The organism is Luteibacter sp. W1I16 (assembly GCF_050434905.1).
GTDB lineage: Bacteria > Pseudomonadota > Gammaproteobacteria > Xanthomonadales > Rhodanobacteraceae > Luteibacter.
In genome coordinates this window covers 1-57671 of sequence record NZ_JBNDJJ010000001.1, presented here as the reverse complement: position 1 = coordinate 57671, position 57671 = coordinate 1, and the positions used below count along the sequence as shown (strand labels likewise).

Genomic DNA, 57671 nt, shown 5'->3' with positions numbered 1-57671 from the left:
AGCGGGCGGGTACTCGCGCGTGGTCAGCATGGTCCAGAGCACCGCACCCAGCAGTACCGCGCCACCCACATAGAACGCGTACTTCACCGTATCGGGAATGCCACCATCGGGAGCCACGTTGGCGACGCCGGACCGCGCCAGCACCCAGGGCAGGATGGACGCGATCACCGCGCCCGCCCCGATGAAGAAACTCTGCATCGCAAACCCGGCGGGGCCTTGCTGCGTGGGCAGCTGGTCGCCGACCAGGGCGCGGAAGGGCTCCATCGATACGTTGATCGACGCGTCCAGGATCCACAGCAAGCCGGCGGCGACCCACAGCGCCGGCGCGTTCGGCATCCACAGGAGCGCCAGTGAGGCGAACACCGCTCCGGCCAGGAAATACGGCCGACGGCGTCCGAGGCGGTTCCAGGTGCGGTCGGAGTAGTGACCGATGATCGGCTGCACGATCAGCCCGGTCAGCGGCGCGGCGATCCACAGCGCGGGGATGTCGTTCACGTCCGCACCCAGGGTCTGGAATATCCGGCTGACATTCGCGTTCTGTAGTGCAAGACCGAACTGTAGGCCGAGAAAGCCGAAACACATGTTCCATATCTGCCAAAACGACAGTGCGGATCGCTCCGTCATCGGCGGTCTGCGCTGTGGTTGATCCGGGTCATGGGTGCCTCCTCCAGCGATAGTTATGTCATGGGCTGGCCGATCCCGCATGCTGCGGGCGCAGCATGCGGGCCCGTGGCCGCCCTTGTAAGGAGAGGGCTCTGGCGGCATAGTCGATCGACAGTGTGATGACAGCGGAGAATCCATGCGGGTACGCCTCGAAGATGTGGCGCGCGCGGCGAACGTGTCGCCCAAGACCGTCTCGCGCGTGCTGAACGACGAGGCCAACGTCACCGACGCCACCCGTCAGCGCGTGCGCGCCGCCATGGAGGCGATGGACTATCGTCCGCATCCCTCGGCGCGCAGCCTGGCCGGCAGCCGGTCGTTCCTGGTAGCCATGCTGTACGACAACAACGACAACCCGTCGTCGACCTACCTGGCGGAAATCCAGGACGGGGTGCTCGAAGCCTGCGATGCGCATCGCTACAGCATGATGGTGCGACCGCTGCGCATGCGCGACGGCGACTTCATCCGCCGTCTCGATGCGCTGATTTCCGACCACCACCCGGATGGTGTCGTGCTGACGCCACCAATCACCGACTATGCGCCGCTGCTGAAACGCCTTCGCGAGCGCAACGTTCCGTACGCCAGCGTCTCCCCACTGCGGCGCGGCAAGACCCTGGGGGTGACGATGGACGAGCAGCGTGCCGCCCGCGCGATCGTGGAGCATCTGCTCGGGCTGGGTCATCGGCGGATCGCCCACGTGGTCGGCATCGCCGATCATGGCGCCAGCCGCTGGCGACTGGCCGGGTATCGCGAAGCGATGGCCGCCGCGGGGTTGCCCGAGGATCCGGCGCTGGTGGTGCAGGGCGCATTTACGTTCGGCTCCGGCGTGGACGCAGCGCGGCAGCTGTTTTCCCTGGCCAGGCCGCCCACGGCGGTGTTCGCCGCAAATGACGACATGGCCACGGGCGTGATGTGGGCGGCGGGCGAGTATGGCTTGAAGGTGCCGCACGACCTCTCGGTCTGCGGCTTCGACGACACACCGCTGTCGCGCCAGCTCTGGCCGGCGCTCACCACCGTTCAACAACCCAGCCGCGAGATGGGGAAGATCGCCGCCGAGCAGTTGCTGGGCGCGTTACGTGGTCATGCCACCGGGCGGCTCGTGCAGCTGCCTTTCTCCCTGCAGATCCGCGGTTCCACCGCCATCGCTCCCTGAGACCGCACCCGCTCCGCCGCGCGAGTCATGCTGCAACGCAAATTGACAGCGCTGTCATTCCTGCCAGGATGCGGTTCGGAAGCGTACCGCCGGTGCGCCAGCAGGGAGCTTTGCCGTGCCATTGCTGCAGCGATCGAGCCTGTTCTTACGAAGCATTCCCGTGGCGCTGTCCCTTTCCGGAGCGTTGCTCATGACCGTTCCCGCCATGGCTGGCGATGGCACCGCCGTTCACCCGGAGCAGTGGCCAAAAGGCGAATCGCCGCTTCCGCCCGACCCGGCGATCGAGTCCCGCATCCGCGCTCTCCTGGCGAAGATGTCGGTGGAGGACAAGGTCGGCCAGATGATCCAGGCCGACATCAAGTACGTGACGCCGGACGACGTGCGCGAGTACCGCCTGGGCTCGGTGCTGGCCGGTGGCAACTCAAAGCCGCCTGGCCAACCGTACCCGGTCGCCTCGCAGTGGCAGGCGCTGTCCGATGCGTTTTACCGCGCGTCCATGGATACATCGGGTGGACGGCTGGCGATCCCGGTGCTGTTCGGTATCGACGCCGTCCATGGCCACAACAACCTCGTCGGCAGCACGCTCTTCCCGCAGAACTCTGCGCTGGGCGCGACGCGCGATCCCCAACTGATCCACGACATCGGCGAGGTCACCGCGCGTGAATTGCGGGCCAGTGGCATCAGCTGGACGTTCGCACCCACGCTGACCGTGCCGCAGGATGTGCGCTGGGGTCGATCCTACGAAGGGTATTCGCAGAACCCCGCGCTGGTGGCGGAATACGCCGCCGCCGTGGTCGGCGGGCTGGAAGGCAAGCCGGGGACATCCTCGTTCCTCGATGCCGGGCATGTGATCGCCACCGCCAAGCATTTCGTGGGCGACGGCGGCACGCACGATGGCAAGGACCAGGGCGACGCCCGGATCAGCGAGGAGACCCTGCGCGACGTGCACGCCGCCGGGTATCCGCCGGCGATCAAGGCCGGCGTGCAGGTGGTAATGGTCTCGTTCTCCAGCTGGAACGGCGTGAAGATGGCCGGCAACAAGGCCCTGATCACCGGTGTGTTGAAGGAGCGCATGGGCTTCGATGGGATCGTGCTGGGCGACTGGAACGCGCACGGGCAAGTGCCCGGCTGCACCAACGAAGATTGCGCTCCGGCGTACAACGCCGGACTGGATATGCTCGAGGCCCCCGACTCGTGGAAGGGGCTGTACAAGAACACGCTGGCCGAAGTGAAGGCCGGGGTAATTCCGATGAGCCGTGTCGACGACGCGGTGACCCGCATCCTGCGGGTGAAGATGCGCCTCGGCATGTTCGAGGCTGGATTGCCGTCCGCCAATGCGCTCGCGGTCAAATCGGCGGAGGTGGTAGGAAATCCTTCGCACCGCGCGTTGGCGCGCCGGGCCGTGCGCGAGTCGCTGGTGTTGCTGAAGAACAGCCGGGGAGTGCTGCCGATCGACCCGCGCAGGCACATCCTCGTGGCCGGCGACGGCGCCGACAACATCTCCAAGCAAAACGGTGGTTGGACGTTGACCTGGCAGGGCACGGGCCTCACCAATGCGAACTTCCCGGGAGCCACCTCCATCTGGGCGGGCCTGCAGGCACAGGTGAAAGCGGCGGGCGGCAGCGCCGAGTTGGAGGTCGAGGGCGACTACAAGCAGAAGCCCGACGTCGCCATCGTCGTGTTCGGCGAGGATCCTTACGCCGAGTTCCAGGGCGACCTGCCGAACCTCGCGTACCGTCCGGGCAACGATCGCGATCTCGATCTGCTTCGCAAGCTGCGCGGGCAGGGCATTCCCGTGGTGGCGGTGTTCCTGAGCGGACGGCCGCTGTGGATGAATCGCGAGATCAACGCCGCGGATGCTTTCGTGGTGGCCTGGCTGCCGGGCAGCGAAGGGCAGGGCGTCGCCGATGTGCTGTTGCGTACGCCGGACGGGCGTATCGCTCACGATTTCCGCGGGAAGCTGGCCTATGCGTGGCCGCGTAACGCGATACAGGTGCCGGGCGCGGCCGCCGCACGAGGCGAGCAACCGCAGTTCCCTTACGGTTTCGGCCTGACCTACGCGGACCGTGGCGATACCGGCGCGTTGTCCGAAGATCCGGGGATCGTGCTCAGTTCCGGGCAGGCCGGCGTCTACTTCACCCGTGGCAAGCCGGCACAGGACTTCGTGGTGCGACTGACCGGTGCGAACGGCAAGGGCATGAACGTCGCCGCCTTGCCGGCCGCCACGCCGGACGGCAGCCTGCGCATCAGCGCGCTCGATTACAAGGCGCAGGAAGACGCGCGCAGCCTGACCTGGTCGGGTGCCGACGCCGGTGCCGCACGGGTCGAACTGGTAGCACCCGCGCCGCTCGATGTGGATCGCGAAACCAATGGCGACGTCTTGCTGGTGATCACCTTGAAGGTCGATGCCGTGTCATCAGGCGACACCTCGACCATCGGGGTCAGCTGCGGAGCGGACTGCGCCGGGCAGGTGCCTGTCGGGCAGCAGCTTGCCTCCTTGCCTAAGGGCCAGTGGCTGCGCGTGGGCATTCCCTTGAAATGTTTCCGCGATGCGGGAGCGAACATGAGCAGGATCGACCGGCCCTTCGAATGGTCCAGTCGTCCGGGTGCCCGGATCGCTATCACCGACGTGTCGCTCGGCACGGTCGCGGACCGAACGCTCGTATGCCCAGGTTTGCAAAAGCCGTGATGGCGTGCTGCCCTGCGGCAAGCATTCATCGCGGCGGCGCTCTATTATCCAGTGATGACAGCGCTGTCATTCGGGGTTAACAGCGTGCCGGTGGGGGGAGTAGGGGAAATCTTTGTCATGGCCGACGCGTGCGGCGGACGCCACTTATCCGAACGATAGTTGGGGAGAGCCAGATGAATCTGCATCGCAAGTTGCTATACGTCGCGATATCGCTCGTAATCGCTCCCGGCACGCTGTACGCGGCGGACCAGGACACCACGGCGCAAAACCCGCCGTCCGGGAATCCGGCATCCACCGGAAAGAAAGTACAGAACCTGGATGCCGTCTCGGTCACCGCGACCAAGCGCGAGACGCCGCTTCAGAAAACGCCGGTGGCGGTCACGGCGATCACCGTCGACACGCTGGACAGAGAGCGCGTCATGACGGTGCAGGACCTGACCAAACTGGTGCCCGGCCTTCAAGGTACGTCGCAGGGCGATCATGGCGTCGTGACACTCACGCTGCGCGGCATCGGCAACGACAGCGCCAAGACGGAATACGCCGATCCCGAGGTCGCCACCTTCGTCGACGGCGTGTATGCGCCACGCGCCGAGGCAGCGTCGGGCCTGTTGCTGGACATGGAAGGCGTCGAAACGCTCCGCGGCCCACAGGGCACGTTGTGGGGACGCAACTCCACCGCCGGTGCCATCAGCTTCCAGACGGCCAAACCGGATATCGGCGCAGGGTTCTACGGTAATGCGCAGGTCGAAGCCGGTAACTTCAACCAGACCGGCGCCCGCGCCGCGTTCAATGTGCCCATCAGCGACACCTTCGCCATGCGTGTCGCCGTGGTGAACCAGCAACGCGACGGTTATGTCGATTACCAGAAGCCGTCGGGCCAATTGCCCACGGTGGCGCAGCAGCAGCAGGCCTATCTCGCCTCTCCCATCTCCGGCGGAACGCTGGCGAACTTCAGGCCGATCGATCCCGGCCAGTACGTCCAGGGTGGCGACAAGTACAACTCGCAGGATCAATCCGCCGCGCGCGTCAGCGCGCTGTGGCAGCCCAGCGACGCGTTCAAGTGGAACCTGTCGTACGAGTACTTCCGCGATCGCGGCACGCCCAGCCTGAGCCTGATGCAGACGCCACGCCAGGGGCAGGACTTCTGGTCGGCGCTGATCGACACTGCGCCGTACCTGGACCGTACCTCCCATACGGTGCGCAGCCGCATGGACTGGAACATCAACGACGGCGTGCAGTTCAGCTACATCGCCGGCTACAACAAATACACCGGCGAGAGCGACTTCGACCAGGACGTCGGTGTCAGCGTGCCGACCAGTTTCACCACCAACGGCGTCTACCAGGACGATCGCACCAACGATTCCAAGTACAAGAGCTGGAGCCAGGAAATCAACCTGAAGTCCACCGGCCCACAGACGGTGGACTGGATCCTCGGTGCCTACTATGGCTACGAAGACAACTCCATCCGCTTCGACATCCCCATCATGAACGGTACGCGCTACGGCACCGTGAGCTGGCAGGGCTCCTTCATTCAGCCGAAGGAAACGGTGGAGTCGTACGCGCTGTTCGGCCAGGCTACCTGGCATCTGAGCGACCACTGGCGCCTCACCGGCGGCGTGCGTTGGTCGCACGACGAGAAGGAGAATAAGGGCGGCATCAACTGGGGTTGGAACTACGACCCGGCCGTGCCGCAGGTGCCGATTTCCCCGGACGTGTACCCGGACCCGTCGAATGGCTTCGCCATCTCGCAGCGGAACACCGCCAAGTACAGCAAGAGCAAGCCAACCTGGCTGGTTCGCCTGGACACCGACGTCAGCGAGAACGGCTTGCTCTACGTCAGCGTGTCCACCGGCTACAAATCGGGCGGAACGCAGGACGCGGGAACCCTGTACAAGCCCGAGACGCTCACCAACTACGAAGTCGGCAGCAAGTTCACCTTCCTCGATGGCCACATGACGTGGAATTCGGCCATCTATTACGAAGACTTCAAGAACTTCCAGCTCTCCGCGCCCATCGTCTACCCGGACGGCAACCACGGCCTGGGCTTCTCCAACGTCGGCGGCAGCACCAAGGTACTCGGCTTCGAGTCGGAGCTGGCGTATCAGCAGCAGGACGACCGCTTCAACCTGATCTTCTCGGCCATTCCGAAGAAAGAGCTCGGCAGGCTGGTGTACGCCGGCTCCAACGATTACCAGGGCCTGCCGGCATGCCCGCCCGAGTCCAACCTCGCCAACTGCATGAACGTCACCGGTAACGACCTGCCGCATGCCCCGAACGTGTCGCTCACCGGCATCTACGAGCATACGTTCCACCTCGGCAATGGCGGACGGCTCACGCCACGCATCAGCGCGCAGTATCAGAGTTCGCAGTGGCTGAGTTACTTCAACCTGGGCTCGGGTGACCGGCAGAAGGCGTACACGCGTGGCGACCTGTCGCTGCGCTACAGCGAGCCGGGCGACAAGTGGTGGGTCAACGCATACGTGCAGAACGTGTCCGATGAGAAGACCCGCACCAGCGCCGGCCGTTTCCAGATGTCCGACGGTTCGTTGCAGTACGTGTCGCAGTACCTCGCGCCGCGCACCTACGGTGTCCAGTTCGGCGTCTGGTTCTGACCTGATACCAGGCGGCACGTGTGACCCACGTGCCGCCTGACGATTGCCGTTCTGCTCATACTCCCCGTGAATGGCGTTTGCCGGGTCCGCGTGGGGCGGCCCGGCACTTCTTTTTTTATCGTGCAGCACCGGTGGGGATACACCATGGCGCGTCTGAAGAAGGTCTTGATCGTGGGCGGTGGGACCGCGGGCTGGCTGGCGGCGTGCTACCTGGCCAAGGCGGTCAACGCGGCCGACCCGCGCAGCGTGCAGGTGCATCTGGTGGAGTCGCCTGACATCGGCCTACTTGGCGTCGGTGAAGCGACGTTTCCGTCCATTCGCGGCACGCTGTCCGCCATCGGCCTCGATGAGCGCCGCTTCCTGGTCGGCGCCACCGCGACGTACAAGCAGGGCATCCACTATCGCCACTGGGTACGGCCACCGGGAACACCCGGAGCCGACCATTTCTTTCATCCCTTCAATGCACCCAGCCAGCGTCCGGGTGGTCCCGAGTTGTTGCCGTACTGGCTGCTCGGCGCCGCGCCGGAGGGCATGTCGTTCGCGGATGCCGTATCGATGCAGAGTACCCTGGTCGACCACTCCCGGGCGCCGAGGCGGGCAAGGGATGCCGACTACCAGGGGCCGATGAATCACGCCTTCCACTTCGATGCCGCCTGCTTCGCACGCGTACTGGCCGAGCATGGCCAGCAGGCGCTTGGCGTGGTTCGCCATGTGGCGACGGTGGAGCGCACGGAGCTGGACGAGCACGGCGCCATCGCCCGCGTGGTGACGAAGGAGGAGGGCGATCTCACCGCCGACCTCTATGTGGACTGCACCGGCCTTCGCGGGATGCTGATCGGCAACGTGATGCAGTCCCCGTTCCGCAGCCGCGCGGACGTGCTGTTCGCCGATCGCGCCGTGGCCATGCAGGTGCCGTATGACACGCCCGATGCACCGATACCTTCCTACACCATCTCCACCGCCCAGGAGGCGGGTTGGATCTGGGACATCGGTTTGCAGAAGCGGCGCGGTGTCGGCTACGTATACTCGTCGCGGCACACCACGGACGATCGTGCCGAAGAAGTCTTCCGGCGCTACGTCGGCCCCGCTGGCGAAGCCCTGAAGGCCATGCACATCAAGTTCGAGACGGGATACCGCCCCGAACACTGGCGCAAGAACTGCGTGGCGGTGGGCCTGGCCGGTGGCTTCGTGGAGCCGCTGGAATCCACCGGCATCGCGCTGATCGAGTTGGCGACCTACCTGCTCACGCACCTCTTGCCCAGCGACACGAACCACATGGAAAGCGCGGCGCGTCATTTCAACGAGATGATGGTGGCGCGTTACGACCGCATCATCGACTTCATCAAGATGCACTATTGCCTGAGCCAGCGACGTGACTCAGCGTTCTGGATCGACAACGCGGACGTCGCCAGCATCCCGCAAACCCTGCAGGAAAAGCTCGAGAAGTGGAAACAGCGTCCGCCGCATCGTCTGGACTTCATAAGCGACCTGGAAATGTTCATGACCTCCAGCTGGCAGTACGTGCTGTACGGGATGGAGTTCCAGACCGACCTCGAGCCGATGCGCAGCGCCTACCCGCACACGGAGGCGGCGCGCCAGGAATTCGCGATGATCCGGCAGGCGGCCGAGCGTGCGCTCGACGATCTTCCGGACCATCGCGCGCTGGTGGAGCAGTTGTGCCGTGAGCACTTGCAGAGCCGCGAGAGCGCGGGCGCGAACGTCGCGGCGTCGGCAAGAGGGTAATCTCGCCGGGTGTTCCATCAAGTGCTCGCTGGCCCAGCGTCATCGAAACGCACGACCCATGGCTATCCCATGTAGCAGAGCCTCACCGCGACATTTCCCTGAACATCCTGATCGCCTCGGCCACCGCCGCAGCGTGTGCTTCCTTCTGATGCGTCGCCTTGGCACATTGCGGTACCGCCTCTTGCGCCGCTGGCATGCACTCACCCAGGAAATCGTAGTGCGTAGCGCCGTCAAGACGTTGCTCTTTCGCACCCGGCACTAACCGGGCGATCACGTCTGCATTGGTGTCCGCGGGAGCGACGGTGTCCGCCGTACCGACGAGCACCGACACGGGGACATGCAGGCGACGGAGCGAATCCGGCGCTATCGCCTGGACCAGTGCGGGAGCCATGACGAGGACGGCGCGCACGCCCGGGATGGCGTGGTCACTCTCGGCATCCTTGAAGCGCGGTTGCATGGCGGGGTCTTTCAGCCATGCACCGATGTCGCGTGCGGTCAGGTCGGGCGCTTCGAGTTGCGGTGCGCAGACACCGTCCTTGGGATGCTGACGGCAGAACGCTCCGAAGTGCTGGACGTCCACGCGCGCGCCGCCCACCACGAGTGCGGCGAACCCGCCGGCCGAGAATCCTGCGACGCCGAGCTGGTTCACGCTCAGGTGAGGGGAGAGTTCGGGGTCGGCCCGTATGGTCTTCCATGCCGCTTTCAGATCCTCGGCGCGCTCCCACCACCAGGCGGCGCCGTTGGCGGTGATCGGCCCGCGGCCATTGCTGCCGGGGTGGTCCACGGCGATGACGACGAAGCCGGCGCGGGCGAGCGCCGTGCCGAACCACCCCATCATGCGGGCCGTGCCGCCGAACCCATGCGAGACCAGCACGACGGGGAAGCGTCCCGCGGCGGCCGGCGCGTCGGCGGCGGCGCTTCCGACGGCGAACAGGGGGGCGTTGTCCGGGCCGATCACCAGCGGCGTCTCCTTGCTACCGTCCTTGGCGGGGTACCACACGGTGATGGCTATCGACGACGATCCGTCGGCGTGGCGCAGCGCAGCGCTGGGCGTCGTCGTGGAGCGGTGGGTTTCACCGACGGCCGCCATGGCCTGGCCAGCAAGGGCGAACAGGCCCAAGGCGAGGACGCATCGGTTAAAGCGCGTTTTCAGCATGTTCCATTCCATTTATTCCACCGGGACGCAGATATCGACGCCGCCATTGCCCGTTCTGGCATCGAACGCGGCGTCGTAGCGTTCGAAGTCGGGAGCATCCACCGGCGTATACCCGGCAGCGGGAAGCCAGTCGCTGAGCAGGGCATGCCATGTCCGGGGGATCGAGCCGATGTGGCCTTCGTGCCGAGCCACCAGGTAGCGCTGGCGAGCCAGGCGCAGCCGCCGGTAGCCCGGGGGAGCCTGTCCAAAGTGCTCGACTTCGTAGCCAGCGAGGTAATCCATGCGCCCTTCGCCATCCGTCGCGCTGCACACGCCGTAGGTGTAGCGACACCGGTCGAGCGATTGTTCGGCGTTCAGACGCTGCCACTGCGATGGGATACCCGCCGTACCGCTGGCGACGTATGAGGCCTCGATGCCTGTCAGGAGCAGGGGGCCGATGACTTCGGTACGCAGCACAGGGGCCTGGGCGGCCGGCTCTTCCATGACCCGCATGGGAGCGAGGATCGCCAACCCATCGAGGCAGCCGCGCTTGCGCACATCCTCCGGCGGCAGGCCGAACGCATCACGGAAGGCGCGGGTGAACGCCTCGTGCGAGCCGTAGCCCGACGACAGCGCGACCGGGAGGATATCCGGGGCGCCGGCCGCGAGTTCGGCGGCGGCCTGGCTGAGCCTGCGGACGCGGATATAGCGCGCCACCGGCCAGCCGGTGGCGGCGCGGAACAGCCGCGCCAGGTGGAAGTCGGATATACCCGCGGCATTCGCAACGTCACTTAGCGAGAGTTCCTCGCTGGAATGGCTCTCGATGTACCAGATTGCGCGTTGGACTGCTGCCATGGGGGCCCCCGTGTCGATCTGTCGGGATCATAAGGGGAATGGGGCAGGGGTATTTGATGGTTCTTGCTGGTGGGGCTCGCAGCCGAGCGGCCTCCGTGTCCATCGTTCCCTTTGGGGAAAGATAATTGCTCGGTACGACCGGCATTTCACGTCTATCGCCAAGGCGAATCCATCATCGTTTCAGTACCGTCCCTGGCAGGTAATGCGCGAGAGCGGGCGGGAGGTCTTGACGGATGCTTCTTAACCAGAGCCGGTACACCTGCCGTCGGCACGGCCTGGCCAAACAAATAGCCTTGTCCTTGTGTGCATCCATTTCGCTTGAGACAACTCAGCTGCTCGGCATTCTCGATGCCCTCGGCGACGGACGCCAGCCCGAAGCCATTGGCCAAGCCAATGATCGATCGAACGACGACAAGGCTATCGTGATCGTGGACGACGTTCATGATGAAACGCCGATCGATCTTGATCTTGTCCAATGGAAACGACAGCAACTGCGCCAGCGTGGCATAGCCCGTTCCGAAATCGTCAAGAACAATATGCACGCCGTGGCCGCGCAACTGTTCCATGATGAATCGTGCCTCATCAACGTGATCCACCAAGGCGCTTTCCGTGATTTCGATTTCCAGTCGAGGAGGGCTGAGGCCATTCTCCTCCAGTACCGCTAAAATTCTTGAGGCGAGGTCTGTCTCGCGGAGCTGGATCGCGGAAACATTGAACGCCATGAACAGATATCCTGGCCATTGGCTCGCATCGGCGCAGGCACGACGAAACAACTGCTCCCCGAGTTTGCCGATCAACCCGATTTCTTCGGCAAGCGGAATGAATACCTCTGGCGGTACTTCGCCGAGTACGTCGTCGTTCCATCGCGCCAATGCTTCGAAACCCACGATCGCATCGTCGTCCAGCGAGACTATCGGCTGATAGTAGGTGGCGATATCGTCATTCGCCACCGCCTTGCGCAACCTTCCCTCGACCGCGATCCGTTGGTCGATATGTGCGTCCATATCCGATTCGAAGAAGCGGATGGACGACCGGTCGTCGCGCTTGGCACGATATAGGGCACGCTCGGCGTGTCGAGTCAAATCGGTGGACGTCATGCCATCGTTAGGCGCTATGGCGATGCCGATGCCTACACCGATATACGCTGCCGTGTCCGCAACAAAGAATGCCTGTGAAGTCGCGATGACAATACGGCGGGCAAGTGCAGCTGGTTCATCCAGTGCATCGATAGGTATGACGAGCGCGAAAGCATCTCCACCCGTCCTCGCGAGAATCGCGCCATCACGAAGCAGTGCCGCCACCCGCTCGGCGAAACCGATGAGTATCTTGTCTCCGGCGGCATGACCGTACAGATCGAGAACGCGTTTGAATCCATTGATATCGATCGCCAGGATTGCGAGCCGGTCTCCCTCGGTCATGGCCACGAGGCGCTCGTCCAGTCGTTGCGCATAGAACGACGCATTAGGAAGACCAGTCAGATGATCATGCCCGGAGAGCAGGCGGGCTTCGCGCTCGGCATCGAGCCGCGCGGCCATTTCCCGCGTGAAATCCCGGTAGCGACGGATGCCGTAAATGGGACCGGCGACGCTTAGCACTAATCCTACGAATAGCACGTCGTCGATCCCCCAATGCTGGTAGGTCAGGGCCAGCGTGGAGATTCGACGGGGAAGGGCGAAGACATGTGCGAAAAGATAGGCGATGCCAGCCAATGCCAGCAAGAAGAGCCCGTCCCTAACGTCACGTCGCTCCCATGAAGCGCGTACCAAGGTCCAGTGCAGGTCGCGCCATCGATCGATCCACTTCATCATGACTCGACTCCAGAGTAGAAGTGCGGTCTAGCTAATACGTATGCGCGACGGGTGAGTATGTGCGGTGCAGACCCCATTGACTGTGAACAGACGACCCATTGCCGGTACTTTTCACCTAAAGCGTCCCGGCCGGGGTCGACGTGGTGTCAGCCATCCTTGATTGAGGCGCCAACACGACCCGGTTGCGACCATTGGCCTTGGCTTGATAGAGCGCGTCGTCCGCCCGGGCGATGAATTCCGCGGCGCTTTCTCCGGGCTCCCATTGAGCCACGCCAAAGCTGCAGGTGACCGTGCCGACAGCTTCGAAGATCACATGACCCACGGCATCGCATAGTTTTTCGGCCGCCTGGAGGGCCATCAGGCCGTCGGCATCCGGGGTCAGAATCACGAATTCCTCGCCGCCCCATCTCGCGAGGAAATCGGTTTTTCGGATGAGGTTGGGAACAAAGCGGGCGAGCTGGACCAAGACCTTGTCCCCAGTCAGATGACCATAGGTATCATTGACCCGTTTGAACTGGTCGATGTCGTAAAGGATGAGGGAGAGCGGCGTCCCGTAGTGCCGCGAGCGTTCCATTTCCCGGAGCAGTACCTCATCGAGATTCAATCGATTGTGTAATCCGGTGAGGGGGTCCGTGGCCGCCTTCGTTCCGAGAACCCGCGTCAATTCCTGCATCCGCAAACGGTTATCTGCAAGAACGTCGTCGTGCACCCAACGGCCCTTACCGATTAGATAGATCAACGCCATGATCGTCACCAGCAGGGTGATGACGATGCCCAGGAAACGCGTAGCGAAGATTTCCCGCGTCGGCTTCAGAATGACCAGGGACCACTGGCTGTGTTCGGCGAAACGTCGGCGCACGTAGTTGCGTTCATCGTCGACCGTGGTCCAAGTTCCATCCAACACCTCGCGTTCCAGAATCGGCCGGTCGTCCAGCTTGCCGACTTCGCGGGACGCCGATGCCTTCGCCGCGGTCGGCAATGGCCAGAGGGTGTGGTGCAGCGCATCGGGGCGGTTCGTCATGACGACCACGCCTCGCGGATCGATGAAGAAATAGGGGCGGTTGTACTGGCGCAGATCCACCTCGAAGAGCTCAAGCGATTTGGTCAGCACCGCCACCCCGATGACCGTGCCGTCCATGGCGCGAATCGGATGACTCGCATAGTAATCGTGCAGATCGGCAGCGGCATCGAACACAAACTGATAGCCGCTTCCTCCGGCCATGGACTGCCGAAAATAGGGTGCGGATCGGAAGGTGCCCTCCCCGGGTCGGAGGTCATGTGGATTAGATGAGGCAATCACCGCACCCGTTCCATCCAGGATGTAGCCATGCCGGGCATCTGCCGCCTCGACGCTGAGATCGAGGAACGCTTGATCCACGCCATCGTCAGGTCGACCGGCACCGCTCAGCCAGGTCCGAGCCGCGGGCGACCCCGCCAGAATCTTCACCGCGGCATCGACCGCTGCCGTGTCGCCGGTAAGCCGGTTTGCAAGAAGATCGATGTCTCGACGCGACTCCTCCTGCACGTTTTGCCTGTAAATGCCGCCCAGGAATTCCGTGAGCGTCCAGCCGGACACGAGAATCGTTCCCATGGCGACCAGTGTCCAGATGAACTGCTGGCGCACGAAGGCGGTATATCTCGCTGACGCGAGCTGCCCCGCCAATTGCTGCACCCAGATCGCCCAGACGGAAAACGCTATCCAGCATGCCAGCAAGCCGCGGATGAGTTGGACGGGCGTCCCGGTCAGACCGACGAACCCGGTCTGGTTCACGACGTTCGCTGGCCCGAAGGCCGCAGCCGGAACGATCACGCCCGCCGCAACCGCATACAGCACAAACCCAAGTGACGCGGAGATGCTTGCATAGCGGATGCCGGCGGCAAGCCTCCTCGCATCCCGCGCCAACACAAGACCTGCCCCCAATGCGCCGGGCAACGCGATCGCATATCGGGCGGTGATGTTCGCGGCCGTGACACCCTCGGCGAGGCCGACCAGCGCCACCAGCATCATCAGCGGGACGTATATCCACCGCCCCGGTAGATCCAGGCCCTGACGGATCGCCTCCAGTCGCGCGAAGTCCATCAGAAGCACAAAGGAGACCGTCATGAGCATTGTGCGTGCAACGGCGAACGCCACCCCGTCGCCAACAATCAAGGCGGCCAGGTCTAGCCATTCACCGGCGCCGTGGATGAAGGCAAACCCGCCCAGCACGATCCAGGCCTCGCCATTGCCTTTGCTTCTCGCGATCGCGAGGCACGTGGTGCCGAGCAGGATGAAGGCCAGGCCGTAGAAGAAGAAAATGAAGTCGAGCTGATTGACAAAAAAGGTCGACATCATAGGCCCGGCATTGGCGAAGAACACACGGATGGGGTCACGACCGGGTTAGCGCTCCCGTTAGTTATGACGGTGCGTCACCATTGGCCACGGTCATGTATCGCCTGAGGGTTGATGCTTGCGGGTGCATACCGCGTCCCCACTAGAGGCTTAGGTCGTCGCCCGGCATGTGAAACCCGCGTGAGAGCTTGTTCACATGACTGCTTTCGATGGCGCGAGTTTTCCTATTGCCGAATTCGCGCATTAGCGGCCAGCGCCTCCGGTTTCACGCACCAGCGACATATCCGTCCTCCACAGGACTACAGTCGGTTGTCTGGCTCCTGGAAAGAACGCCTCACTATCGTAACGGACGACAGGAAAAATCATGCTCAGAACGATTGTGGCCGCTTTAATGATGAGCGTGGTTTTCCTGGTTCCCGCCAGGGCTTCCGAGCAGGGGCTGACCGCGTCCCGGATACGCCTAGGCATGGTCAATGCCCAGACGGGCGCAGCTGCTGGCCTCGGCCAGGGAATGCGTTCAGGTGCCATGGCGGTCTTCGACGATATCAATGCCAATGGCGGCATCCATGGGCGACAGATCGAACTGCTGGTCGATGACGATGCTTACGAACCCGACCAGGCTATCGACGCGACTCTGAAGATGATCGAAGACAAAAAGGTCTTCGCTCTGTTTGGTTTTGTTGGCACGCCGACGGCGAACGCGGTACTGCCGATCGTCAAGGAGACGAACACGCCACTTATCGGCGTGTTCTCCGGAGCGATGGTCCTCCGCCAGCCGGTCGTTCCGGAGGTCTTCAACATCCGCGCCAGTTACGACGATGAGTTGGACGTGCTGGTGACGCGCTTTATCGAAGATAGGGGTGCCAAGCGATTCGCTGTCTTTTACCAGGACGACAGCTTCGGCCTGGCGGGCCTGCATGGAACGGAACGGGCGTTGAAGCTGCATGGCTTGCAGGTTGTCGCAAAAGCCGCGTTCCAGCGTGGCACCAACGCGGTCAATGGCGGCCTGGCGACGCTGATCGACACCGATCCGGATGTCGTGATCATGGTCGGTCCCTATGCGCCTCTAGCCGCCTTCATTGCGAGCGCAAGGGAACAGAAGCTCAATGCGAGTCTTGCGACGGTGTCCTTCGTCGGCACCGATAATCTCGTGAAGTTGGTTGGCACTACAGGTAACGGCGTGGTCATATCCCAGGTCGTGCCTTTTCCCGGCGATCACAGCCTTCCGCTCGTCCAGCAATGCGAGACGTTGCTGGCAAAACAGCTACCGAGGATGAACCTTGGCTTCGTTAATTTCGAAGGCTGCATCACCGCAAAGGTGCTGGCGATGGCGCTGGAAAAAGCAGGCCCGGCGCTGACACGTACCGCCATGGTCGAAGCCCTCGAATCGATGCACGAGAAAGACCTTGGCGGCATCCGGGTGAGCTTCACGCCAAAAAACCATCAGGCATCGACGGCGGTGTTCCTGACCATGATAACCGACGGGAAAATTATCGCGATAAAGACGATACCCAAGTCGACGGATCTTACGGCGCGATAGCAATCGAGGTGTTGTGCGCATCAAGACAAAACTGATTGCCGGCACGGTTGTCCTGCTGGTCGGTATGACGGCTATCGCCGTGGCCGGCCTGATCGGGCTGAGAGATGTCGCCTCGAGCGTGGACAGACTCACCCGGGAATCGGTGCCGCTCCAGTTGGCGACCAGTGAACTGGTTCGTACGACGGAAAAGCTATCAAACGATTTTCTCAGGCTTGGAACATCGCGGGACACCAGCCAGAAGAACCGGTTTTCCGCCGTCATCGACGCGCACATCGCGACCATCGACACCATCACCACCGCCATCGTTCGCATGGGTCAGCGGGACGACGAATTCCAGCCGCGGAAATTCAAGGATATGCAGCACCTCATGGACAAGGCCGTCAGCGAACGACTGAGTGATACGGAAATCTTTCGGTCTGAATCGGTCAAGGTCAATGATTCTCTACACAAGATGGATCACGCTCTTGGGGTCATCGGGGCACATATCGATGCGCTCAATGCGCGCGCCGAGGCCGTCGTTTCGCAAGCGCAGCGGGAGAGCGTGGCCTCTGGCGATTCCACGAAGCGACTGACGGATATACGGTCACACGTGAAGGACATGATCATCGTGGTCGGGGAGATCCAGTCCGTGTCGAACCGGTACCGGCTATCTCCACTGAGGGAACGCATGGCGGCCGCCGCCGGTGCCGTGGAAAACCTCGACCGTGGTCCGGCGGAGGTCAGTATCAGCGGGCAAGTGCAGGATATGGTGTCGACGATAGCCACCAACGTCGTTGGCGATGAAGGCTTGATCGCTTTGCGCAAGCAGATGTTCCTTCCAGGTGATTCGGATACGAAGTACCTTGCAAAGAAGGAAGAAGTCCTCGAAGACCTCAATGCGGCGATCGGCCGCATTTCCGAAGAAATCGACGCCATCGACCTGCGTGCCATGAATGATCGACGGACACTCGCTGCGGCAAACCTGTTCCTGCTGGGTGCCGCTGAAGTCAAGCGAGCCGGTGCCAGACTGACCATCGACATCCTGGAACTGCGCAACCATGTCACGGATCTGACGGCCAGCGAATCGATCGACGAGCTACACCTGCGGGAAGCCGGTGTGCGAACGGAAAACAGCGAACTGCGGGCCAACGGTGCCCTTCTCGCGTCGGCTCTTCTCAAGACAGGACAAACAAAGTCCATCACGGACGCGGAGCAAGTCAACGACTTCATCGCCACCGTCGAACAAGCGACGGAACGCATTACCACAGCGAAACACCGCGCTCTGGTGAGTGAAAGCGCGCTGCGTGGCATCGTTGATCAGGTCACGGCCATGTCCGATCAGCAGATCCGCTACGGCGACGTCCGCGTCAAGCGAATCAGCGAACAGCAGCACGCCGTCGTGTCGAAAGTGCAGCATTCCGTCGCGCAATCGTTCGGTCTCATCCTGGGGACGTCGTCGCTGTTGGTGGTTCTGGGCCTCGTTGCCAACACCAAGCTGGGAACCACCATTATTCGTCCGATCACTGGCCTGTCCAGCACCATCGAGAGGATTCGCAGCGGCAGGAATCTTTCGTTGCGCGTACCCGAGCGCGGCACCGGTGAAATCGGTGTTCTCATCGACGGCTTCAACGCCATGTTGGAGACCATCGAACAAAATGATACGCAGTTGAAGCTTGCCACTAAGGAAGCCGAGGCGGCAACGATCGCCAAGTCGGAATTCCTGGCCAAGATGAGTCATGAGATTCGCACGCCGATGAATGGCATTCTTGGCACGACCGAGCTTTTGTTGATGACCGACTTGAATCCGAAGCAACGCCGCTTTGTCGACACGGCGCACCGCTCGGGGGAGGCCTTGTTGACGATCATCGATGACATTCTCGATTTCTCGAAGATCGAGGCAGGAAAAATGACCCTGGAGCGGGTCCCGTTCGATCTGCGTCGCCTTATCGACGACACCATGACGTTGATGAGCCACAGTGCCAACCGCAAGGGTTTGAGTCTCGTCTTCAGCATGGCTGAGGAGGTACCCGAGAGGTATTGCGGGGACCCGGGGCGCCTGCGGCAAATACTCACCAACCTGGTCAGCAATGCGATCAAGTTTACCGAGCGCGGTGAGGTAGTCATAGAAGTGCGTCACGACGGGGAAGACACCGTGTGCATGTCGGTTTCCGACACGGGCATCGGCATCGAGCCGGAGGTAGCCGCCGCGTTGTTCCAGCCCTTCCGGCAGGCCGATAGCTCGACCTCCCGCAAGTACGGTGGATCCGGGCTGGGGCTTGCCATCTCCCGGCAACTGGCCGAACTCATGGGCGGAACGCTTACGCTACAGACGGCTCCAGGCAAAGGCTCGATCTTCTCGGCCTCTTTCCAACTGAAACAGCCCACGGATGAGGTGGAATCACAGCGTCCCGCTGTACGCAGTTCGCTCGCCGGCATGAGCATGTTGGTCGTCGACGACGATGAAACGAATCGGGGCATCCTGGTGGAATACGGTGCCGAGTGGAATATGCATGTCACCAGTGCGGACAACGGCGTCGTGGCTTTGGAGAAACTTCACGCCGCGGCGGCGGAAGGCATGCACTTCGATGTCGCGCTGATCGACATGAGGATGCCGGTGATGGACGGCATTTCACTGGTCGCGGCGATCAGGGCAGATCCCGTGCTTTCGCCGTTGAGGATCGTGATGCTTTCCTCGTTCGATACGGCCGACAACAGCAGCGTTGCCAGCGACCTGAACGTCGACCAATGCCTGAGCAGGCCGCTGCGCGGTGTGGATCTGTATGCGAGCCTAGCCGCCGCGATCGGCGTCGGCTCCCCCGCAGCCACGGCGTCCGCACTCACGACCGCCAATACCTCCACTGCCCAGGCCAGACCGCCGCAGAGCGTTCGCGTCCTGTTGGCCGAGGACAACGTCGTCAACCAGGAGATCGCCACGGCGATGCTCGAGGACACCGAGTATGGCGTGACCATCGCCGAGAATGGTCTCGAGGCATTGAGAGCGACCGAGACGGCGGAATTCGATGTCGTCCTGATGGATTGCCAGATGCCCGAGATGGACGGTTTCGAGGCGAGCATCGAATTGCGGCGACGGGAGGCGGACACCGGTTCACGCCGTCTGCCCATTATCGGATTGACCGCGAATGCCGGTGCCGGCTCCAGGGAAAATTGCTTGAACGCGGGCATGGACGATTACGTATCCAAGCCGTTCCGTCGCAGTGTCCTTCTGGGCGCCCTCGCCAAGTGGACGCGGTCCGTACCGGCCAGCCGTATGAGCCCGCAAGAAGTAGATGTTCCCACACCCATCACGCCTGAGACCGCTCCGTTGGACATCGAAGCGCTACAGGCGCTGAGAGACCTGCAGCGACCCGGCCGGCCAGATGTACTGACCCGCGTCATCGATCTGTTTTCGCTCGACGCCCCTCGATTGGTCGAGGCCATGCTCGAGGCGGTCAGGTCCAACGATGCAGACGCTTTGCGGCATGCAGCGCACACGCTGAAGTCTACCAGCGCAAATGTCGGCGCCGTTTCTCTCTCGACCAGCTGTCGTGAGATAGAGCAGCTCGCGCGCTCCACGGAAGTCGTCGCGGCAGGGGCGCGGGTCGATGATGCCACGAAGGAACTCAGTCGCGTTCTCGCGATGCTCGTACTCGAAAGGACCACAACATGACCATCCATTTCCGTGAATTTCCTTCTGTTCTCATCGTGGACGACGACCCCATGACCCGCATGCTTGTGGCCGAGGCACTGGAGCCGGAAGGTTTCAGCGTGCTCGAGGCGCAGAGCGGCCGTGAGGGCATAGAGGCCTTCGGCCTCCATAGACCTGACATCATCCTGCTGGATGTCAGCATGCCGGGCATGGACGGGTTCGAATGCTGCCGGCGCATTCGCCGGTTACCCGGTGGCGGGCGTGTACCGGTGGTGGTTCTCACCGGCAACGATGACGACGAGTCGATCACCAGCGCCTTCGAGGCCGGCGCCACCGACTTCGTTTCCAAGCCGATGCGCTGGAAGCTGCTGAGTTATCGCGTCCGCTACCTTCTGCGTTCCAGCGCCGTGCTCGAGGAACTCGCCCATAGCGAAGCCAGCCTGGGCTTTGCCCAGCAGTTGGCCCACGTCGGAAACTGGGAGTGCGGCATTCCCATCGCCGACGGCTCATGGTCGCCTGAGCTGTACCGGATACTGGGGCTGGAAGAGGGCACGGATGTGCCGACTCAGGAATCGCTGATGTTATGCGTGCCCGATGAGGAGCGTTCGCCTCTATTGCGTTCGTTCATGAGCCTGCGTACCGACGGCACCCGGTTTGGGGTGGAACATCGCGTCGTGCACCGGGATGGCAGCGAACGGTTCGTCTTTCACCAGGCGGAGGCGATCCGCGAGCAGAGCAAGATCGTGTCGTTGCGGGGAACGTTGCAGGACATCACCGAGCGTAAGATGCATGAGGCGCAGATCGAGTTCCTGGCCAACCACGACGCACTCACCGGTTTGCCGAATCGCAACCTGCTCAGCGATCGTATCGCGCAGGCGATCGCCCGCGCGCAGCGCGAGAACCGGCGCGTCGGCGTGATGATCCTGGACCTGGACCGATTCAAGTTCATTAACGACAATTTCGGCCACCATGTCGGCGACGCGTTGCTCAGGGCGGTGGCAGATCGATTGCGTGCCACCGTGCGCGAAGTCGATACGGTGGCACGCCTTGGAGGCGATGAGTTCGTCATCGTGCTGTCGTCGATGATGTATCCGGGCGATGGCGAAATCGCGGCACAGAAGGTCATCGATGCGTTCATTCCGCCCCTCCTGATGGAAGGGCGCGAACTGCATGTGACCACCAGCATGGGCATCAGCGTTTTTCCCGAGGACGGCCTCACGGCCGAGGTGCTTCTCAAGACCTCCGATGCCGCGTTGTACATCGCCAAGGACAAGGGAAGAAACTGCTTCCAGTCGTATACCTCCCAGATGGGTGTCCAGGTGGAAGAGCAGGCCGAACTGGTCAACGCGCTGACCCAGGCGGTGGCGCGGAACGAACTGGAAATCCACTATCAGCCGAAGGTCGACCTCACGAGTGGAGCGGTGAGCGGCGTGGAAGCCCTGTTACGCTGGCGGCGACCAGGCATCGGCCTGATCTCGCCGGACATTTTTATCCCCCTGGCGGAACTGACCGGACTCATCATCCCGATCGGCGAATGGGTGTTGCGAAACGCGTGCATCCAGGCCAAGGCCTGGCACGATGCCGGCCATACCGGCCTGACCATGGCGGTCAATGTGTCGGCCCGACAGTTTCGGTTGAACAATGTTCAGGACCTGGTCCGTTCGGCACTCGCCGACAGTGGATTGAACGCGGCGTGCCTTGAGCTGGAACTGACCGAAAGCGTGCTCATGCACGATAAGCAGGCGGCGGTGAAAGCGCTTCGACAGCTTAAGGAAATCGGTGTCGTGCTGACGCTGGACGATTTCGGCACGGGTTATTCGAGCCTTTCGTACCTGAAAGAGTTCCCGATCGACGTGATCAAGATCGACAAGTCGTTTATAAACGACGTGACCAGCAGTATCGACGGCGCATCGCTTACCCGATCGATCATTTCCATGGCCGAGTCCCTGCACATGATCACGGTTGCCGAAGGCGTGGAGACGGAGGAACAGCTCAGTTTTCTCAATACCAATCGTTGCGACCGGATGCAGGGCCACTACTTCAGCCGGCCATTGGCGGCCAACGAAATGAATGCGTTGCTCGGGGCGAGGACGCGCCTGCCATGGGACAGTTGCCGTCGTATTCCCCCTCAGCGCATTCCCGGTGTATCCGGGATTCCATTTGAAATGACGAGATAATGGGTCCGTGAGAAATGGTGGCTATGGCGCGGCCGACAGGGTATGTCGATAGGGTTAATGGCGGGTGCGGCATATAGGCCATGCGGCCGACTGCCGCCTCGTGCGCGTTTGGAATGTAATGAAGCCGTCACCAGCAGGGCGGCGCGCGCGAGGGGGAATCATGAACGTCGTCGAAGCCGGCCGTGTGCCGGTCATCGTCATGGGCCAGGGGGCCACCGCCCTCGGCATCCTGCGTGCCGTCGCGATGGCCGGGATTCCCGCCTACGTGGCATGTCCGCCCGACGATCTGACCACGCGGTCGCGCTGGTATCGTCCTGTCCCGGGAGCCCCATGGGACGGTCGCCCCGGCCCCGCCGCCGAGGATGCGCTGCGCGCGACGCCGTTGAAGCGTGCGGTCCTGATCGCCGGTGCCGACGACATCGCCCTGTGGCTCCCCAGCCTTCCGTCCGATCTCCAGGAACGATTCCCGGTGTCCACGGCGGGCCACGCGGTTCAGGCGCTCCTGCAGGACAAGGCCGCCTTCGCCCGGCACGTCGAGCACCTGGGCATTCCACACCCTCGAACCTTCCATCTCGGTTCACTCGCCGAGGTCGACGCGGTTCCGATGGAATCGCTCGAACGTGTCTTCATCAAGCCGGTGAACTCGCAACGATTCAGCGACGTCGTGGGTGCCAAGGGCGTATGGGTCCATACGCGGGACGAACTGCGGGACACGTGGGCGCGTCTGCATGCACAGGGTTTCTCGCTCATGGCCCAGGAATACATCCCGGGGCCCGCGACAGAGCATTTCTTCGTGGACGGATTCCGCGACGCCAGCGGCGCTTATCCCGGCCTGTTCGTTCGCCAACGGATGCGCATGTCGCCGCCCGATTTCGGAAACAGTTCCTGCTCGTGCTCCGTCCCTCTGGATCGGACGGAGGAGGCGGTAGGGCAGGTGCGTCGCCTGCTCGACGACGTGGGCTACCGGGGCATCTTCAGCGCCGAATTCAAGCGCGATCCCCGCGACGGGCAGTTCAGGATCATCGAGGTGAATACGCGCGCGTGGACGTATGTCGAGTTCGCCGCCCGCCACGGAGTGAACGTGTGCGAGATGGCCTGGAGCGACGCGCTGGGCGAGCCCGTGCGGGCGGTGTCACGAAGCTATCCGACCGGAAAATTGTGCGTCGATCTCTACCATGATCTGTCCAGCGTCGGACGGGCGCAGACGTCCGGTATCGGCACGGCCATGCGGGTGGCGATGCAGTGGGCGAGGGCGGATCTGCATGTATTCCGGTGGAACGATCCGCGTCCCGCGTTGCACATGCTCGGCCCCCTGCTGCTCAGACGCGTCACGCGCACGCGCGACACCGCCCCGGCTGCCGGGCAAGGATCTTCGGCCTGAGCATCGCAGCGCGACGGTAGTGGTACCTGACGGGAGTACTCCGGTGGGAGCCGACCCTGTCGGCGATGGCTGCTTGCCTCAACCCGGCCCGCTGCCGCGGGATCGCCGACAAGGTCGGCTCCCACAGGTGTATTCCTAAATCCCCCGGGTCCGTTCCTACCCGGCCTACCCGATGCTGTCGTGGGAGCCGCTTCAGCGGCGATTGGGTGCTTGCCTCACTTGGCCCACTACCGAGGTGTGAGGTGGTAAAGGCCACCCGGTTCCGCATCTTCAAGCAGCCAGAGCGAACCGTCCGGTGCCTCTTCGACATCGCGAACGCGCTTGCCGATGTTCCAGCGCTGCACGGCGGTGGCGCCGCCCTTGCCATCGAAAGTGATGCGAATGATGCCCTCGCTGACGAGTCCACTGGCCAAGGCGCTGCCTTTCCAGTGCGGGAACAGGCTGCCCTTGTAGAACATGAGGTTGCCTGGCGCGATCACCGGCACCCAATAGATCACCGGCTTGACGAGATCGGGCCGTGTATCGGTGCCGGGAATAGGCACGCCGTTGTAGTTGAGGCCGTACGAAACCAGCGGCCAGCCGTAGTTCTTGCCACGCTGGATAAGGTTCAGTTCATCACCGCCGCGAGGGCCGTGCTCGAGTTCCCACAGGCGACCATCGGGACCGAAGGCCAGGCCATACGGCGTGCGATGGCCGGTGGACCACGTTTCGGCCGGCGTGAGGTTCGGGCCAGGGAAGGTGTACGTGCTAACGACGGGTGCCGTCTTCGCCGCCTCGGTGTCGGTCGCCGGATCGATCAGCGGAATGGTGCGGGCACCGACCTTTCCAGCCCATGGATTGCCCGGCGCGGGTTTGCCGTCGAGCGTCAATCGCAGGATCTTGCCCACCGGTTGATCGGGGTCCTGCGCGGGCGTGAAGCGCTGGCGATCTCCCACGCTGAGGAAGAGGTACTTGCCATCCGGTGAAAAGGCGATCTGGCCCCCGGCCTGCCCACCCTTGCCGGTGGGCATCTGGCGCCAGAGCACCTGGAAGTCGTCCAGCCGGGCCTGATCGCCATCCAGCACGAGCTTGCCGCGGCCCATGGCCAGGCCGCCGCCATAGTCACCGGGTGCGACATAGGTGAGGTACACATAGTGGTCGCGGGCGTAGTGGGGCGAGAGGAAGACGCCCAGCATGCCGTTCTGACCTTCGACATAGCTGGCCGGCACGCCCTTGATGTCGGTCTTGGCGCCCTGTTGGGTTACCAGGGCCACACGGCCGACTTTTTCGGTCACCAACATGCGGCCGTCGGGCAGGAACGCGATGCGCCAGGGAAGATCGAGGCTGGCGACCTTCGTCACGGTGAAGGGAAGATCGGGATCCGACTTCTGATCGCCTGCATTGGTTTGTGCATGAGCGGCGCTCGTCAACACGGCTCCGAGCACGAGCCCGATTACCAACTTCTTCATGTGGATGTTTCCTCGCGTCGGAGTGACGCGGGAGATCTTAAGTGCTCCGGTTGCAAAACTCCCATGCCCGCTTTACAGTGAACCATATGGTTCACTATCAGGCCCGCCTCGACGCGACGTTCGCTGCGCTCTCCGATGTCACCCGACGCGGGGTGCTGGAGCAGCTCGGGGGATCGGACGCCTCGATCACCGATCTGGCCCAACGATTTCAGATGACCCTCACGGGCATGAAGAAACACGTCAGCATCCTGGAGCAGGCGGGGCTCGTGACCACGGAGAAGGTCGGACGTGTACGCACCTGCAAGCTCGGACAGCGCCGGCTCGAAGAAGAAGCGGCCTGGATCGAGCGGCACCGCCAACTCTGGAGCGCGCGCTTCGACGCTCTGGACGAGCTCGTCGAACACCTGAAACGCAAGGAGAAGGCAGATGACCCAAGCAAAAGAAGGTAGCGCCGCCGTGAACCAGACCGCCGTGAACCGCAAGTCCGATCGCGAGCTCGTCGTGACGCGGACGTTCGATGCCCCCGTGCACATCGTTTTCGAAGCATGGAGTAAGCCGGATTTATTCAAACTATGGTGGGTTCCGAAGTCGGCGGGCATGTCGCTGGTGTCGTGCGACATGGACATTCGCACCGGGGGTACGTACCGGCTCGTGTTCCGGCATCCGGCCTTCGATCAACCGATGGCGTTCTTCGGAACGTATAAAGAAGTGACGCCGGACAAGCGCCTCGTATGGACGAATGAAGAGAGCGATCAGGGCGCGGTGACCACGGTCACCTTCGAAGAACATGCCGGCAAGACGCTGGTCACCCTGCACGAAATCTATCCCACGAGCGCAGCCCTCGACGAAGCTATCGCTGGATCGGCGGAAGGCCTGCCCGAACAGTTCGCGCAGCTGGACGAGTTGCTCGCAGGCAGAGCCGCGTAGGGACGATCGTCACTGGCTGGCATGCCGGGCAAGGGGACCCTCGGTCGCCGCCCGGGATGACGAACCGCACTTGCTAGCGGTCGCGCGGCTGCCTATCGTGCGACCTTCAGCATGCCGCTGACAGGGGAGGGGACGCTGTGGAAACTGCGCTATTTCGTACGTCGACGTTGCTTTGCGCCTTGGTTCTCGCAAGCGTTCCACTGCAGCCCGCCGCTGCGCAAAGCGCTCCCGCTGGAACGGCTCCCGCCGCCATGAGTACGACGGAAGCGCCCGCAGCGCGTCCCTCGGATGTCGCTTCGATGGGCGCGATCATCGAAGCGGTCTACGACGTGATCTCCGGTCCCAAGGGGCAGGAGCGTGATTGGAACCGCATGCGTTCATTGTTCGTGCCTGGCGCACGCCTCATTTCGGCACGTACGGGAAAGGATGGTGTCACCTCGGCACATGTCATGAGCGTGGATGACTACATCCGGTTGGGCGATCCATTGCTGAAGAAGGACGGGTTCTTCGAACGCGAGGCACATCGCACGGAAGATCGCTTCGGCAACATCGCCCAGGTGTTCAGCACCTACGAGTCGCGTCACGAGAAGGATGACAAGCCATTCCAGCGCGGTATCAACAGCTTCCAGCTTTTGTTCGACGGCAAGCGCTGGTGGGTAGTGACGATCTATTGGCAGGGTGAGCGGCCGGAGCTTCCGATTCCGAAGCAGTACGGCGGTTGATGGATCAGGATTTCGTGCCCGGGTGCAGGAGAGTCGGAATGTTTGCGAAGCTGTTTACGAAAGCTGGATTTTTCGGGGCTGCCCTCGCGGTGACGGGCGCTCTCGGTGCCACGGTTTGGGCATCGGCAGCACCTACGGAAACCCAGGTCTGGCGGGAAGCCTTCCAATCCAGTCCGGCTCGTTACGATCCGCTAGCACCGGAATTCGTAAAGATGCTGGTGGAGAAATTCAAGATGCCGCCCGAGGCGGTCGCGCAGATGCGGCCGCAGACCGCGAGCGGCACCCAGCGCGTGCGCCTAGCCGTGACGGCACGCGGGCCGCAGATTCGTATCCGCGTTTCGAACGAGGAGGGGACGGAGCCCTTGGTGCTCGCCGCCGTGAGCGTCGGGCTCGCCGGAGACGGATATGCGTCCAAACCGGGCACGCTCAAATCCATCACCTTTGGCGGCCATCGCGATATCACCGTCCCGGTGGGCGCTCCGGTGCTTAGCGATCCCATCGCACTCCCGGTGGCGGCCGGCACCGAACTGATCGTCAGCACCTACGCCAAAGGCTCATTCAAGCTCGATCCCCTGGGAGGCGGCGCTGTCGTCGTGGCGGCCGGCGACCAGACGATGAAGAACGAACTTGCCGGAGGAGCGCCGATGGTGGGCAGGCCCGCCGTCACAGGTGTCGCCGTAATGTCGCCGCCTTCCCGGCGAGTCATCGCAACGCTGGGTGACTCCATTACCGATGGCAATCGTCCCGCACTCACGGAAACCCGCAGTTGGCCGGAAGTGTTGGCAAAGAGGCTCGCGGCGCGCCGGAGTGAAGGTGACTATGCCGTTGTGAACGCAGGCATAGGCGGCAATCGTGTCCTGGGAGCCGGTTGGGGACCGTCCGCGCTTGCTCGTCTGGACCGCGACGTTCTGCGGATCGATGGGCTATCGCATCTCATTGTCCTCGAGGGTACGAATGACATTGGCATGTCGGGGCATACGGTGTTCGGTAATAACCCCGTCGTTACGGCGGAGGATCTGATCGCGGGTTATCGACAGATCATCGCTCGCGCTCATGCGCGCGGCGTCAAGGTCGTCGTGGGGACGATCATGCCGTTCGGAGCGTCGATGACACATTATTCGCCGGAGAACGAGCGAACGCGGCAAGCGGTCAATCGTTGGATACGGACGTCGCGGGAGGCGGATGGGGTGGTTGATTTCGATCTGGTTGCTCGGGATCCGAAGAATCCGGTGAATATGCGTGCCGAGTTTGGATCGGAGGATGGGTTACATCCGGGGGCTGCGGGGTATAAGGCGATGGGGGAGGCGGTCGATCTTTCGGTGTTTGAGTAAGCCTCGGGTGCTTCCGATCGAGTAGTAGCTTCCTGGTAGAAACGCGGCATGATCTGATGGAGCCCTGACGATGGATCTTACGCAAACGATGCATGACTGGGCGAGCCAGATACCAACGGGTCTGGTAGCTTTGCTGCAACTTGTCGGCGCGTTCCTGCTCGCCGTGTGGTTCTACCAGCGAGCCGGCTCCGGGCATGTGTTCTGGGTGCGCATCTGGACCATCATTCATGGTCGCCGTGAACTGAACGATCCAGTGATCGCCCCGTGGATCACCCAGCGCAGCGCGCTAATGCAGTTTCGAGTGCACGCTGGCGTACGCGCACGAACCCACACCGAGGCGGTACGACTGATCGCGTGGGCGAAGGATAACGATGAGGAGATGGGCGACATCGCCCGGTGTCGCGGTTATTTTGATCTTGCACGCCCAGGGCTCAAATCCACGCTGCGTCGCTGGCAGGCAGCCCTACTAGGCGCAATCACGCTAGTCTTTTTCCTGTGCACCTGTTTGGCGATTTTGCTAGCCCTGACGCCGCGCGCAGTGGTCAGTGTCAAACATGGCAGCGGCACCGTTTTACTGCTGTCTGCCGATAACATCCGTCCGCTATGGTCAACCGAGAAATATGACGCGAGCGACTGTCGCACGCAAAACCACGGCGACATCGCCACGCGTGTGGGCATGCCCCTAGGCGAAGTTGACACCGCCTGCGGTTGGCTGGGCGAGCCTGGCCTGCAGGGAAAAATCGAGGAGACCCGACACGACCAATGGGTGGGAGGCCATTCGCTGGCGATACTGGGACTCATCTACATGGGCTTCCCACTGACCTGGTTTCTTACAGCAATGGCCGCTATGGCCATGGCGAACCGTTTGGCGGCACGGGCGACGACGCAGGATACGGGCGAAGGATTAGTGCGCGTCATGCCGGCAAAGGGCGCAGCACGTCGCCGGGGCAAGCGACGATCCTCGCTAGATGTACCGAACGAGCCATCGCCATAAGGCGCCCTGTATGGCAGGCGGCTGACTGGCACTAGGCAGGCTGTTAGGGGCAATGCCTTACAAATAGCGCAAAGGCCCTCAAGAACCTTCAAAAGAGTTGTATGTAATTTGACATAATATACATTATGCGAAGCGATGGATGGTCCGACCCGGGGCCGTCCTCGCCATATTTCTAGGCGTCGGCAATGGCTGGTGAGCCCTGAAGACTTCCGTGAGCTTCGTCTCTCCTGCCTACTCAATCGCAAGACCGCCGCCGAGTACTTGGGTGTCTGCCTCCGAACCATCCGTCATTGGGATGCGGGCCGAAACCGTGTGCCATGGTCGGTCGTTCGGCTGCTGCGGGTCCTGAGGTGCGGCGACCTGGGCGCCCTCGTGCCGGAATGGTCTGGCTGGATCATCAAGCGCGGGAAGATTTTCAGCCCGGATGGTCGTGGTTGGTCCCAAGCCGATCTCGGGCGTTGGTGGCTAATCCTCGACCAAGCTCGACTGTTCCGCGATCGCTACGACGCCGAAACCCGGGGTGTGGGGCGTAGCCCCGCGAAGACGCTCCAACCCGAAGCTGAGGGACGCGAAAGGCGCGTAGACGCCGCTGCCGAGCATCGAAACGGAGCCGCCATCCGGTCGACCGCTCTTGGCCGTTCCGGCGAGCAGCGGCTTGCCGCCGCCGGGGCGGCCATGGCGGTCGGCTGCATGCCGGGATCGCCTCGACGCCCGTTGGCGGCGCGGAGCGCCGCGGGGCTTGTCATCCTTTCAACAAGTGGAACGTGCTTTGCGAGAAGCTGTGTTGCACGTGGCGTTTCGAGGGTCGCATGAACGCTCAGCCGATCTATCTGGACCCTCGCAAGATGCGGTGTCGTCGGCTTCGCCGGACGATCACCGAGGCCGCCAAGCTCCACGAGATGGTTACAGACCATGATTCTGAGAGGTTGGGCCGGTCGGCGTATCGCAAGACCTTCATCACCCTCACCTATCGTCGGAACGGCGAGTGGGAGCGTTGTCATATCTCGCGGATGGTTCGTTTGATGCGTCAGTGGTTCCAGCGGCGTGGTGCGGTCTGTCGCTTTGTGTGGGTGGCGGAGCTTCAGAAGCGTGGTGCGCTTCACTACCACATGGTTGTCTGGGTGCCTCGGAAGCTTCGCCTACCCCGCCCCGATGTCTGTGGCTGGTGGCCGTATGGCAGTACGAAGATCGAGACGGCGCGCAACCCGATTGGTTACATGGTGAAGTACGCGACGAAGACGTCGTCAGATGATCTGAAGCGTTTGCCGAAGCACGTTCGCCTTCATGGTAACGGCGGGCATACAGATGGTGCGCGCATGGCGCTGCGTGAATCGTTGCTTCCGACCTGGGCACGTGAACATGCCTTCGCGTCGCGCTTCCTCGCTGCGAGTGCGCTGCGCAATGCGCTGATCGAAGCTGGCGAGCTCGATCCATCGGAGAGCCTTCCAAGCGGCTCCGGCTTCTATATGCGCCCACAGTTGCGCAGTGTTGCAACTGGCGAAATCTTCTCGATGGATTTTGCCATCCCTGTGGATGCCCCTGCCCTTGCTCGATGTCCCGGCGGTGGCATGGTTGATCTGGCAACAGGCGAAGTCATCCCTTCACGCTGGCTCGTCGCGTATGAGCGCGGCGTCTTGATCTTGACTGAAAAACCGGAGACGACTTATGAATGCGCCGCTTGAACCGGGCGAGTGGATGATGGGCGGCACGCACGATGGTGTTGCTAACGAGGTGATCGGCTTGAGCGAGGCTGAGGTAGCTCAGATGGCTGTTGAGGCCTACGAATATGCGTGGACGAAATGGCAAGGCGGTGCAGCTGGTCGCGCGAAGCAAGAGCGCATCGTCGTGGAGCTTGTACGGGAATTTGAGCACCTCATCCGTGATCGTCTGGAGCTCTTCGACGAAGAGTGACGGATAAAGCGAGGCCCCCTTCCGCCGGCAAGCAAGAGAGGGGGCCTCAACCACAACAGGGGCTCGCGCCCCAAAGGAATGTTCGCATGAAAATCGACCATGTTGCACAGTGCCGTTTCTTCTCGGCCGAGGACGCGATCCGCTTCGCCCTCTCTGCTTATTACGCTGCAACGAAGCACATCGAGCCGCCGCCGGGCGAGCCGTGGATCATCGATGGAGCTCCATGGTCTAGCGGTGCGGACTTTGCTGATGCCTTCATGCAGGAGGTTGCGGACCGTATCTCAGCCAAAGCGTGTGAGCTTCAGCTGCCGCATAGTGGCTCTCAGATAATGGGCTTGTGGTGGCCTCTCGACGGTGACGAAATTACGGATGCTGGGAAGGTTTTTTTGCGCCGTTTAATGAACCATTTGCCATCGGCGAATGACGCGGATAATAATGTCGAAACGGGGGCCGACGGCCAGCTTATTTATCGTCATCATTTAGCGTAACGGAAATCGAAATGGATAATCCTGGCGTTACGCAAATCGGCACATATACATTATGCGAAGTTGTACATGGACTTCGCCGTGCCCTGTCCACATGGCGATGATTCGTAATCAATTCGCCCACGGATTCGCGAGGCTCTGCAGAATGACAGGCAGCAGCGCCTCGTCCATCGACATGGTTTCCATAGATCGCGAGAGATAGGTGGTATCCGTCACAAGGGTGACGCTTTTTTCCCAAGCGTGCAGGACCGACGAGCCGTAAGCAGCCTCAGCCTTCGCCAACGACTGCGCCGGAATTGGTCCCCAAGCCTTGATCATCATCGCCAGATCAATGATGTCACGGCTCATCGTGGAGCGATCCATACCGCGGTCCGTGTTTGCCAAGAGCTTCTCGGCGTACGAATCGACGTGGCCCAGGACCGGAATGCCTTCAATCCGGATTGGGCTCGGATCGAACGTAATTCGCGCTTCGCGCACCAGTTCGAAACGAATATTGACATCGTCGACTTTGAGATACGTGGAAATCTTGTCCCGATCGGTACGGACGTCGCGTACTTGCTCTAAAGGCTTGCGCAGAAGGTCACCAAGCCTTGGCGGGCGAATAGCCTCTCGGATGCGGCGGTAGCCGGCGGCATCGGCACACAGAAAGTCGATATCGACGGACTCCCTGTATTCGCCGCACTGAAGGACGATCGCCGTCCCGCCCCCGAAATAGCATTGGGCTTCCAGCAATAAATTAGCATCGAGCGCGCGGAGAACGTGGGCAATGCGTTGGTGGTGGGGGCGCTCAAACATGAAGCACCCCGTTGCCGTAGCGATTTATCAGGTCAGTAAGCAACGCGCGCTCCTTCTCGTCCATGGCCTCGCGATCGACCAAGTCCCAATTCCTCTCATAAAGCGCAAGCGCTTCAGGCTCTGCAATCGTGCGCTTCCCCGGACGATTCCAGGCAAGCCTCTTTAGCTGTGGAAACAGGTCGATAGCAATCATGGGCTGCCCAGCGACTGGAACGAGGTTAAGAGCCCGCATGACGGCGGCGTAAGTACCCATGGCCACCGAGGGCCTGCCCTGCTCCACTTCAATCAGTTTTTGTCGCCCGACGCCCGCCGCCTTCGCGACAGCGGCCTGTGTCAGGCCAAGCCGCGCCCTTTCGGCCCTAAGCATTTGGCCGAGGTCGCGGAGAGGTTCAAGCGCGGGCGCATACGTGATCATGTCGCGAATATACGACATTAAAGCAAAATGTCACATAAACCTGACATTTTCGTGGCGCGCCCTTATTCATTACGATGAGTGTCATAGGAATAAGATAATATAAATCAGTCTTTTACACGTACATGCCAAGACCCGCGATCCGGGACTGGTAATGACATCTCACAGGTCGTGAACCCGTAGCTGCTCAAGATCGGCGATCAGCCCAGGCCCTACGGGTTCCCACCCAAGTTTTTCCCGCGTCTGCTGACTCGATGCGGGCATGTCGAGAGTGACGAACATGGCGAGCGGGCCGAAGAAGTCCTGTGCCTCTTCGGGCGCGATCGATCTCACCGGAAGACCTAGACTCCGGCCGACGGCTTCCGCGATAGCACGCAGCGACACACCCTCCTCCGCAACCGCGTGATATTTCGCATTTGGCTGGGCCGCTTCGGTAGCCAGCCGGTAGAGGCGCGCCACATCGAGAACGTGGGCAGCCGGGAACCGGCTGAGGCCGTCGCCGACATAGGCGCATACGCCCCGCTCCCGATACAGCTGGATGGCAGGTGTGATGAGACCCTGCGAAATCGAATCGTGAACCTGCGGCAGGCGCACTACCGATACGTTGACGCCTCGTGCGGCGAGAGCGGCTGCGGCCTCTTCCGACGCAGCGCGCGGATGCACGTCAGAACCGACAGTCGGATTGTCCTCCTTGGCCGGCTCGCCGGGAACGGTATTGGCGATGGGGGTGCCGGAGGTTATGACCAGGGGCCGCTGGGAGCCGACAAGAACCGACCCGAGCGCCGCGATCACGCGGCGATCCTCCTCGCAGCTCTGCGCGAATCGGGAAAAGTCGTGGTTAAAGGCAAGGTGGATGACGCCGTCGGAGCGCGTGACACCTTCTTTGAGGCTCTCCGGATCCGCGATCGATCCGAAATAAGGTTCGGCGCCTGCGGCCCCCAACGCTGCGACCTTGTCTTCCGAACGATAGAGGCCAATGACCTCATGACCTGCCGCGATCAAATCCTGGACGACCCTTGCACCGATATTTCCCGTGGCACCGCTGACAAATACTCTCATGGCAGAACTCCTGATCTCGTTTCTCGGTCCGATTGGACGACCAGTCTCAGCTAGCGGATCATGGGGGTAAAGTGGAGACGTTATAGGGGTATGACGACTAACAGGACGAACGGAAATCCGTCTGCCGAGAACGTGCTCGGCACTTATCTTTGAGAGCGACGTGCCAGGCTCGATCCCATGGCACTCGGGTATCCGCCCGGGCGACGCCGTACCGTCGGCCTGCGCCGCGAGGAGATCGCGCAACGCGCCAACATTAGGTCGCACGGACCTCAGCATGGTGATCTACAACCCGGCAACCCCGTCCGACGCGGCGAAGATCAAGTCGAAGATCGGCCTGGCGGCAGAAGGTCACGAACTATGATGCAGGTCCGGGCATGCGTCGTATCCTTCGCCTCTGCACTCAAAGAAGGAAAACGATCATGAAGATACTGATAGTCGGTGCCGGCGGCACGCTGGGTCAGGCCGTGTCGGATGAACTCGGCGCGCGCCACGACATCGTCCGGGCGGGGCGTTCGCGCGGTGATGTGCGCGTGGACCTCCGCGACGCCACCAGCGTCGCCGCCATGTTTCGCGACGTGGGCGACCTCGACGCCATCATCTGCACGGCCGGCAAGGTGCCTTTCAAGCCACTGGCCGACCTCGACGACGCGGATTACCTCGAAGGCCTGCAAGACAAGTTGATGGGCCAGGTACGCCTGGTCCACGCCGGCACGCCGCACCTGCGCGACGGCGGCTCGATCACGCTCATCACCGGTATCCTCACCGAACAACCGATCGTCGCGGGCGCGTGCGCAAGCTTGGTCAATGGAGCGGTCGAGGCCTTCGTCCGCGCGTCGGCCATCGAATTGCCACGCGGCATCCGCATCAATGCGGTGAGTCCCACCGTGCTCGAGGAATCGATGGGCAGCTACGGGCCGTTCTTCCGCGGCTTCGAGCCCGTGCCGGTAAAGCGCGCGGCCCTCGCCTTCTCGCGTTCGGTCGAGGGCCGGCAGACGGGGCAGGTCTACAAGGTCTGGTAAACACGTTGCTCCCGGTTTTCCAGAAGCTGCCCAGTGAGCAGCTTCTTCTAGCTATACGGTTCGCGTCGCCGCCACCGGTGGAACATTGGACGCCCTCCGTGCCGGTACGAATACAGCGAACTGACCCAGCAAGAGCACTGCGGCCACACCGACCATAACCGACGTTACCGGGATCCGGTCCATGCCGAAGTTCCGCATCAACCAGAAGTTGAGCGTCAGGGCCAGCAGGATACCGATGACCGCGCCGCCACAGGCGATCGCCAGGTTTTCCAGCTGGAAGTAACGAAGGATGTCGATCTTGCGTGCGCCTAGTGCTCGTCGAACACCGATCTGCTTGCGCCGTTGCCCCACCCAGAAACTCGTCAATCCAACGATGCCTGCCGCGGTCACTCCGATCAGGACGACGCACACCACGCCCATGAGGATCGCCATGCCGACGTCGGACTGGTAGGCGTGGGCGCGGATCTGCTCGAACGACTTCACCGACTCTTCGTCGTCGAGCACACGCATCGGGTTGACTCCGAAGAGGACCGAAGGAACGGCCTTCATCGCGGCATCCCTCCTTCCCGGTTTGGTGCGGACCGCATAGCGGGAATAATTGGAATTGAGGCGCGCTGGTACGATCACCGTGTTCCAGGCGAACGTCTTCGCCCAGACCGCACCCTGCATGCGATCGATCACGCCGATCACCACGCTCGGTGTCGACGCCCCATCAAGGTACAGCACCTGCCCGACCGCTGCCTTGTCCGGCAACAACTTTTCCGCCAGCGCACGGCTGATCACGATCACACTCGCGGTGCGTTCCTCCCGGCCGGAGTAATGCTGCACTTCGCCGGGATTGAAAAATCGGCCGGCGATGACCTTGAAGCCAAGTGCCGGCAATGCCTGGTCGTCCGTGAAGAAATAGCTGACGCGCGCGGTTCCGGCGCTCAGGCCGTCGTACGTGCCGTTGCCGGGGTTGATGCCCGCGGAGCCGGCACGCGACGAGGTATAGAGCGGCAAGGAGTTCGTGGGCGTTACCGCGGTCACGTCCGGCATGTTCCGCAACGCGGCCAGGTCTTCCTTCATCATGGCGTCGAGCTGTTCCGCACCGGCCGGTTTATCCGCGTCGGGCGCGCCCACCCATTGCTGGGATATCAGGAACAAGTTGTCCTCGACCAGGCCAGTGGGCCGGTTGACGTTCTGGATGCGCTGGCCAATGATGAAAAGCGCGTTGCAGACAATGGCCAGGGTCAGCGCGATCTGCAGTGCGATCAGCACGACACCGGCCTTGTGCTTGCGCAGCGCGGCGAATATGGGGTGCAGGGTCATTCCTCGATCCTCAGTTCGACTTCAGTTGCCAGGCGGGCTGCACGCGGGAGGCGCGGAAGGTCGGATAGAGGCCGGCGACGAGGGTGGAGCCCACCGCCAGCGCGAGCGTCAGCAACAACAGGGACACGTCCAGAGTCGCGAGCTTCGCGATGCCCTTGGGCAAGACCATTCCCACTCCGAGGATCCCCACGCCGGTGAATGCAAGGCCCAATACACCTCCCGCCAGACCGATCATCCCTGCCTCGGTGAGGAACTGCGCATAGATGGCGAAGCGACTCGCCCCGAGTGCCCGTCGCACGCCGATTTCACCACTGCGGCGCAGGAACTTCGCCAGCAAGAGTCCCGAGGTATTCACCAGGCACACGACCAGGAGACCCACCGCCACGAGCAGCGAGACCTTGGTATCCGACGGAACGACTTCCTGGCTCTCCAGCCACGCGGGAAGATCGCGCAATCGGATATTCGGCGCCCAATTGAACCGCCCCGCTTTCTGCTGCTCGCGCGCATAGTTCTCAAGGTAGTCCCTATACGCCGATACCGCCCGCGCATCGTCCAGCTGGGCGAGATAACTGATCCATACGCACGACGAACGCAACAAGCCCACGAACCCTGGTTCCTTGGGCGGCTTGGTGCAATTGGTGTTGCCGTCGTTCGGCACGCCCGATTCGATGGCGCGATCGAAGGGCAGGAACAGATTGTCGGCCGTCGTCGAAAAGCCGCCAGTGTTCTGCACGTCATAAAAGACAGGCTGAGGGTTCCAGGCATCCAGCACGCCGACCACACGGTAGTTCCTTCCTTCGACGTTGATCGATTTGCCCACGCTGTTCTCGCCACCGAACAGCTTGGTGTTGAGCTTGCTGCTGATGACTGCCACCGCCGAGCGCTGCCTGTCGTCGTCGGCACTCCATGCGCCGCCGTATTTGAACGGCGCCTCGACCAACGGAAAGAACTCGCTGTAGACGGCGTGTCCGCTGACATTGAACGGGTGCGCCCCCTGCCGTGCCGGTACCACCGACGACCATATGATGTACATCGCCGATTGCAGCGTCGCGCGGTGGTCACGCATCAACGCCATGGCATCGATGTAGGAAAGCGCGTTGACCGGTTCGTTGTCGCCATTGCGCTGCGTGCTCGGCCCCCAGGCATCGATTTGCGGAACGAACAAGCGCGACGACTTCCACGGGATCGGGTCGCCCGATACCGCGCGAAAGACGGAGTACGTCGTCATCGAGGCGGCGACGCCGAAGCCGATCGCGAACACCATCAACGCCGTGAGGCCGCGGCTGCGTTTCAGGCTGCGCGTGGCCAGTTCGAGGTAATAGCCCAGCATGTTCATCCCCTTCGGTCCCTGCCCTGATGTCGTTCCACCGCTGCCTCCTCTGGGCGGACATCCGCTGCCCGCCCGTGTGCTCAGCAAGTGACGTGCCAGGACGGACGCGGATTGAAATTTGTTGGAGTGCAGCGAGTTAGCGGAGCATGCCAGGCCGGACGGGTGTCCGCGGACACCGCGGACGGACGTTGCCCGGACAGGCTAAACGGCTGGTCACCGACGCGGGGAAAAAAGTCCTTCGCATATTCGGGCAACAGCGCGATGCTGCGCGTCGAGACGATCAGTGACATGGCCATGGCGAGGTTGTCGACGTCGTGCGCCGGCATCACCGAGAGGCCGTTCGCTTCCAGATAGGCGTCGATCACTCGGCGCACCGTCACTCGGCATCATGGGCGATCTTTGCGGTGACCGGCACTTGCGCGAACCGGCGCGCCGCATATACGATTCGTATATGTTTCATATAAAGCAAATCGCATGGGAATCGTAAGCATCGACGACGATCTGCACGACCAACTGCGCAAGGCCAGCGCCGTGTCGTGCAGATCGATCAATGCGCAAGCGGCTTTCTGGATCAGGATCGGCATGCTGTGCGAACTGAACCCGACGCTGACCTTCAACGAGATCGTCACTAGCGAATTGCGCGCCGCATGTGTCGTGGCGCAGGCGGTCAACGCGGCTCCGCCGTGATCAAACGGCCGGAAGAAATCGCCCTGTTGGCGGAGTCGGGGCAGCTATTGGCGCAGGTGTTCGGTCATCTCGATCAGCTGGACCTGATTGGCATGTCGACCATGCAGGTCAACGATCTGGTCCATGACCTCATCGTCGACGACCTCGCCGCTCGTCCCGCGAGCATCGGTCAGTACGGCTATGCGTACGCGCTCAATGCCTCGCCCAACCACGTCGTCTGCCATGGCGTCCCGTCCACTGAGGACATCCTCCGGGGCGGCGATATTGTCAATTTCGATATTACGCTGGAAAAGAACGGCTACATTGCCGACTCCAGCAAGACCTATCTGGTGGGCGAAGTATCACCGCCTGCCAGGCGACTCGTGCATACGGCGTATGGCGCGATGTGGGAAGGCATCCGCGCCGTTCGTCCCGGCGCCACGCTCGGCGACGTGGGTCATGCCATCGAGAGACACGCACGCAAGAATGGCTATTCGATCGTCAGGGAATACTGTGGGCACGGCATAGGCCGTGAAATGCACGAGCCGCCCGAAGTGTTGCACTGGGGTAAGCCGCGAACGGGGCTGGTGCTGCGAGAAGGCATGGTGTTCACCATCGAGCCGATGGTGAACGAGGGGCGGCCAGCGGTCCGAACCGAAGACGATGGATGGACCGTCGTCACGCGCGACGGGAAAGTATCCGCGCAGTTCGAACATACCGTGGCCGTCACCGCCAACGGCGCGCGTGTCTTGACCTTACGCCCCGGCGAAGTGCGGCCTGCAAAGTATTAACGACCTATTTCAGCGGAAGGTAAAGATCGCAAACCACCTCGGGCACCGGCGCATGCGGGGGCATCGAGAAGTGACGCTGGCAGTAGATCGGGAAATCCCGTGCTTCCTCGCCACTGTTCGGCAGCCACTCGCGATAAAGGTAAAGCGCGGCAGGTTCGAGGTTGTTCGTATTCTGGGCAACGCGCAACACGGCGCAGCGTCCTCCGGGAATGACACCTGGCTTCACGTTCGCATCGTCTGCGTCGATGAACCGACCGGTTCCGACGCATAGATCCATGCTGTAGTCCGCCGGGTTCGCCGGTGTACGCTCGGAACGGAAGATGTTGAAGGTCGGGCTCGTCGAGGGCGACAACCCGGCGGCCTTGCGCCAGGCGATGAACCGTTCGATGGTCTCCGGCAGTCGATCCCGGTCGCCGCGATGCTCGAAGATCGCCACGGGCGTCGGATGGACCTCGCGAATCGTTACGTCGCTGGCTTCATACGTGATTTTCATGAGCGTGTTCCTTGCGTGGTCGAGAGGTCCGAAGGCGGTAAGCCACGGGGCCCAATCAGGAGATTTCCGGAATGACGAAGGCGATTGCCCGAGCCGCTGTCTAAAGGCGCGGGCGAAGGCGTCAGGTGCGTCGTATCCGGCGTCGATGGCGATGTCCGTGACGCTCTGGGCGCCCGAATGAGCAAGCTGGAACGAAGCACGCCGCATGCGGACAAGCTGCACGTAGCGATGCACCGAGAGCCCGAAACTGGCTTTGAACTGCCGGTGGAAATGAAATTTCGAGAAAGCGGCCACGCCGCTCAGCGTGTCGAGGTCAAGATCGTCGTCCAGATGTCCGTCGATGTAATCCAGCACCCGTTGCATCCTGACATGGTAGTTTTTCAGCGTCGTCGTCATCACTCGTTCCTGCGTGCTGGAACAGTTTCTCGCCACGGCCCGGGTCATGCTCGACCGATCTTGCTGTCTTGCCTGACCGCTGTCCCTATTGAATATCTGAACCGATGGGGCTTTAAATTCGCCATGCCATCCACATGTCGAATCCAGCGCTATCGCTAACCGCCCGTCAAGGATACGAAATGAACGCCTCGCAGAAAGTTGCCCTCGTCACCGGTGCCACCCGTGGCATCGGCCAGGAAACCGTCCGCCAGCTTGCCGAAGCCGGCGTCACCACCCTGCTCGCAGGCCGCGATCCGGCACGCACCCAGGCTGCCGTGGACAAGCTCAAGGCCGAAGGCCTTCCGGTCGAACCGATCGTACTGGACGTCACCAACGCCGATACCATCCAGAAGGCCGTTGCGGAGGTGAAGGCGCGGTTCGGTAAGCTCGACATCCTGATCAACAATGCCGGCATCGTCGTCGATGACTTTGCCAAAGCGCCGTCTGAGCAGACCCTCGATGCTTGGCGCGAGACGTTCGACACCAACCTCTTCGGGGTCGTCGAGGTGACAAAGGCGTTTCTCCCGCTGCTCAAGGCGGCGCCCGCGGCTCGCATCGTCAACGTGTCGAGCCTGCTGGGTTCGCTGACGCTGCACGTCGACCCGACCTCGTCGATCTACAACTTCAAGGTTCCCGCATACGACGCATCCAAGAGCGCGCTCAACTCGTGGACCGTTCACCTCGCCTACGAGCTGCGTGAAACGCCGATCAAGGTCAACGCCGTCCACCCGGGTTACGTGCAAACGGACATGAACGGCGGCCAGGGCGAGATCGACGTGCCGACGGGCGCGAAGAGCAGCGTCGGCATGGCGCTGATTGGTGCCGATGGCCCGACCGGAAGCTTTACCTATCTTGGCGATACGCTTCCCTGGTAATCCGTCACGGGCCGCTCGCGAGAGCGGCCCGGTCTCGACTCATTCGTACAGGAAATGTGCCATGACGACCTATGTCGTGTTTACCCGCGAGCGCACCATTGATCCGGCGGAAATGAAGGTCTACGCCGAGAAGGCCGGTCCGGCAGGCCAGGGACATCCCATAACGCGCCTCGCTTTTTATGGCGACATCGAGACTCTGGAAGGCAGCCCGGTGGAAGGCGCCGTCATTCTGAGTTTTCCTTCGAAAGCGGATGCGCTGGCCTGGTACAACAGCCCGGCCTATAGCGAGGCTCGTGAGCATCGTTTCAAGGGCGCCGACTACCGCATTTTCATGATCGAGGGCATCGATAACTAGTCGTGTCCCTGGCCACAGCCGCAAGGTAGGCCAGTAGCGCAGCCACCAGCAGCATGCCAGCGCTGGCTACGAAGGTACTCTGGTAACCGCGGCTGTCGAACAGCAGACCGCCCACCGTCGACCCCAACGCGATGGAACACTGCACAACGGCGACCATCAAGCCACCGCCTGCTTCGGCGTCGTCGTCGGTGAAGGTCTGCGCGAGCCAGCTCCACCATCCCACAGGAGCCGCGGTAGCGAATAGCCCCCACAACGCCAGCAGCGCGGCCACCGGCCACAGTCGCGCGCCGAAGAACACCAGGGCGAGTGCTATGGCCGCCATGAGCACGGGAAGGACGATCAAGCTGCGATAAAGCCCACGCTTGAGGAACGCGCCGATGACCATCGTGCCGATGAAGCCCGCCACGCCGATGCCCAGCAGGACCCATGCCAGCGCCGGAGCATGGACATGCGCGACCCTCTCCAGGAAGGGGCGCACGTAGGTGAACAAGGCGAACTGGCCCATGAAGAACACGCCACATGCGGCCATGCCGAGCGCGACCACGCGGCGCTTGAACAGGGCGAATACGTTGACGTGGCGTGCGACGCGTTCGGCGGACATGCCCGGCAGGCTGATCCACTGCCAGCCGAGCGCGATCGCAGCCACCGGAAGCAGGCAAAGGAACGCGCCCCGCCACCCGATCACCGCGCCAAGGTAACTGCCTAGTGGCGCCGCGACGACCGTAGCCAACGCGTTGCCGCCATTGAAGATGGCAAGGGCCCGCGGCACATGTTCGGCCGGCACCAGGCGCATCGCCGTGGCCGCCGACATCGACCAGAACCCACCTATCACCACGCCGATCAGAGCACGCCCGAACATATAGACCGGGTAGCTCGGCGCGAACGCGACCACCGCCCCGGAGACGGCCATCAATGCGGTCAATGCCAGCAGGAGGGTCTTGCGGTTCATGGCGCCGGCGAGCCTGGAAATCGACAGGCTTGTCAGCACCGCGAACGCGCCGGAGATGGCGATGCCGTAACCGGTCAGCCCTTCGCTGACCCGAAGGTCGGCGGCCATGGGCGTCAACAGGCTGACGGGCATGAATTCCGAGGCGATCAATGCGAAAACGCACAGCGTCATCGCGAACACGCCGCCCCAGTGAGCGGGACGGCTGACTGCCTCAAATGGGGAAGACGCTGTAATCGATGAGGAGTTCATGATGGCGCCATTCTGACGTGGCGCCACTTCGATGATTAGCCCATGAATCCTTCTAGGGCTTATTAGTTTTTCTCATCAACGCCTTAGTCCTCGAGGGCGTTACGGCTGTAGCGCCGTCTCCGATCCCGTCGTCGACGCGCTCACCACCGATCCCAGCGCCGGGTCCGTCCGCGATGCCCGCCCCGTCTCCCGATGCCCCGCCAGTCGCCGCAGGAACCGCGGATCATGATCGCTCGTCACGCTGACGTCGAACCAATGGTCGCTGGAGACGATCTCCCAGAGGCTCTCGACACGGCCGCCGGGCAGCAGGAAGTGACGGCGCGGCGGCTGATGGGTGTAGTCGTCGCTCGGCGTGACCGTCACCACGCAAGTCCCGTTGCCTTCGTTGCTGATGACCAGGCGCAACAAGCCATCGAGCCCACCTGTGGCCAGGCGTACCTCGGGCTGGGCGCGACGGCTGCGATCGCCGGCCGACGGCTGGCTGCCCGCGAACTGGCGGAGGAAGCCGTTCGGCCCCGTCACGGAGAGGTCATAGGCATTGCCGCTGTACAGGCTGGTCCAGCTGTCGGCGAGCGACTTGCCGGCTTCCACCGTATAAGCCCATGGGCCATCGGTCCTGGCGGAAGAGAATACGTGGAAGAACGCGCCACTCCTGCCCTGGTTGATGAACTCGAGGCGGTACCGTCCGCCAGCGACGTCCACCCTGCCCTGCACGTCCAACGCATAGGGCAAGGCTCGGGCGGGGCGCTGCCCCGGTTCCTGCCGCGGCATGCGCTGGTCGGACGGCGGCGTCGGACGCAGATCCTGATGAGCCTTCTGGTCCGGCTCGTAACCGCTCGTGCCCGGCAGGCGCGGCGCGTCGGCGTCATGCCGCGAGAAATCGAAAGCGCGGGTGAGGTCACCGCATACCGCGCGGCGCCAGGCCGAGATGTTCGGCTCGTGCACGCCGAAACGCTGTTCCAGGAAGCGGATGATGGAGGTGTGGTCGTAGGTTTCCGAGCAGACCCAGCCGCCCTTGCTCCAGGGCGAAACCACCAGCATCGGTACGCGAACACCCAGCCCATACCCACCGGCGACGAACCCGTTGCCTCCGGGATAAAGCTCGCCCTCCGTGGTCACCGTCGACAATCCCTGCTCACGAGAGGACGGCACGTACGGCGGCACCACGTGGTCGAAGAAGCCATCGTTCTCGTCGTAGGTGATGAAAAGCGCGGTCTTGCTCCAAACCTCGGGATTCGCGGTCAACGCTTCGAGGACGCCATCGAGGTACCACGCACCATAGTTGGCAGGCCAGCTCGGATGCTCGGTATACGCTTCAGGCGCTGCGATCCACGATACCTGTGGCAGGCGGTCCGCCAGCACGTCTTCGCGCAGGATGGCGAAGGGCGACTGACCCTTGGCGATCTCGGTGCCGGTACGCGCCTTCTCATACAGCGCATCGCCCGGCTGGGCGTTACGGTATTTGTCGAAGTACAGCAGCGAATTGTCGCCGTAGTTACCGATATACGGATTCGACGTCCAGCCCCAACCGCCGGCCGCGTCGAGGCCCGTGCCGATGTCCTGGTAGATCTTCCACGACACGCCCGCCTGCTCCAGGCGCTCGGGATACGTGGTCCAGTCGTAACCCTTCTCCGCATTGTCCAGCACCGGGCCGTCACCCTTGCCGTCATTGCCCACGTAGCCGCTCCACATGTAGTAGCGGTTCGGATCCGTGGAAGACAACATGCTGCAGTGATACGCATCGCAGATGGTGAACGCATCGGCCAGCGCATAGTGGAAGGGGATGTCTTCCCGGGTCAGGTACGCCATCGTGGTCGTACCCTTGGCCTGCACCCAGCCGTCGTATCGCCCGCCGTTGGCCGCGGCGTGCGTATCGTTCCAACCGTGCGGCAGGTCTTCGAGGAATTGCAGGCCGAGGTCCTCGGCGGCGGGACGGAACGGCAGCAGGTAGTCATCGGTCGACGCCGCATAAGGCTGATGCCAGACTGACCTTCCACTCGCCAGCGTGAAGGGCCGTGGATCACCGAAGCCACGCACACCGCGAAGCGAACCGAAATAATGATCGAACGAGCGGTTTTCCTGCATGAGGATCACCACGTGCTCGACATCGGCGAGCGTGCCCGTGCGCCGCGATGCCGGGATCGCCAGCGCCTTCGCGATCGACGGCGGTACGACCCCGGCGGTGAAAGCGGCGCCAGCTGCGCCTAGCGAAAGCTTGAGGAAGTGCCGCCGATCCTGAGACGTCATGTTTGCCCTTTGCGCGATCGGCGGCATGCCTTGCATGCGCGGCCTTCCGCTACTTGCGTTACCCCTGAGCGCACGAGTGTCGCGGCGGAATATGACAGGATCGTGCCAATGGGATTCCGCAAAAGCGGATTTCAATGATGTTCGCCATGCGCAAGAAGCATCATGAACACCAGCCCGCCCAGAACGCCGCAGACCGGTGCGAGTCGTGCTTTCCCACGAGTCCCTGGCCATATGCCGGGAAGGATGTCCGCGAGGGCGACGTAGACGATAGTGCCCGCGGCGAAGGCCGAGACCATGGACGTAGTGCGGGTGTCGAGCACCAGGAAATGGACCGTCAGGGCAACCAGTGGAACCGCCGCCGCCATGGCGACAGACAGCATAAAAGCACGCGAGGGCGTATAGCCCATCGCCACCAGCGCTCCGGCGCTGCTGATCTCACGGGGAACCTCATGCAGTGCGATAGCGATGAGCGCCGCATAACCGGCGGCGGGGCCCGCCGCGAAGGCGCCCGCCAGGATCATCCCATCGACAGCGTGATGGATGAGGTCGCCGAGCAGTGCCATCCTCGCGGCAGGCATCCCGCCCGGCGATTCCTGAGTCAACGTGCGCATCGCGGACTCTGCACAGAGCAGGACAACCACCCCCAGGGCGGATATCGCCAGTATGCTTTCCGGCTCCCCTCCTTCTTCGAGAGCATGTGGAAGCACGTGGAGGAATGCATCCCCGAGCAAAAGTCCGACAGCGAGCGCCTGAAGCCACGGTAGCCACCCCTGCCGGCTTGCCGACGGAAGCCACGCCACGGCACGCGACGACAGCGATGTCGCTGCGAGGAAAAGCGAAGACAAAAGCAGATCCAGGGTGAGAGGCGGCATTGGCATCAGCCCCCACTGAACGAAAAACGGGATACGGCTGTCACGGTGGTTCTTTTCCCTTACTGACAAGTGGCGGGCAGGCCACTGATGAGTTGCTGGATGTGACTGGCTGCCTGCTCGGGAGATGCTCCCTCGGTGCGGCAAAGCCGGAGAATGGTCGAGCGGGCGTTCGCGCGAAGGCCGGCGCACTGCCAGGCACGAGGTGAGTCGAGTGGCAACATGGCATAGGCAACGGACGTGCAGCTGTCCGTCACTCGTTGGTCGAGGGAGGCATGCCTGAATTCCTCCGGAGCTACCGATATTCCGGGATCGAAGTAACTGTCGGGAAACGCCGCTGCATACGCTTCGGGGTCGAGCGTGCGCGTGTAGTCGCCTATATGCAGTATCACGGGGCCGGCGCAGCTTGCCTGCCGAACGCTGTCCTTGACCACGACGGTGACATCGTGTCTGAAGTTTTCCGAAGCCCCACCGTCACCCCCTCCGGCAACCAGCGCCGGCACGTGCGCCAACACGGCCATCCTGGGAAGGTCATGGGAGCGCGCAGGCATGCAACGCCCCCGAAGCGCGGCAACGACGAGAAAGACCACGTCGTCGGCGACAGCGTCGTCCGCGATCATTCGCTTCCCTACCCTCTCCGCCGCACCCCGGTCTGCGCCTCCCTTCGGTGCTGGCCGGCGCGCATCGCCCGGCAAGGGTCCCCAGGATGTCCATATCAGCGCGACGATGGCCAGCACCCCCACCAGGAAGGACACGGGAACCCACCTTTTCATCGTGTGGCGGGTGACCACACCGGGAAGGGATCCGGCAGCAATGGCCAAGCGGCGGGACCCACGGCCAATTCGTCGTCGGTGAGCAGGCATGCATCGATGGCTCGCCGCACGTCCGGCTCGGGCAGATCGACGCCGATCATGACGAGTTCCTGACGCCGGTCACCATAGAGCGGATGCCATACGGCGAGAAGCGCTCGATGCTGCTCGTCTCCGGCGAGCTCGCTCGCGTCCGGTGGCCCTGCGCGAAGATCGTCGGCATCGAAGGGCCTGCTCAAGCCGGTCCGCACTCTGTGACGGCTAGCCCACCAGTGGCCGGCGGTCGACGTTTCGGTCGCACCACCCGCGATGGCGAGGCTGCCGACCCAGTCCATCCGGGAAGCGAGCCAGAAGTAGCCCTTGGCGCGCAGCACGCCCGGGATGCCATCGTTGAGCAAGGCGTGCAACCGGGTGGGATGGAACGGGCGCGCGGCGCGGTAGACGAAACTGGTAATGCCGTACGCTTCCGTTTCAGGCGTATGCGCACCCATCAGTTCCTTCACCCAACCCGGTGCCGTCTGCGCCTTCTCGTAATTGAAAAGCCCCGTGTTCAGCACCACGGACAGGTCGATCTCACCGTACGCCGCATCGAGCAGGCGCGCGTCGCGATTGAGCGCCCGGAGAACCTTCCTGACCTGGAGGCGTTCGGCTTCATCGAGACGATCGCATTTATTAATGACGATGACATCGGCGAATTCCACCTGCTCGGTCAGCAGGCTGACCAGCGATCGCCTGTCGTCGTCGCCGCTGGTCTGGCCCCGCGATGCGAGGGAATCGGCCGAGCAGAAATCCGAAAGGAAGCTCCGTCCATCGACCACGGTCACCATCGTATCGAGCCGCGCGATGTCCGAAAGCGAGAACCCGTCGTCGTCGCGCACATGAAACGTGGCGGCCACTGGAAGCGGCTCACCAATACCGGTCGATTCGATCAGGAGATAGTCGAAACGTTTTTCGTCGGCCAGCCGGCGCACTTCCTGCAACAGGTCGTCGCGAAGCGTGCAGCAGATGCAGCCGTTGGAAAACTCGATGAGCTTTTCTTCCGTACGGCTGAGGCCCGCTCCGCCATCGCGGACAAGCGACGCGTCGATGTTGACGTCACTCATGTCGTTGACGATGACGGCCACCCGGCGGCCTTCCCTGTTATGGAGCACATGATTGAGCAGGGTCGTCTTGCCCGCCCCGAGAAAGCCGGAAAGGACGGTGACGGGAAGCGGTTCCCGGCGCGTTTCAGTGGCGTGCATTTGCGTATTTCCTGTGCTCATTCGAATGCCTGGCGTAACCGCTCGGCGTCGGAATCGTGATATGGCTCGAGAACCGCCTCACCCATGTCATAGGCGGATGCGGCCATGGCGTTCTTCGTCACCTCGGTATGCAGCACTCCCTTGAGCGTCAAGGGGTCATACAGGCTCGGGGTATCGATGCCGTGGGCAAGCTTCACGTGAATGAGCATGTTCGGGGGTGGCGGCGGCACATGGATGCATGCGCCGTAAAAAGGCACGAAGAAGAACTCCAGCATCTTGCCGTCGTCATCGGATTCCAGGGGCACCACGTAGCCCGGGAGCTTGACCTTCCGGTTGTCCAGCGCCTCGACCGTATGCAATGTGCCGACCTGTTTCATGCGCTGGTTGCCGACGTGCAGCACGGGCGGCGCGTTCTCGAGCGTCTTGATGTCTTCGGGCGGCACCATATGGGTCCAGTCGAGATCGGCATAACCGTTTTCATCAGGCTGGCCGAGCAACGCCGCGCCCGCAGGAGCCGCCGCTTTCGGCGTCCCATGGGCGGCGGCGAATGCCCGCGCCGCCACGATGCCGTCGACCTGTGCCTTGGCCCTCGCCGTACGCATCGCGTCGGCTTCGACCTGGGCCGATGCCAGAGCCGATGTGGCGGCCCCCGCCGGGTCGCCGGGCGGCGCGTCCGCAGGGCCACTGCACGCGGCGAGGAACGCGCTGGAAACGAAGAACACGATCGCATCGCGTTTCATCACAGGCGCACCTGCAGGCCGTCGGCCAGCGAGCGGCGATACGCCACCCAGCCAGGGATGCATCCCGCCAGCGAACCGAGGGCGAGTACGAGCAACAACAACGGCCATTCGCCCGGCGCAGGGGTTCCGTCGATCACCAGTCCCGCTGTACTGAGCAGGTAATCGTGGGCGAGTAACGCCGCCGCGTCGAGCAGGGCGACACCAGCAAGCATGCCCCCTAGCGTCAAGAGCGTGCTTTCCATCACCAGCAGCGCGAAGACCGTGCGCGTCGACGCGCCTACCGCCCGTAGCACGGCCATCTCGCGTCGACGCTCACCAAGCATGCCAAGGAGCGCGGTCAACATGCCGGACATGCCGACCAGCAAGACCATCCCACTGACCACGCGCAAGGCATTTTCAGCCGTGCCGACCAGATGCCAGAGTTCACCCAGTGCGACCCCGGGCAGGACAGCCAGCAGGGGCTCTTCGGGATACTCGTTGATGGCGCGTTGCACGGCGAACGCGGACAGGCGCGAACGCAGCCCGACGAGCGTGGCCGTGATGGCCTTCGGGGTCAGGTCCATATGGCGCGCCTGTTCGGCGGAGGCTTCCATGCCTGGCAACCGAATGCCGGAATGCCAGTCGACATGGATGGCTTCGATGGCCTCCAGGCTGACGGCAATCGTGGCATCGACAGGTGTTCCGGTGGGTGCCATGACGCCGCTCACACGGAACGGCTTGTCCGCGTGGGAGGCGAGAAGGGAGCCGCCAAGACCGTGGGACAGGACAAGGCTGTCACCGACCTTGTAATGAAGCTGGCGGGCGACTTCCGAGCCGACGACCGCGTCATACAGATCGGAAAACGGCTTGCCGCTGGCAAAGGCAAGTGCGTTGCCTCGCCCGTAGTGGTAGTGGTCGAAGAAACCGGTCGAGGTGCCGGTCACCCGGAAGCCGCGGTGCGAATCACCGAGCGAAAGCGGAACGGTCCACGCCACTTCGGGCATCGCCCGTATATCCTGGTAACTCTTCCAGGTGATGTTGTTCGTGGCTTCGCCGATGTGGAAGATCGAATAAAGCAGTAGCGTCACCGGCCCGCTCCGGGCTCCAACCAGGAGGTTGGTGCCCGAAACGGTACTTGCGAAACCCTGTCTCGCTTCGGTGCGGACGCGTTCGACGCCCAGCAGCAGGAAGACACTCAATGCGATGGTGAAGACGGTCAGGGCGACACCCGCCTTTCGCTGGCGGAGGCTCTTGAGCGTCAGGGAAAACAGCTTCATCGAAATCAGGACTCCAGGATGCCGGGCGTATCGCCATCGAGTGCCACGACGCGGTCGAAATGGCGCGCAAGCGCAAGGTCGTGGCTGACGAAGACGACTCCCGTTCCGTGACGGGCACATTCACCGAGCAGCAGCTTCAGGAACGCATCGCGGCTTGCCGCATCGAGCGCCGAAGTCGGTTCGTCGGCCAGCAGGAGTTCGGGTCCTCCGATGAGCGCACGCGCGGCGGCGACGCGTTGCTGTTGCCCCACGCTGAGCTCCCCTGTCCGTGCGCGTGACCACGTCTGTGCGCCAAGGCCGAGCGCACCGAGAAGCCTCGTTGCCTCGCGTGTCATCAGGGCACGGGTCGCGCCGGCCCGTCGGCTGCGCTCAGCGGACCATGCGCAACCCAGCAGCACGTTTTCCACCGGCGTGAGGAATGGAAGCAGGTTGAACTGCTGAAAGATGTAACCCAGGTGATTGGCCCGAAAGCGGTCCCGCGCACGGGCGGCCATCGAGGCAAAGGACACCCCGAGAATCGTCACATCGCCTCCGGTCGGCGCAAGCACCCCGGACAGCAAACCAAGCACCGTGCTTTTCCCGCTGCCGCTCGGCCCGCAAAGGAACAAGCGCTCACCATGGGCCAGTTCGAGGTCTTCCAGGATGACGGCGGTATTCGCATCGGGCCACGCGTGGCGAAGTGACCGTGTGCTCACAACATGGGACGAAGTCGCTTCGATCATTGCCGCACGTCGACGCGAGTAACCGTGCCATCGAGGTCCTGCTGGTTGCTGCCAGCCGCCGTGATGATATTCACGACCACTTTCCGGACCGCGGGAAAGGCGGACGCAAGCCGGACATCCACATGGTCGAGCTCGGCCGTCTTTCGGCAGGCGTAGTGGTATTCGGCATCGAAGTCGGCGTGGCCACCGGGCTCAGCGACGTCGCCGAACCCATGAGGTGACACCTTCGCCGACGAGAGGGTGCAGCCGGCGGCGGAAGCCGGGACGAGCCAGGCGGCGCCGTTGAGCGTAGCCGTTGCCTTGTCGACGGCCGAACGCTCCTGCGGCGAAGCCGGCGGATGCTCGAAGCCCACCGCGTCGTGACCTGGCACGCTGACCTGCACGTCCATCAGGCAACCGTCGATCGACATGCTCACACTCGCCTGTCCATGAACGTGTGGCCCGAGCTGTCTTTCCGCGGCGTTCACCGTCATCGGCAAGGCCGCCAGCAGGAACGGAAATACCATCATCTGTATCTTCATGGGCATGCCTATATTGTTATAATGTAACATACATTACGTGACATGTACCTAGCCATCCATCGGGGTATGGGAATCAGTTCTCGTTGAATTTCATGAGGCGGCCGGCATTCGCGATGACGACAAAGGCACCGATGTTCTGAAGGACAGCGGCCGCCAGCGCGCCACTTGCCGCCCACCCACCACTGACCGCGACGACGACGAGTGCCAGCGTCCACGCCGCGCTGAGCGCGAGGTTCACCCGCAAGGTGCGGCGCGTACGCCGTGCCAACCTGACGGCGGTGGCGATGCGTGAAAAGTCACCACCGGTGAGGACGATGTCGGCGGAGGCGAGCGCGATGTCGCTCCCCTGCCCGCCCATCGCCATGCCGACCAGGCCCGCCCGCAACGCGAGCGCATCGTTGATGCCATCACCGACCACGAGAGGTTTGCCGCCGGCACCCAGCACCGATTGGACAAAGGCCAGCTTGTCGGGCGGTAACGCTTCCGGGACAACCTCTTTGAGGCCCACGATGGCGGCAACGCGATTGGCTTCCGCCTGGCGGTCGCCTGTCAAGAGTGCCTGGCGATGGAGGCCTAGTTCATGCAGCGCGGTCAGCGTTTCGGTCACGCCCCCGCGCATTTCGTCGGACAGGCACACCCAGCCAAGAAGACGGCCCGCCTCGGCGACCGCCGCGACCGGGCCGTCATGCTCAGGTGGACGCTCCACGGCAATCGAATGCTGGGCCAGCAACGATTCGCGGCCGAGGAATACCGGACCGAAAGCCCCCGTCGCGCGCATCCCGAAACCCGCGTCCTCCTGGATGTCGGAAAGGGTGGCCGGAGATGCCGGCCATTGGGCGATCGCACGGCCGACCGGGTGCGTGCTCGCGGCGCCAAGCGCCGTGGCCACTGCTTCGAGGCGGCCGATATCCGCGCCGTGTGCGGGCTCAAATCGGACGACCCGGAGCCGTCCTGTCGTCACGGTCCCTGTCTTGTCGACCACCAGCGCGTCGGCCTCCGCAAGCCGCTCGAAAACCACGCTGCTCTTGACGAGGATGCCATGGCGGGCGGCGACGCTGACGGCGGCGAGCGCGGTCGATGGCGCCGCGAGCACCATGGCGGACGGACAGGCTGCCACCAGCAGGGCCAGGACCGCTCCGGTGTTCTGGGTGGTGAACCAGAGCATCAGGGCGACCAGCAAGACGAGCACGAGGTAGCGCCCGGCAAAGCGTTCGAGGAGACGCGTGATCGGGGGCTTGCTGCGCTCCGCGTCCTGCATCAGCGCCACCACGCGGCCAAGGGCCGACTCGGAACCCACGCGCGACACCCGCACGTGCAACAGGCCGTTGAGGTTCAACGAGCTACCGAGTACCGCATCGCCCACGGCGACCTCGACCGGCAACGACTCGCCTGTCAACGATGCCGTGTCCATGCTACCCATGCCCTTGACCACCACGCCATCGGCCGGAACCCGGTCACCCGGCCGGATCTCGATGATGTCATCGGCGACGAGTTGCTCGGCCGGGAGGGTCTCGACCCTATCGTCACGGAGGATTCGGGCGGTGCTCGATGTCAATGCGACAAGCGCCTCGACCGCCTCGCGTGTGCCGAGCAAGGACCGGTCTTCGAGCATCTGGCCGGCGAGCATGATGACCGGCAGCAAGGTCGCCGTGACGAAGTTGGCCGATACCAGGCATGCCAGGATGGCGAGGGCTACCAGTTGGTCGACGACGCCGTGAAGATCGGGCTGGTGAAGGCTTCTCGCCGCCGAAGCGAACGCCGGGCCCGCCACCAGGAGGGCCGCGATTGCCTGAAGGATAGTGGCCTCGACGGTGCTCCGCGGCGTGAAGGCCAGGAGGGCGAAGGAAAAGGCGAGCAGGCCACCCGCGAGCAACACGGCGACGATACGGAAGCGCCAGCGATGACGCTCGGTGCCCGTCAGGAGCATGGCGCCCGAGTAAGGCGGGGTCGCATTCATGGGCTCGCTCCGGAGATGAGCGTGCGGGCGTGGTCGTTCATGGGCACGGCATCGACACGCCCGGCGAGGCCGAAAACGGCCTTGACCCGCTCGCGGTAGAGCTGGTCCACGACCGTGCCTCGATCGAGCGGTGGAGAATGGCCCAGGGAGAGCACCAAGGCCGAACGCTCCTGCGCCTTGTGCACAGACTCTTCCGCGACGGCGCGGGCGTCATCGAGTTCACGCTCCCGGCTTTGCTCGGCAATCTGACGGCGGGCTTCGACCGTGGTCCGCGCGTCGGCCAGGGAGCGCTCCACTTGCTGGCCGACGGTAAGCACGGCGTCGAAGGCTTCCTTCGCACCCAAGGGAATAGAGGGTACGACGTCGACCCGGGCAACACGGATGCCCATCCCGCCTTCCTTGCTTGCCGCGTCCCGGAGGCGGCGATTGACCTCGCCAACCAGTTCCCGTGCGAACTGCTCACGCTGGGTAACGAAGCGCGGCGTGCCGGCCACTTCTGGGCGAGCGACGAGAATGCCATCGAGCGAGCGCGCGGCACACAGGTGAACCGCGGCGGCGATGATGGCGCGCCGGAGCATGGGCTCGATGTGGTCGCCTGCCGTCACGAACGCGACCGGGTCATCGATCTGGTAAAAAAGCATGGTGCGCAGATGCACGAGGGCACCGTCACCCGTCATGAAGAACCATGTGTTCTCGCGTGCGTTTTCCGTGGGTGCGAAGCCTGCACCCGGCAGTTCCTGCACACCCGACGCGAAGGCCGAACCGCTCTCTAGCGCTTCCGGCGAGAACTGCACCTGGCGGCCCTGCGACGGCAAGAGAACGACGGTGTCGACCGGCGAGGGCCAGGTCAGCAACAGGCCGGGGCCCGCCGTCCGGATCACCTGGCCGAAGCGCGTGACGACAGCCCGGCTGTCCGCCGGGACGCGCTGTATGCCTCGCACGAGCCAGGCGCCGGCGAGAAGCGCCACTAATGCGAAGAGCAGCCGGAACGACCAGGTCAGTGTGTCGGCGAGGACGGACGGGCGTGGCGGCGTCATGGTTTTCTTGCGCCCTGCCCGGCGACGGGACCATCGACCAGCATGCGAAAAGGTGCCGCGTCGGTACGTAGGATGATGCGTGTTCCCGGGCCGATGGCGGCGTCCATCGTGTCGAACGAGCGCAGCAAGGTATAGAGTTTCGGATTGGTCGAGTAAGCCCGCTGGTATATCGCCGTCGACTTCGCTTGCGCATCCGCTTCGATCGTCGCGGCTTCGGCCTTGGCACCGGCGAGGGTGATGCGCGCGTCGCGCTCCGCTTCCGAGACGATTTGCGCAGCCTGGCGCTGGCCTTCCGCGGAACGTTGCGCGGCGGCTGTATCGCGCTCGGACTTCATCCGGTCGATGGTCGCCTGCAACGCTTCGCTCGACAACGTCAGGCGCTCGATGCCGACCTGGCGGATAGCGACGCCGTACACGCGCCCCGCCTGTTCATCGACCAGGTGGCGCAGCCTCGACTCGAAGTCGTCGATGCGGATACGCGACGGGTCGGTGTTGACCAGTTGGGAAAGGTCGAAACTGCTGGCCGTGATCTCCAGCGATGACGCCATCAGGCTGCGCAACTGGGACGCGGCCACATCGGGATCGTTCTGCACCGAGCGAAGGAAGAGTTCCGCGGCCTCGGTACGGCTGGGCACCGACCAGACGACGTAGGCTTGCACCAGCACCCGGAGACCGTCCCGTGTACCGACATCCTGAAGACCGCTGGATGTCGTGCGAAGGCGAAGATCGATGGCGGTGGTCGCCTCGATCGGAGCGGGCCACTTGAACGACGCGCCCGGTGTCAGCAAGACCCTGTCCGGCCGGCCGAAGCGCGTGATGACCACGCCCTCGCCGGGGCTGACGATGACAAGGCACCCGCAGGCCATGGCCAGGGGAACGATCACCCCCGCCACCGACCAGCGAAGTGCCCTGGCACGTGGCGAAGTGGTACTCGATGTATCGGTGGTGCTCAAAGTGTGCCCCCGGTGCCGGCCGCGACGGGTCGAAGGTCGAGCGTGGCCTTCTCGCTGTCGAGGCGGTGGTCGATGATCGTCAGGTGTGTGCGGTTGAGTGCATCGCCGACATGCGCCAGCCAGGATTCGAAAACGAACACATCCGGACCCACGCGAAGGCTCTTCGTGCTCGCCTGGAACTTGTTGAGCGTCGCCTGCGCGTCACCCAGTTTCTCGCTTGCCTCGGCACGCGACTGGTTGATGTTCCTCGCCTCGTCCTGGGCGGCCGTCCCGCGCAGGGCGAACGCACGTGCCTGGCTCTGGAAGCGCATCGCGTCACTCCGGATGCCTGCCGCCTGCACGTTGTGGTACGCCGACGCGGCGCCACTGGGCGGGTGGATGGCCTCGACTACCACATTGATGATCGAGATGCCTGCGTGGAACGCGCCCACGCGTGCCTGTATGTCATCGCGGAAACGGTCGACGAAGCGGGCGCGATTCTCGCCCAGCAATTCATCGAGGGTCGATGAAGAAAAGTGTGTCACCAGCAGGCGTCCCGCCGTTGCGCGGACGAGCGACGCCGGATCGGTCGCGGCGTAAACCGACGCCATCGCGCCTTCGTCGTTGTCCATCACACGAAAGACCACGCGAAGGTCGACGTTGACGACCTGAAAACCCTCCCGGTCACCCGAGCGGCTGGCGATGAGGTAGCTCGCCTCGCCCGGATGGGATCCATCCCAGAGCCGGTCCGCCGTTGGTCCCGGGATGGCTTCAGCTCCCATGCTTCCTTCGGCTTCCGTCGCGCCCGCACTGGCCAATTCAGCGAGCAGGCGGCCACCCGGCTTGGCGGAAAACACGATGGGCAACGGGTGGACCACGCCGAACTCGACGGTTCGTGCGCGGCCGAAAGGCCAAGGCAGGTGAACATGGAGTCCGGGACCGACGACGGCGACAGGGACACCGAGGCGTTCGACCACCGCCCGCTCGGATACACCCAGGACCGTGACCGCACTCGAGAGCCAGGCCAGCAGTAGCACGAACAGTCCCACCGGAAACGCGGCGCGGACGAGAAAGGCCAGCACCCAGCTGCCGGCCAGGTCGATGCCGTAGGCCTCCCGGAGCCAACGTGTCGCCCTACCCGGCCGTGGCCACGACAGGCGAAGGAGTGATGGCAACCAGGGGAGCGCCGGATTGTGCCTCGCCTGGGCCGGCCCAAGGGGAACGAAGAGCTGCATCACCGCCCGGAGAATGCATTCGCAGGCGGCAAGACCGATGACGACACCGACCGGATACAAGGCGAGGTTGGCCCAGACATAACCCTGGGCGGCAAAGAGCGCCGCGGATCCACCGGCCAGGCAGGTGACCAGGGGAACCCGGACAAGGACTTCCACGCCCGGCCCGTCCTTCGGCGACATGCTCGCAGCAAACCGCTGGAAGAAGACAAGAGGAATGGTCGACGCGAGCAGGAGCACGGCCGCCCACATGGGAGGCGGTGTATCCGCCCAGCCGGGCGAGCGAAGAAAGCCGGCCAAGGCGTTGAGGACAAGAATATTGCCCAAGGCCGCCAGCAGTCCTGGCGCCCAATCGCCAGCCCAATCGATCGTATCGAAGCGCGCCCGGGCCCGCCGCCCTGCCAAGGTCATGTGGGCGAGCAGCGGATGCGACGGAAGCTGGGGATACACCATCGATCGCATGGGATGAACCCAATGCTCGCCGCGCCGTCGCACGCGAACGATCAGGCCCTCGCAGAAAAGGCCGGTAGCCGCGAAGAGCAAGGCAAGGCCCGCCAGTCGTACCGCGAGCGGCTCGGCTGAGAGTGCCGGCAATGAAATGACGAGTACCATGGTCGCTGCGATCGGCAGGGCCCATTCCACGACAGGGCTCGGATGTCCCTCGTGATTCACGACAAGGACCGCTGCGGGAAGAGACGAACGCGCCGGCAAGGCAGCTGGGTGTGGAAATACGGCATGGGATAAACGTTATGTTATAACATCATCATCAAGCAAGTCCCATTGGACAGGTGGAACCGCCCTATGCATACGATCCTCCACCGGCTCGGCACGCGGGCGTTTGTCCACGCCATGCTTTGCGCAGCGCTATCCGTGACTCCCGCTGTCGCCATCGCCTCGAAAGCACCGCCTCCATCGAATGCGTTCGAATGGGTCGAGAGCGTGCCGGAGGGCACGGCCTACGGACTTCCCGACACGGCGAGGACAGCGCCGACCTGGCTGTCGATGGTACGCGGTGCGAAAGATCACATCGATATCGCGGCGTTTTACCTGAGCAATCCGCCCGGCGCGGCGCTCTCGCCCATCGTCGGCGCGCTTGTGGCGCAGGGGAAAAAAGGTGTCCCGATCCGTATCCTCGTCGACAGCAGCTTCATGCATGAGAGCCAAGCGGCGATCGATGCCTTGAAAGACGTTCCGGGCATCACCGTTCGCCAGATGCCGGTCAAGGACATGACGGGTGGTGTGCTGCACGTGAAGTTCATGGAAGTCGATGGCCGCGATGTATTCGTGGGCAGCCAGAACTGGGACTGGCGGGCCGTCCAGCACATCCATGAGGTCGGTGCGCGCGTATCCGACCCACGTCTCGGGGCGACCTTCCAGGCGGAGTTCGACCACCTCTGGCATCTGGCTGAAAATCCGGCCGACGCGCGCCTTGCTTCTCCCTTGGTACCTCCGCCGTCGTTCGAGCCCGTGACGGAATTCGCCCCGGCGGTTATCGACGGTGCCGGCCAACCCAGCACCGTCTTCCCCGCCTTCAGTCCCGATGCCCTGCAGCCTTCCTGGTTGACGAGCGAGGCGCCCACCCTTGCCCGGCTTCTCGGTCAGGCCCGGAAGAGCATTCGCCTGCAGGTCATGACGCTATCGGCGTTCAAGGATTTCGGGCCCAAGGGTTACTGGGGATTGCTCGATGCCGCGCTTCGCGACGCGGCGGCTCGCGGTGTGAAGGTACAAGTGATCGTGGCCGACTGGGCGCTACACGGACAGGACCTCGCTTACCTGCAAAGCCTTGCCGTCATGCCAGGCATCGAAATCCGCTATTCGACAGTACCCCAGGCAACGTCCGG

Annotated in this window: 50 protein-coding genes (1 of these 50 running past the window's edge); 24 read left to right on the top strand and 26 right to left on the bottom strand. The window is 63.1% G+C overall.

The genetic code is table 11. The annotated features are described in order from the left end of the window. A protein-coding gene (locus QFZ41_RS00250; protein ID WP_429200155.1) for an MFS transporter crosses the window boundary here: on the bottom strand, nucleotides 1–624 show its 5' end (the start). 870 nt of this gene lie to the left of the window's left edge; only the first 624 of its 1494 coding nucleotides appear in the window; it begins with the start codon at nucleotides 622–624; the stop codon falls past the left edge of the window. A gap of 175 nt (nucleotides 625–799) precedes the next feature. On the opposite strand from QFZ41_RS00250, the gene QFZ41_RS00245 reads away from it, so the two are divergent. The 4 genes from QFZ41_RS00245 to QFZ41_RS00230 all read left to right on the top strand — a co-directional run bounded on the left by QFZ41_RS00245 (nucleotide 800) and on the right by QFZ41_RS00230 (nucleotide 8857). Continuing rightward, entirely contained in the window at nucleotides 800–1813 is a 1014-nt protein-coding gene (locus QFZ41_RS00245) for a LacI family DNA-binding transcriptional regulator (RefSeq protein ID WP_429196774.1), read from the top strand. A 190-nt stretch (nucleotides 1814–2003) separates the two neighbouring features. Continuing rightward, nucleotides 2004–4502 (top strand): glycoside hydrolase family 3 N-terminal domain-containing protein, encoded by a 2499-nt coding sequence (locus QFZ41_RS00240; protein ID WP_429196772.1) that lies wholly within the window; start codon nucleotides 2004–2006, stop codon nucleotides 4500–4502. 173 nt (nucleotides 4503–4675) lie between these two features. After that, nucleotides 4676–7114 (top strand): TonB-dependent receptor, encoded by a 2439-nt coding sequence (locus QFZ41_RS00235; RefSeq protein ID WP_429196770.1) that lies wholly within the window; start codon nucleotides 4676–4678, stop codon nucleotides 7112–7114. 144 nt (nucleotides 7115–7258) lie between these two features. Then, nucleotides 7259–8857 (top strand): tryptophan halogenase family protein, encoded by a 1599-nt coding sequence (locus tag QFZ41_RS00230; protein ID WP_429196768.1) that lies wholly within the window; start codon nucleotides 7259–7261, stop codon nucleotides 8855–8857. A gap of 82 nt (nucleotides 8858–8939) precedes the next feature. Here QFZ41_RS00230 and QFZ41_RS00225 read toward each other — a convergent pair whose 3' ends face one another. The 4 genes from QFZ41_RS00225 to QFZ41_RS00210 all read right to left on the bottom strand — a co-directional run bounded on the left by QFZ41_RS00225 (nucleotide 8940) and on the right by QFZ41_RS00210 (nucleotide 15014). Then, nucleotides 8940–10013, bottom strand: coding sequence for an alpha/beta hydrolase family protein (locus QFZ41_RS00225; RefSeq protein WP_429196766.1), 1074 nt, complete (start codon nucleotides 10011–10013; stop codon nucleotides 8940–8942). Between the two features lie 12 nt (nucleotides 10014–10025). Further along, the gene (locus QFZ41_RS00220; RefSeq protein WP_429196764.1) at nucleotides 10026–10847 is read right to left on the bottom strand and encodes an AraC family transcriptional regulator; all 822 of its coding nucleotides are present in this window, start codon (nucleotides 10845–10847) and stop codon (nucleotides 10026–10028) included. Nucleotides 10848–10999: 152 nt separating this feature from the next. Beyond that, nucleotides 11000–12655: a putative bifunctional diguanylate cyclase/phosphodiesterase gene (locus tag QFZ41_RS00215; protein WP_429196762.1), complete on the bottom strand. Its 1656-nt coding sequence runs from the start codon at nucleotides 12653–12655 to the stop codon at nucleotides 11000–11002. Between the two features lie 115 nt (nucleotides 12656–12770). Further along, nucleotides 12771–15014 carry a diguanylate cyclase gene (locus QFZ41_RS00210; RefSeq protein ID WP_429196760.1) on the bottom strand — a complete coding sequence of 748 codons (2244 nt, stop codon included), beginning with the start codon at nucleotides 15012–15014 and terminating at the stop codon, nucleotides 12771–12773. A gap of 337 nt (nucleotides 15015–15351) precedes the next feature. Between QFZ41_RS00210 and QFZ41_RS00205 the strand changes: the two genes are divergently transcribed. From QFZ41_RS00205 to QFZ41_RS00190, 4 genes are all read left to right on the top strand, one after another. Beyond that, a complete protein-coding gene (locus tag QFZ41_RS00205) occupies nucleotides 15352–16527 on the top strand; it encodes an ABC transporter substrate-binding protein (RefSeq protein WP_429196759.1) in 1176 nt (391 codons plus the stop codon). A gap of 13 nt (nucleotides 16528–16540) precedes the next feature. Beyond that, nucleotides 16541–20173, top strand: a complete 3633-nt coding sequence (locus QFZ41_RS00200) for a response regulator (RefSeq protein WP_429196757.1) — start codon at nucleotides 16541–16543, stop codon at nucleotides 20171–20173. Beyond that, nucleotides 20170–22329, top strand: coding sequence for a putative bifunctional diguanylate cyclase/phosphodiesterase (locus tag QFZ41_RS00195; protein ID WP_429196755.1), 2160 nt, complete (start codon nucleotides 20170–20172; stop codon nucleotides 22327–22329). The genes QFZ41_RS00200 and QFZ41_RS00195 overlap by 4 nt, the downstream gene beginning before the upstream one ends. A 160-nt stretch (nucleotides 22330–22489) precedes the next feature. Continuing rightward, a complete protein-coding gene (locus tag QFZ41_RS00190) occupies nucleotides 22490–23710 on the top strand; it encodes a hypothetical protein (protein WP_429196753.1) in 1221 nt (406 codons plus the stop codon). A gap of 227 nt (nucleotides 23711–23937) precedes the next feature. On the opposite strand, the gene QFZ41_RS00185 is transcribed toward QFZ41_RS00190, so the two are convergent. Continuing rightward, on the bottom strand, nucleotides 23938–25158 hold the full coding sequence (locus tag QFZ41_RS00185) for a PQQ-dependent sugar dehydrogenase (RefSeq protein WP_429196751.1): 1221 nt from the start codon (nucleotides 25156–25158) through the stop codon (nucleotides 23938–23940). Nucleotides 25159–25199: 41 nt separating this feature from the next. Between QFZ41_RS00185 and QFZ41_RS00180 the strand changes: the two genes are divergently transcribed. The 9 genes from QFZ41_RS00180 to QFZ41_RS00140 all read left to right on the top strand — a co-directional run bounded on the left by QFZ41_RS00180 (nucleotide 25200) and on the right by QFZ41_RS00140 (nucleotide 31531). Next, nucleotides 25200–25607: an ArsR/SmtB family transcription factor gene (locus QFZ41_RS00180; RefSeq protein ID WP_429196749.1), complete on the top strand. Its 408-nt coding sequence runs from the start codon at nucleotides 25200–25202 to the stop codon at nucleotides 25605–25607. After that, nucleotides 25585–26085: an SRPBCC family protein gene (locus tag QFZ41_RS00175; protein ID WP_429196747.1), complete on the top strand. Its 501-nt coding sequence runs from the start codon at nucleotides 25585–25587 to the stop codon at nucleotides 26083–26085. The genes QFZ41_RS00180 and QFZ41_RS00175 overlap by 23 nt, the downstream gene beginning before the upstream one ends. A gap of 251 nt (nucleotides 26086–26336) precedes the next feature. Beyond that, nucleotides 26337–26807, top strand: coding sequence for a hypothetical protein (locus tag QFZ41_RS00170; protein ID WP_429196745.1), 471 nt, complete (start codon nucleotides 26337–26339; stop codon nucleotides 26805–26807). Between the two features lie 38 nt (nucleotides 26808–26845). Next, on the top strand, nucleotides 26846–28138 hold the full coding sequence (locus tag QFZ41_RS00165; protein WP_429196743.1) for an SGNH/GDSL hydrolase family protein: 1293 nt from the start codon (nucleotides 26846–26848) through the stop codon (nucleotides 28136–28138). Between the two features lie 70 nt (nucleotides 28139–28208). Next, nucleotides 28209–29132 carry a DUF6216 family protein gene (locus QFZ41_RS00160; protein WP_429196741.1) on the top strand — a complete coding sequence of 308 codons (924 nt, stop codon included), beginning with the start codon at nucleotides 28209–28211 and terminating at the stop codon, nucleotides 29130–29132. 135 nt (nucleotides 29133–29267) lie between these two features. Next, nucleotides 29268–29945, top strand: coding sequence for a VC1465 family Xer recombination activation factor (locus QFZ41_RS00155; protein ID WP_429196739.1), 678 nt, complete (start codon nucleotides 29268–29270; stop codon nucleotides 29943–29945). Further along, nucleotides 29942–30814, top strand: a complete 873-nt coding sequence (locus QFZ41_RS00150; protein WP_429196737.1) for a rolling circle replication-associated protein — start codon at nucleotides 29942–29944, stop codon at nucleotides 30812–30814. The genes QFZ41_RS00155 and QFZ41_RS00150 overlap by 4 nt, the downstream gene beginning before the upstream one ends. Then, nucleotides 30798–31043: a hypothetical protein gene (locus tag QFZ41_RS00145; protein WP_429196735.1), complete on the top strand. Its 246-nt coding sequence runs from the start codon at nucleotides 30798–30800 to the stop codon at nucleotides 31041–31043. Before QFZ41_RS00150 ends, QFZ41_RS00145 begins: the two co-directional genes overlap by 17 nt. Before the next feature lie 86 nt (nucleotides 31044–31129). Further along, nucleotides 31130–31531, top strand: coding sequence for a hypothetical protein (locus QFZ41_RS00140; protein WP_429196733.1), 402 nt, complete (start codon nucleotides 31130–31132; stop codon nucleotides 31529–31531). A gap of 108 nt (nucleotides 31532–31639) precedes the next feature. On the opposite strand, the gene QFZ41_RS00135 is transcribed toward QFZ41_RS00140, so the two are convergent. The 3 genes from QFZ41_RS00135 to QFZ41_RS00125 form a co-directional block, all read right to left on the bottom strand. Further along, entirely contained in the window at nucleotides 31640–32323 is a 684-nt protein-coding gene (locus QFZ41_RS00135; protein ID WP_429196731.1) for a nucleotidyl transferase AbiEii/AbiGii toxin family protein, read from the bottom strand. Then, nucleotides 32316–32756, bottom strand: a complete 441-nt coding sequence (locus tag QFZ41_RS00130; protein WP_429196729.1) for a helix-turn-helix domain-containing protein — start codon at nucleotides 32754–32756, stop codon at nucleotides 32316–32318. The genes QFZ41_RS00135 and QFZ41_RS00130 overlap by 8 nt, the downstream gene beginning before the upstream one ends. A gap of 141 nt (nucleotides 32757–32897) precedes the next feature. Continuing rightward, entirely contained in the window at nucleotides 32898–33794 is an 897-nt protein-coding gene (locus QFZ41_RS00125; RefSeq protein WP_429196727.1) for an SDR family oxidoreductase, read from the bottom strand. Nucleotides 33795–33954: 160 nt separating this feature from the next. Between QFZ41_RS00125 and QFZ41_RS00120 the strand changes: the two genes are divergently transcribed. Together QFZ41_RS00120 and QFZ41_RS00115 are read left to right on the top strand one after the other, a co-directional pair. Then, the gene (locus tag QFZ41_RS00120; protein ID WP_429196725.1) at nucleotides 33955–34155 is read left to right on the top strand and encodes a hypothetical protein; all 201 of its coding nucleotides are present in this window, start codon (nucleotides 33955–33957) and stop codon (nucleotides 34153–34155) included. A gap of 58 nt (nucleotides 34156–34213) precedes the next feature. Further along, entirely contained in the window at nucleotides 34214–34813 is a 600-nt protein-coding gene (locus QFZ41_RS00115; protein ID WP_429196723.1) for a short chain dehydrogenase, read from the top strand. Nucleotides 34814–34864: 51 nt separating this feature from the next. On the opposite strand, the gene QFZ41_RS00110 is transcribed toward QFZ41_RS00115, so the two are convergent. From QFZ41_RS00110 to QFZ41_RS00100, 3 genes are all read right to left on the bottom strand, one after another. Continuing rightward, complete coding sequence (locus tag QFZ41_RS00110) at nucleotides 34865–36124, bottom strand: ABC transporter permease (protein WP_429196721.1); 1260 nt, start codon at nucleotides 36122–36124, stop codon at nucleotides 34865–34867. Between the two features lie 10 nt (nucleotides 36125–36134). Further along, entirely contained in the window at nucleotides 36135–37454 is a 1320-nt protein-coding gene (locus tag QFZ41_RS00105; protein WP_429200154.1) for an ABC transporter permease, read from the bottom strand. 80 nt (nucleotides 37455–37534) lie between these two features. Then, nucleotides 37535–37819 (bottom strand): hypothetical protein, encoded by a 285-nt coding sequence (locus tag QFZ41_RS00100; RefSeq protein ID WP_429196719.1) that lies wholly within the window; start codon nucleotides 37817–37819, stop codon nucleotides 37535–37537. Between the two features lie 109 nt (nucleotides 37820–37928). On the opposite strand from QFZ41_RS00100, the gene QFZ41_RS00095 reads away from it, so the two are divergent. Both QFZ41_RS00095 and map read left to right on the top strand, forming a co-directional pair. Then, nucleotides 37929–38141: a ParD-like family protein gene (locus tag QFZ41_RS00095; RefSeq protein WP_429196717.1), complete on the top strand. Its 213-nt coding sequence runs from the start codon at nucleotides 37929–37931 to the stop codon at nucleotides 38139–38141. Then, nucleotides 38138–38911: a type I methionyl aminopeptidase gene (gene map / locus QFZ41_RS00090; RefSeq protein ID WP_429196715.1), complete on the top strand. Its 774-nt coding sequence runs from the start codon at nucleotides 38138–38140 to the stop codon at nucleotides 38909–38911. The genes QFZ41_RS00095 and map overlap by 4 nt, the downstream gene beginning before the upstream one ends. A 4-nt stretch (nucleotides 38912–38915) precedes the next feature. Here map and QFZ41_RS00085 read toward each other — a convergent pair whose 3' ends face one another. After that, nucleotides 38916–39800, bottom strand: coding sequence for an AraC family transcriptional regulator (locus QFZ41_RS00085; protein ID WP_429196713.1), 885 nt, complete (start codon nucleotides 39798–39800; stop codon nucleotides 38916–38918). A 179-nt stretch (nucleotides 39801–39979) separates the two neighbouring features. On the opposite strand from QFZ41_RS00085, the gene QFZ41_RS00080 reads away from it, so the two are divergent. Beyond that, nucleotides 39980–40714 (top strand): SDR family oxidoreductase, encoded by a 735-nt coding sequence (locus QFZ41_RS00080; protein ID WP_429196711.1) that lies wholly within the window; start codon nucleotides 39980–39982, stop codon nucleotides 40712–40714. Between the two features lie 61 nt (nucleotides 40715–40775). After that, nucleotides 40776–41069, top strand: a complete 294-nt coding sequence (locus tag QFZ41_RS00075) for a DUF1330 domain-containing protein (RefSeq protein ID WP_429196709.1) — start codon at nucleotides 40776–40778, stop codon at nucleotides 41067–41069. Here the strand turns inward: QFZ41_RS00075 and QFZ41_RS00070 are convergent. From QFZ41_RS00070 to QFZ41_RS00010, 13 genes are all read right to left on the bottom strand, one after another. Next, nucleotides 41044–42189, bottom strand: coding sequence for an MFS transporter (locus tag QFZ41_RS00070; RefSeq protein WP_429196707.1), 1146 nt, complete (start codon nucleotides 42187–42189; stop codon nucleotides 41044–41046). The genes QFZ41_RS00075 and QFZ41_RS00070 overlap by 26 nt on opposite strands. A 177-nt stretch (nucleotides 42190–42366) precedes the next feature. Then, nucleotides 42367–44514 (bottom strand): phosphocholine-specific phospholipase C, encoded by a 2148-nt coding sequence (locus QFZ41_RS00065; RefSeq protein WP_429196705.1) that lies wholly within the window; start codon nucleotides 44512–44514, stop codon nucleotides 42367–42369. 131 nt (nucleotides 44515–44645) lie between these two features. Then, a complete protein-coding gene (locus QFZ41_RS00060) occupies nucleotides 44646–45386 on the bottom strand; it encodes a ZIP family metal transporter (protein WP_429196703.1) in 741 nt (246 codons plus the stop codon). Nucleotides 45387–45445: 59 nt separating this feature from the next. Next, nucleotides 45446–46003 (bottom strand): hypothetical protein, encoded by a 558-nt coding sequence (locus tag QFZ41_RS00055; protein WP_429196701.1) that lies wholly within the window; start codon nucleotides 46001–46003, stop codon nucleotides 45446–45448. Between the two features lie 149 nt (nucleotides 46004–46152). Further along, on the bottom strand, nucleotides 46153–47454 hold the full coding sequence (locus QFZ41_RS00050; RefSeq protein ID WP_429196699.1) for a GTP-binding protein: 1302 nt from the start codon (nucleotides 47452–47454) through the stop codon (nucleotides 46153–46155). Further along, nucleotides 47451–48173 (bottom strand): DUF3299 domain-containing protein, encoded by a 723-nt coding sequence (locus tag QFZ41_RS00045; protein WP_429196697.1) that lies wholly within the window; start codon nucleotides 48171–48173, stop codon nucleotides 47451–47453. The genes QFZ41_RS00050 and QFZ41_RS00045 overlap by 4 nt, the downstream gene beginning before the upstream one ends. After that, on the bottom strand, nucleotides 48173–49429 hold the full coding sequence (locus QFZ41_RS00040) for an ABC transporter permease (protein ID WP_429196695.1): 1257 nt from the start codon (nucleotides 49427–49429) through the stop codon (nucleotides 48173–48175). Before QFZ41_RS00040 ends, QFZ41_RS00045 begins: the two co-directional genes overlap by 1 nt. 5 nt (nucleotides 49430–49434) lie before the next feature. After that, complete coding sequence (locus QFZ41_RS00035) at nucleotides 49435–50124, bottom strand: ABC transporter ATP-binding protein (protein WP_429196693.1); 690 nt, start codon at nucleotides 50122–50124, stop codon at nucleotides 49435–49437. Between the two features lie 23 nt (nucleotides 50125–50147). Further along, nucleotides 50148–50678, bottom strand: a complete 531-nt coding sequence (locus tag QFZ41_RS00030) for a ZrgA family zinc uptake protein (RefSeq protein ID WP_429196691.1) — start codon at nucleotides 50676–50678, stop codon at nucleotides 50148–50150. A 67-nt stretch (nucleotides 50679–50745) separates the two neighbouring features. Then, a complete protein-coding gene (locus QFZ41_RS00025; protein WP_429196689.1) occupies nucleotides 50746–52629 on the bottom strand; it encodes a heavy metal translocating P-type ATPase in 1884 nt (627 codons plus the stop codon). Next, a complete protein-coding gene (locus QFZ41_RS00020) occupies nucleotides 52626–53666 on the bottom strand; it encodes an SPFH domain-containing protein (RefSeq protein WP_429196687.1) in 1041 nt (346 codons plus the stop codon). The genes QFZ41_RS00025 and QFZ41_RS00020 overlap by 4 nt, the downstream gene beginning before the upstream one ends. Next, nucleotides 53663–54550 carry a protease modulator HflC gene (gene hflC / locus QFZ41_RS00015; protein WP_429196685.1) on the bottom strand — a complete coding sequence of 296 codons (888 nt, stop codon included), beginning with the start codon at nucleotides 54548–54550 and terminating at the stop codon, nucleotides 53663–53665. Before hflC ends, QFZ41_RS00020 begins: the two co-directional genes overlap by 4 nt. A 65-nt stretch (nucleotides 54551–54615) precedes the next feature. Further along, nucleotides 54616–56292 carry an SPFH domain-containing protein gene (locus QFZ41_RS00010; protein WP_429196683.1) on the bottom strand — a complete coding sequence of 559 codons (1677 nt, stop codon included), beginning with the start codon at nucleotides 56290–56292 and terminating at the stop codon, nucleotides 54616–54618. Nucleotides 56293–56631: 339 nt separating this feature from the next. Between QFZ41_RS00010 and QFZ41_RS00005 the strand changes: the two genes are divergently transcribed. Further along, on the top strand, nucleotides 56632–57671 hold a 1040-nt coding region (locus tag QFZ41_RS00005; RefSeq protein ID WP_429196681.1), incomplete at its 3' end, for a phospholipase D-like domain-containing protein.

Excerpts from the sequence above, each read along its gene's own strand:
- QFZ41_RS00245 (WP_429196774.1), top strand. The coding sequence starts at position 800 with ATGCGGGTACGCCTCGAAGATGTGGCGCGCGCGGCGAACGTGTCGCCC.
- QFZ41_RS00240 (WP_429196772.1), top strand. The coding sequence starts at position 2,004 with ATGACCGTTCCCGCCATGGCTGGCGATGGCACCGCCGTTCACCCGGAG.
- QFZ41_RS00235 (WP_429196770.1), top strand. The coding sequence starts at position 4,676 with ATGAATCTGCATCGCAAGTTGCTATACGTCGCGATATCGCTCGTAATC.
- QFZ41_RS00230 (WP_429196768.1), top strand. The coding sequence starts at position 7,259 with ATGGCGCGTCTGAAGAAGGTCTTGATCGTGGGCGGTGGGACCGCGGGC.
- QFZ41_RS00225 (WP_429196766.1), bottom strand. The coding sequence starts at position 10,013 with ATGCTGAAAACGCGCTTTAACCGATGCGTCCTCGCCTTGGGCCTGTTC.
- QFZ41_RS00220 (WP_429196764.1), bottom strand. The coding sequence starts at position 10,847 with ATGGCAGCAGTCCAACGCGCAATCTGGTACATCGAGAGCCATTCCAGC.
- QFZ41_RS00215 (WP_429196762.1), bottom strand. The coding sequence starts at position 12,655 with ATGATGAAGTGGATCGATCGATGGCGCGACCTGCACTGGACCTTGGTA.
- QFZ41_RS00205 (WP_429196759.1), top strand. The coding sequence starts at position 15,352 with ATGCTCAGAACGATTGTGGCCGCTTTAATGATGAGCGTGGTTTTCCTG.
- QFZ41_RS00195 (WP_429196755.1), top strand. The coding sequence starts at position 20,170 with ATGACCATCCATTTCCGTGAATTTCCTTCTGTTCTCATCGTGGACGAC.
- QFZ41_RS00190 (WP_429196753.1), top strand. The coding sequence starts at position 22,490 with ATGAACGTCGTCGAAGCCGGCCGTGTGCCGGTCATCGTCATGGGCCAG.
- QFZ41_RS00185 (WP_429196751.1), bottom strand. The coding sequence starts at position 25,158 with ATGAAGAAGTTGGTAATCGGGCTCGTGCTCGGAGCCGTGTTGACGAGC.
- QFZ41_RS00175 (WP_429196747.1), top strand. The coding sequence starts at position 25,585 with ATGACCCAAGCAAAAGAAGGTAGCGCCGCCGTGAACCAGACCGCCGTG.
- QFZ41_RS00170 (WP_429196745.1), top strand. The coding sequence starts at position 26,337 with ATGAGTACGACGGAAGCGCCCGCAGCGCGTCCCTCGGATGTCGCTTCG.
- QFZ41_RS00165 (WP_429196743.1), top strand. The coding sequence starts at position 26,846 with ATGTTTGCGAAGCTGTTTACGAAAGCTGGATTTTTCGGGGCTGCCCTC.
- QFZ41_RS00160 (WP_429196741.1), top strand. The coding sequence starts at position 28,209 with ATGGATCTTACGCAAACGATGCATGACTGGGCGAGCCAGATACCAACG.
- QFZ41_RS00155 (WP_429196739.1), top strand. The coding sequence starts at position 29,268 with ATGGATGGTCCGACCCGGGGCCGTCCTCGCCATATTTCTAGGCGTCGG.
- QFZ41_RS00150 (WP_429196737.1), top strand. The coding sequence starts at position 29,942 with ATGAACGCTCAGCCGATCTATCTGGACCCTCGCAAGATGCGGTGTCGT.
- QFZ41_RS00145 (WP_429196735.1), top strand. The coding sequence starts at position 30,798 with ATGAATGCGCCGCTTGAACCGGGCGAGTGGATGATGGGCGGCACGCAC.
- QFZ41_RS00140 (WP_429196733.1), top strand. The coding sequence starts at position 31,130 with ATGAAAATCGACCATGTTGCACAGTGCCGTTTCTTCTCGGCCGAGGAC.
- QFZ41_RS00135 (WP_429196731.1), bottom strand. The coding sequence starts at position 32,323 with ATGTTTGAGCGCCCCCACCACCAACGCATTGCCCACGTTCTCCGCGCG.
- QFZ41_RS00130 (WP_429196729.1), bottom strand. The coding sequence starts at position 32,756 with ATGTCGTATATTCGCGACATGATCACGTATGCGCCCGCGCTTGAACCT.
- QFZ41_RS00125 (WP_429196727.1), bottom strand. The coding sequence starts at position 33,794 with ATGAGAGTATTTGTCAGCGGTGCCACGGGAAATATCGGTGCAAGGGTC.
- QFZ41_RS00115 (WP_429196723.1), top strand. The coding sequence starts at position 34,214 with ATGAAGATACTGATAGTCGGTGCCGGCGGCACGCTGGGTCAGGCCGTG.
- QFZ41_RS00110 (WP_429196721.1), bottom strand. The coding sequence starts at position 36,124 with ATGACCCTGCACCCCATATTCGCCGCGCTGCGCAAGCACAAGGCCGGT.
- QFZ41_RS00105 (WP_429200154.1), bottom strand. The coding sequence starts at position 37,454 with ATGCTGGGCTATTACCTCGAACTGGCCACGCGCAGCCTGAAACGCAGC.
- QFZ41_RS00095 (WP_429196717.1), top strand. The coding sequence starts at position 37,929 with ATGGGAATCGTAAGCATCGACGACGATCTGCACGACCAACTGCGCAAG.
- QFZ41_RS00085 (WP_429196713.1), bottom strand. The coding sequence starts at position 39,800 with ATGACGACGACGCTGAAAAACTACCATGTCAGGATGCAACGGGTGCTG.
- QFZ41_RS00080 (WP_429196711.1), top strand. The coding sequence starts at position 39,980 with ATGAACGCCTCGCAGAAAGTTGCCCTCGTCACCGGTGCCACCCGTGGC.
- QFZ41_RS00075 (WP_429196709.1), top strand. The coding sequence starts at position 40,776 with ATGACGACCTATGTCGTGTTTACCCGCGAGCGCACCATTGATCCGGCG.
- QFZ41_RS00070 (WP_429196707.1), bottom strand. The coding sequence starts at position 42,189 with ATGACGCTGTGCGTTTTCGCATTGATCGCCTCGGAATTCATGCCCGTC.
- QFZ41_RS00065 (WP_429196705.1), bottom strand. The coding sequence starts at position 44,514 with ATGACGTCTCAGGATCGGCGGCACTTCCTCAAGCTTTCGCTAGGCGCA.
- QFZ41_RS00060 (WP_429196703.1), bottom strand. The coding sequence starts at position 45,386 with ATGCCGCCTCTCACCCTGGATCTGCTTTTGTCTTCGCTTTTCCTCGCA.
- QFZ41_RS00055 (WP_429196701.1), bottom strand. The coding sequence starts at position 46,003 with ATGATCGCGGACGACGCTGTCGCCGACGACGTGGTCTTTCTCGTCGTT.
- QFZ41_RS00050 (WP_429196699.1), bottom strand. The coding sequence starts at position 47,454 with ATGAGCACAGGAAATACGCAAATGCACGCCACTGAAACGCGCCGGGAA.
- QFZ41_RS00045 (WP_429196697.1), bottom strand. The coding sequence starts at position 48,173 with ATGAAACGCGATGCGATCGTGTTCTTCGTTTCCAGCGCGTTCCTCGCC.
- QFZ41_RS00040 (WP_429196695.1), bottom strand. The coding sequence starts at position 49,429 with ATGAAGCTGTTTTCCCTGACGCTCAAGAGCCTCCGCCAGCGAAAGGCG.
- QFZ41_RS00030 (WP_429196691.1), bottom strand. The coding sequence starts at position 50,678 with ATGCCCATGAAGATACAGATGATGGTATTTCCGTTCCTGCTGGCGGCC.
- QFZ41_RS00025 (WP_429196689.1), bottom strand. The coding sequence starts at position 52,629 with ATGAATGCGACCCCGCCTTACTCGGGCGCCATGCTCCTGACGGGCACC.
- QFZ41_RS00020 (WP_429196687.1), bottom strand. The coding sequence starts at position 53,666 with ATGACGCCGCCACGCCCGTCCGTCCTCGCCGACACACTGACCTGGTCG.
- QFZ41_RS00010 (WP_429196683.1), bottom strand. The coding sequence starts at position 56,292 with ATGCGATCGATGGTGTATCCCCAGCTTCCGTCGCATCCGCTGCTCGCC.